49 protein-coding genes and 1 pseudogene are annotated in these 45,782 nt (G+C 39.4%); 5 read left to right on the top strand and 45 right to left on the bottom strand.

Annotation, left to right across the window (positions count from 1 at the left end):
• From rlmD to BSG1_RS10105, 8 genes are all read right to left on the bottom strand, one after another.
• On the bottom strand, nucleotides 1-1,173 hold a 1,173-nt coding region (rlmD, locus tag BSG1_RS10070), incomplete at its 3' end, for a 23S rRNA (uracil(1939)-C(5))-methyltransferase RlmD (RefSeq protein ID WP_044022721.1).
• A 1,099-nt stretch (nucleotides 1,174-2,272) separates the two neighbouring features.
• A complete protein-coding gene (locus tag BSG1_RS10075; RefSeq protein ID WP_044022711.1) occupies nucleotides 2,273-2,470 on the bottom strand; it encodes a DUF6366 family protein in 198 nt (65 codons plus the stop codon).
• 2 nt (nucleotides 2,471-2,472) lie between these two features.
• The gene (locus BSG1_RS10080; protein WP_006836916.1) at nucleotides 2,473-3,030 is read right to left on the bottom strand and encodes a GNAT family N-acetyltransferase; all 558 of its coding nucleotides are present in this window, start codon (nucleotides 3,028-3,030) and stop codon (nucleotides 2,473-2,475) included.
• A 148-nt stretch (nucleotides 3,031-3,178) separates the two neighbouring features.
• Nucleotides 3,179-3,655: a GNAT family N-acetyltransferase gene (locus tag BSG1_RS10085; RefSeq protein WP_006836917.1), complete on the bottom strand. Its 477-nt coding sequence runs from the start codon at nucleotides 3,653-3,655 to the stop codon at nucleotides 3,179-3,181.
• Between the two features lie 209 nt (nucleotides 3,656-3,864).
• The gene (locus BSG1_RS10090; protein ID WP_006836918.1) at nucleotides 3,865-4,272 is read right to left on the bottom strand and encodes an NUDIX hydrolase; all 408 of its coding nucleotides are present in this window, start codon (nucleotides 4,270-4,272) and stop codon (nucleotides 3,865-3,867) included.
• Between the two features lie 41 nt (nucleotides 4,273-4,313).
• The gene (locus BSG1_RS10095; protein ID WP_006836919.1) at nucleotides 4,314-5,093 is read right to left on the bottom strand and encodes a PhzF family phenazine biosynthesis protein; all 780 of its coding nucleotides are present in this window, start codon (nucleotides 5,091-5,093) and stop codon (nucleotides 4,314-4,316) included.
• A 145-nt stretch (nucleotides 5,094-5,238) separates the two neighbouring features.
• Nucleotides 5,239-6,120 carry an aminoglycoside 6-adenylyltransferase gene (locus BSG1_RS10100; protein WP_044022712.1) on the bottom strand — a complete coding sequence of 294 codons (882 nt, stop codon included), beginning with the start codon at nucleotides 6,118-6,120 and terminating at the stop codon, nucleotides 5,239-5,241.
• Between the two features lie 231 nt (nucleotides 6,121-6,351).
• Nucleotides 6,352-8,415, bottom strand: a complete 2,064-nt coding sequence (locus BSG1_RS10105; protein WP_006836921.1) for a DUF4179 domain-containing protein — start codon at nucleotides 8,413-8,415, stop codon at nucleotides 6,352-6,354.
• 236 nt (nucleotides 8,416-8,651) lie between these two features.
• On the opposite strand from BSG1_RS10105, the gene BSG1_RS10110 reads away from it, so the two are divergent.
• Nucleotides 8,652-9,185, top strand: a complete 534-nt coding sequence (locus tag BSG1_RS10110) for a GNAT family N-acetyltransferase (RefSeq protein ID WP_044022713.1) — start codon at nucleotides 8,652-8,654, stop codon at nucleotides 9,183-9,185.
• Between the two features lie 154 nt (nucleotides 9,186-9,339).
• Here the strand turns inward: BSG1_RS10110 and BSG1_RS10115 are convergent, their stop codons facing one another.
• The 6 genes from BSG1_RS10115 to BSG1_RS10140 form a co-directional block, all read right to left on the bottom strand.
• Nucleotides 9,340-10,104 carry a MerR family transcriptional regulator gene (locus BSG1_RS10115; RefSeq protein WP_044022714.1) on the bottom strand — a complete coding sequence of 255 codons (765 nt, stop codon included), beginning with the start codon at nucleotides 10,102-10,104 and terminating at the stop codon, nucleotides 9,340-9,342.
• A 211-nt stretch (nucleotides 10,105-10,315) separates the two neighbouring features.
• Entirely contained in the window at nucleotides 10,316-10,813 is a 498-nt protein-coding gene (locus tag BSG1_RS10120; protein ID WP_006836924.1) for a GNAT family N-acetyltransferase, read from the bottom strand.
• Nucleotides 10,814-10,831: 18 nt separating this feature from the next.
• Complete coding sequence (locus BSG1_RS10125) at nucleotides 10,832-11,227, bottom strand: hypothetical protein (protein ID WP_006836925.1); 396 nt, start codon at nucleotides 11,225-11,227, stop codon at nucleotides 10,832-10,834.
• Between the two features lie 190 nt (nucleotides 11,228-11,417).
• Nucleotides 11,418-11,690, bottom strand: a complete 273-nt coding sequence (locus BSG1_RS10130; protein WP_044022715.1) for a DUF2188 domain-containing protein — start codon at nucleotides 11,688-11,690, stop codon at nucleotides 11,418-11,420.
• 156 nt (nucleotides 11,691-11,846) lie between these two features.
• Nucleotides 11,847-12,785 (bottom strand): SGNH/GDSL hydrolase family protein, encoded by a 939-nt coding sequence (locus BSG1_RS10135; RefSeq protein WP_006836927.1) that lies wholly within the window; start codon nucleotides 12,783-12,785, stop codon nucleotides 11,847-11,849.
• A 205-nt stretch (nucleotides 12,786-12,990) separates the two neighbouring features.
• Nucleotides 12,991-13,605: a PH domain-containing protein gene (locus tag BSG1_RS10140; RefSeq protein ID WP_006836928.1), complete on the bottom strand. Its 615-nt coding sequence runs from the start codon at nucleotides 13,603-13,605 to the stop codon at nucleotides 12,991-12,993.
• 430 nt (nucleotides 13,606-14,035) lie between these two features.
• Here BSG1_RS10140 and BSG1_RS10145 point away from each other — a divergent pair, with 430 nt between their 5' ends.
• Both BSG1_RS10145 and BSG1_RS10150 read left to right on the top strand, forming a co-directional pair.
• Complete coding sequence (locus BSG1_RS10145; protein ID WP_006836929.1) at nucleotides 14,036-15,280, top strand: dicarboxylate/amino acid:cation symporter; 1,245 nt, start codon at nucleotides 14,036-14,038, stop codon at nucleotides 15,278-15,280.
• A gap of 268 nt (nucleotides 15,281-15,548) precedes the next feature.
• Nucleotides 15,549-16,790, top strand: coding sequence for an MFS transporter (locus BSG1_RS10150; RefSeq protein WP_006836930.1), 1,242 nt, complete (start codon nucleotides 15,549-15,551; stop codon nucleotides 16,788-16,790).
• Here BSG1_RS10150 and BSG1_RS19830 read toward each other — a convergent pair.
• From BSG1_RS19830 to BSG1_RS10225, 16 genes and pseudogenes are all read right to left on the bottom strand, one after another.
• Nucleotides 16,734-17,537: an AraC family transcriptional regulator gene (locus BSG1_RS19830; RefSeq protein ID WP_006836931.1), complete on the bottom strand. Its 804-nt coding sequence runs from the start codon at nucleotides 17,535-17,537 to the stop codon at nucleotides 16,734-16,736. The two genes, BSG1_RS10150 and BSG1_RS19830, sit on opposite strands and share 57 nt — an antisense overlap.
• 843 nt (nucleotides 17,538-18,380) lie before the next feature.
• Nucleotides 18,381-19,154 (bottom strand): nucleotidyltransferase, encoded by a 774-nt coding sequence (locus BSG1_RS10160; RefSeq protein ID WP_044022723.1) that lies wholly within the window; start codon nucleotides 19,152-19,154, stop codon nucleotides 18,381-18,383.
• A gap of 320 nt (nucleotides 19,155-19,474) precedes the next feature.
• The gene (locus BSG1_RS10165; RefSeq protein WP_044022716.1) at nucleotides 19,475-20,131 is read right to left on the bottom strand and encodes a Type 1 glutamine amidotransferase-like domain-containing protein; all 657 of its coding nucleotides are present in this window, start codon (nucleotides 20,129-20,131) and stop codon (nucleotides 19,475-19,477) included.
• Between the two features lie 190 nt (nucleotides 20,132-20,321).
• Nucleotides 20,322-20,873, bottom strand: a pseudogene (locus BSG1_RS10170) (isochorismatase family protein).
• A 118-nt stretch (nucleotides 20,874-20,991) separates the two neighbouring features.
• Nucleotides 20,992-21,549, bottom strand: coding sequence for a cysteine hydrolase family protein (locus BSG1_RS10175; protein WP_006836937.1), 558 nt, complete (start codon nucleotides 21,547-21,549; stop codon nucleotides 20,992-20,994).
• Nucleotides 21,550-22,045: 496 nt separating this feature from the next.
• A complete protein-coding gene (locus BSG1_RS10180) occupies nucleotides 22,046-22,714 on the bottom strand; it encodes an HAD hydrolase-like protein (RefSeq protein WP_006836938.1) in 669 nt (222 codons plus the stop codon).
• Nucleotides 22,715-22,772: 58 nt separating this feature from the next.
• Nucleotides 22,773-22,973, bottom strand: a complete 201-nt coding sequence (locus tag BSG1_RS10185) for a short-chain dehydrogenase (protein WP_232214225.1) — start codon at nucleotides 22,971-22,973, stop codon at nucleotides 22,773-22,775.
• Between the two features lie 36 nt (nucleotides 22,974-23,009).
• Nucleotides 23,010-23,879 (bottom strand): SDR family oxidoreductase, encoded by an 870-nt coding sequence (locus BSG1_RS10190; protein WP_006836940.1) that lies wholly within the window; start codon nucleotides 23,877-23,879, stop codon nucleotides 23,010-23,012.
• A gap of 78 nt (nucleotides 23,880-23,957) precedes the next feature.
• On the bottom strand, nucleotides 23,958-24,884 hold the full coding sequence (locus BSG1_RS10195; protein ID WP_006836941.1) for a zinc-dependent alcohol dehydrogenase: 927 nt from the start codon (nucleotides 24,882-24,884) through the stop codon (nucleotides 23,958-23,960).
• A 60-nt stretch (nucleotides 24,885-24,944) separates the two neighbouring features.
• A complete protein-coding gene (locus BSG1_RS10200) occupies nucleotides 24,945-25,781 on the bottom strand; it encodes a nucleotidyltransferase domain-containing protein (protein WP_006836942.1) in 837 nt (278 codons plus the stop codon).
• Nucleotides 25,782-25,853: 72 nt separating this feature from the next.
• Nucleotides 25,854-26,363, bottom strand: a complete 510-nt coding sequence (locus tag BSG1_RS10205) for a GrpB family protein (protein ID WP_006836943.1) — start codon at nucleotides 26,361-26,363, stop codon at nucleotides 25,854-25,856.
• 60 nt (nucleotides 26,364-26,423) lie between these two features.
• Nucleotides 26,424-26,546 carry a hypothetical protein gene (locus BSG1_RS21570; protein WP_269479317.1) on the bottom strand — a complete coding sequence of 41 codons (123 nt, stop codon included), beginning with the start codon at nucleotides 26,544-26,546 and terminating at the stop codon, nucleotides 26,424-26,426.
• A gap of 53 nt (nucleotides 26,547-26,599) precedes the next feature.
• Complete coding sequence (locus tag BSG1_RS10210; RefSeq protein ID WP_006836945.1) at nucleotides 26,600-27,148, bottom strand: serine hydrolase; 549 nt, start codon at nucleotides 27,146-27,148, stop codon at nucleotides 26,600-26,602.
• 17 nt (nucleotides 27,149-27,165) lie between these two features.
• Nucleotides 27,166-27,906, bottom strand: coding sequence for an alpha/beta fold hydrolase (locus BSG1_RS10215; protein ID WP_006836946.1), 741 nt, complete (start codon nucleotides 27,904-27,906; stop codon nucleotides 27,166-27,168).
• 27 nt (nucleotides 27,907-27,933) lie between these two features.
• The gene (locus tag BSG1_RS10220) at nucleotides 27,934-28,479 is read right to left on the bottom strand and encodes a GrpB family protein (protein ID WP_006836947.1); all 546 of its coding nucleotides are present in this window, start codon (nucleotides 28,477-28,479) and stop codon (nucleotides 27,934-27,936) included.
• Between the two features lie 17 nt (nucleotides 28,480-28,496).
• Nucleotides 28,497-29,369 (bottom strand): alpha/beta fold hydrolase, encoded by an 873-nt coding sequence (locus BSG1_RS10225; RefSeq protein WP_006836948.1) that lies wholly within the window; start codon nucleotides 29,367-29,369, stop codon nucleotides 28,497-28,499.
• Nucleotides 29,370-29,863: 494 nt separating this feature from the next.
• On the opposite strand from BSG1_RS10225, the gene BSG1_RS10230 reads away from it, so the two are divergent.
• Nucleotides 29,864-31,066 (top strand): M14 family zinc carboxypeptidase, encoded by a 1,203-nt coding sequence (locus tag BSG1_RS10230; protein WP_044022717.1) that lies wholly within the window; start codon nucleotides 29,864-29,866, stop codon nucleotides 31,064-31,066.
• A gap of 119 nt (nucleotides 31,067-31,185) precedes the next feature.
• On the opposite strand, the gene BSG1_RS10235 is transcribed toward BSG1_RS10230, so the two are convergent.
• The 10 genes from BSG1_RS10235 to BSG1_RS10280 form a co-directional block, all read right to left on the bottom strand.
• On the bottom strand, nucleotides 31,186-31,977 hold the full coding sequence (locus BSG1_RS10235; protein WP_044022724.1) for a DUF817 domain-containing protein: 792 nt from the start codon (nucleotides 31,975-31,977) through the stop codon (nucleotides 31,186-31,188).
• A 40-nt stretch (nucleotides 31,978-32,017) separates the two neighbouring features.
• Complete coding sequence (locus BSG1_RS10240; protein ID WP_006836953.1) at nucleotides 32,018-32,236, bottom strand: helix-turn-helix domain-containing protein; 219 nt, start codon at nucleotides 32,234-32,236, stop codon at nucleotides 32,018-32,020.
• Nucleotides 32,237-32,246: 10 nt separating this feature from the next.
• Nucleotides 32,247-32,729: a DUF2975 domain-containing protein gene (locus tag BSG1_RS10245; RefSeq protein ID WP_006836954.1), complete on the bottom strand. Its 483-nt coding sequence runs from the start codon at nucleotides 32,727-32,729 to the stop codon at nucleotides 32,247-32,249.
• Between the two features lie 226 nt (nucleotides 32,730-32,955).
• Complete coding sequence (lepB, locus tag BSG1_RS10250) at nucleotides 32,956-33,516, bottom strand: signal peptidase I (protein WP_006836955.1); 561 nt, start codon at nucleotides 33,514-33,516, stop codon at nucleotides 32,956-32,958.
• A 448-nt stretch (nucleotides 33,517-33,964) separates the two neighbouring features.
• Nucleotides 33,965-34,348, bottom strand: a complete 384-nt coding sequence (locus tag BSG1_RS10255) for a hypothetical protein (RefSeq protein WP_156791458.1) — start codon at nucleotides 34,346-34,348, stop codon at nucleotides 33,965-33,967.
• Nucleotides 34,349-34,414: 66 nt separating this feature from the next.
• Entirely contained in the window at nucleotides 34,415-34,615 is a 201-nt protein-coding gene (locus BSG1_RS10260) for a hypothetical protein (RefSeq protein WP_006836957.1), read from the bottom strand.
• Between the two features lie 105 nt (nucleotides 34,616-34,720).
• On the bottom strand, nucleotides 34,721-35,941 hold the full coding sequence (locus tag BSG1_RS10265; RefSeq protein ID WP_006836958.1) for an MFS transporter: 1,221 nt from the start codon (nucleotides 35,939-35,941) through the stop codon (nucleotides 34,721-34,723).
• A 248-nt stretch (nucleotides 35,942-36,189) separates the two neighbouring features.
• The gene (locus tag BSG1_RS10270; RefSeq protein ID WP_006836959.1) at nucleotides 36,190-36,417 is read right to left on the bottom strand and encodes a hypothetical protein; all 228 of its coding nucleotides are present in this window, start codon (nucleotides 36,415-36,417) and stop codon (nucleotides 36,190-36,192) included.
• A gap of 150 nt (nucleotides 36,418-36,567) precedes the next feature.
• Complete coding sequence (locus BSG1_RS10275; protein ID WP_006836960.1) at nucleotides 36,568-37,059, bottom strand: hypothetical protein; 492 nt, start codon at nucleotides 37,057-37,059, stop codon at nucleotides 36,568-36,570.
• 285 nt (nucleotides 37,060-37,344) lie between these two features.
• Complete coding sequence (locus tag BSG1_RS10280) at nucleotides 37,345-38,232, bottom strand: TIGR01777 family oxidoreductase (protein WP_044022719.1); 888 nt, start codon at nucleotides 38,230-38,232, stop codon at nucleotides 37,345-37,347.
• 423 nt (nucleotides 38,233-38,655) lie between these two features.
• Between BSG1_RS10280 and BSG1_RS10285 the strand changes: the two genes are divergently transcribed.
• Nucleotides 38,656-38,886 (top strand): hypothetical protein, encoded by a 231-nt coding sequence (locus tag BSG1_RS10285; protein WP_006836962.1) that lies wholly within the window; start codon nucleotides 38,656-38,658, stop codon nucleotides 38,884-38,886.
• A gap of 702 nt (nucleotides 38,887-39,588) precedes the next feature.
• On the opposite strand, the gene BSG1_RS10290 is transcribed toward BSG1_RS10285, so the two are convergent.
• The 5 genes from BSG1_RS10290 to hflX all read right to left on the bottom strand — a co-directional run.
• Nucleotides 39,589-40,803, bottom strand: coding sequence for a S8 family peptidase (locus tag BSG1_RS10290; protein WP_044022720.1), 1,215 nt, complete (start codon nucleotides 40,801-40,803; stop codon nucleotides 39,589-39,591).
• A 644-nt stretch (nucleotides 40,804-41,447) separates the two neighbouring features.
• Nucleotides 41,448-42,782 (bottom strand): type I glutamate--ammonia ligase, encoded by a 1,335-nt coding sequence (gene glnA, locus BSG1_RS10295; RefSeq protein WP_006836965.1) that lies wholly within the window; start codon nucleotides 42,780-42,782, stop codon nucleotides 41,448-41,450.
• A gap of 40 nt (nucleotides 42,783-42,822) precedes the next feature.
• Entirely contained in the window at nucleotides 42,823-43,230 is a 408-nt protein-coding gene (locus tag BSG1_RS10300) for a MerR family transcriptional regulator (RefSeq protein WP_006836966.1), read from the bottom strand.
• 147 nt (nucleotides 43,231-43,377) lie between these two features.
• Complete coding sequence (locus BSG1_RS10305) at nucleotides 43,378-44,646, bottom strand: methionine gamma-lyase family protein (protein WP_006836967.1); 1,269 nt, start codon at nucleotides 44,644-44,646, stop codon at nucleotides 43,378-43,380.
• 56 nt (nucleotides 44,647-44,702) lie between these two features.
• A partial coding sequence (hflX, locus tag BSG1_RS10310) for a GTPase HflX (RefSeq protein WP_006836968.1) occupies nucleotides 44,703-45,782 on the bottom strand: 1,080 nt, incomplete at its 5' end.

The following is a 45,782-nucleotide window of genomic DNA, read 5'->3' on the forward strand; positions in this document are numbered from 1 at the left end:
GGCACCCGAACGTGGAGGGTCAAGGAGAAGCAATTCAGGTCTCCCAAAGCTCTCCAGGATTTGATCAATTCCTTTTCTTGCATCCTTCGCGAGGAAGGTTGTATTAGAAATGCCATTATCCTCAGCATTTCGCTTGGCAGATTCAATTGAACTTTCCACAATTTCAATTCCGGCAAGTTCACCTACACGGTTCGCAAACGGAAGGGAGAAGGTCCCCACACCACAGAATAGATCGATCATTTTTTCCGTTTTCTTTGGTTTACCCATTTCAACTGCCAGGTCTACAAGTTTTTGCGCCTGAACAGGGTTCGTTTGGAAGAACGTGTCAAACCAAAGGCGGAAACGATATCCGTCCATTTCATCATAAATGAAATCCCGTCCTGCAAGAACGTGTGTTTTTTCCGATTGAGCGCGATCTGCCCAATCTCTGTTTTCAAGCCATAACAAACTTTTCACTTTCGGGAACTTTTCCTCAACACGCTTCACCAAATCAGAAACAGCTTCTTCCAGATTACTTTCTGGGGCTTCTGTTGCAAAAAGGCCAAGCATAATTTCACCTGTTGCAAAGGACTGTCTGACCATCAAGTGGCGAAGCAATCCTTCGTGGGCATCTTTGTCATATCCTTTTAATCCATGGGCATTGACCCAATTTGCCACTTCCATAGCCGTTTCAACCATTTCTTCACTTGCAATCAAGCAAGTCTCAAGCGAAATGACTTTGCGGAAGTTTCCTTGTTCGTGAAGACCTAAAGAGCCATCCGGGGCGAATGTAAATTCCATTTTGTTACGGTAACGCCACGGATTGTCCATCCCGATCGTATCCAATACCAGCGCCGGGTCATACCCTTGTGAGGCAATTTCCTCTTTCACATGGTCAGTCTTTTGTTTCAGCTGACCCTCATAGCTCAAATGCTGCCATACACAACCGCCGCATCGTTCAAAGTGAGGGCAGGGCGGTGCAGTTCTTTCAGGATGAGCCTCAAGAATTTCTTCAGGGTGCGCCTTTCTTCTTCTTTTCAGCGGCTCGTCCACTACTACTCTCACCTTCTCGCCCGGAAGAGTGCGAGGAATTGTAAGCTTTAATTTACCTATATTTCCTTTTTCATTTTCACGCCAGACAACAGCCTGTCCAGCTCCTCTATCATCCAATCGATGTACTTGCGCTTCTATCATTTCACCTTTTTCAATTTTCAATTAGAGTTCCTCCTTCATACAGAGCTTTTACATTCTATATATGATAACTAATAAGTTCAATTAACAGCCTTTATCTTCAAGAAAATATACTTATACAGTATAAAGGACGAAACGCCATTTTGGAATCCCTTCCTTCTTAAATGTAGAAATTTACAATCAAAAAGCTTGAGCGAAGATGATCACGCTAGTCTTTATTACCTTTTCAGCCGATTTTCCGTTAGCTGCCAGGGAGTCCTTCCATGAGGTATTGATTTAAGTGGGATAAGAAAAGTACAGGAGTAGTGAAATACGATGAGAAATTTGGAGAATTGGCCATCTTTATAACTGTATCCATACACTTCCTTGGGGGCCCGACACAGATTGGCAGGTGTTTTTAATAGGTTCTTTTTTTTTGTATATACTGCTAGTGGATGAGTAGTTGATTTCCGCTCCAGGTATGCGACTCAGCGGGGCGGTCGGTGAGCCTCCTCGGCTACGCCTGTGGGGTTACGTTCCGGTGGGTACGTAGCCTTGGTCTCACCTGTCATCAAAAGTGGTAGCACCCAGGTCAGCCCCGACAGGCAAATGTTCCGAAGAGAAAAAAAGGTGCTCTTTCCTTTTATTCTCTTCGGGTTATTTGATCCTGAGGGGCTGGGTTACGTTCCAGTAGGTACGTAACCTTGGTGATGGAACTAGACGTCCCGCTAGTTCCGCAGGAGATCGCACACCTTTCGCTCTAATCAACCATTCGTAAACACATCTAGAAAAATTAGTTAAAAAGCAACAATCTTATAGAAAACAGCCTTTCAATAAGATTTTACTGCAAATTACAGGTAAGTATCATTATTAAGATACATAACTCACCATTTCCGCTCTAGTTTATAGTCGTTAAACTTCTTCTCTGATAGGCGTTTAGATGAAGCTATTCTGTATGTCAGCTTCCATCACTGAGGACGAGGAATTTTATCGGCGACTATCGTGTTTTATCGGCGATTCCTGAAATTTATCAGCGATTATCTGCATTATCGACTAACCGACAAATATCGGCTTTCATCCCGAAATAAAAACACTAATTTACACGCAAGGAATGGTGCATAGATCAAAATAGTAATGCATATATGATATATCCGACAACCAACAAAACTATTAGCAGCCCGGTCCCTTTCCAGCCTTGACCTCCCACTATGTCGGCAAGATTCCTGTCTTTACTCTCACCAATGCTTCCAAGAGGATTCCTCTTGAGCTCTTCTTGCCTCAGCCTTTCCCTCTTGTCTTCAGGACTTTCTTTTCCAACCATTTTCAACTCCCCCTTATTTTATCGTCCAAATCGCTTTTTAAAAGGGAGTACATATAAAGATCATCAAAGTTGCCATTCGTATATTCATAGTGCCGTAATAGTCCTTCCCTCTGGAAACCTTTGGCTTCCACCAGCATTTGAGAGGGAGAGTTTCCCGGCTCTATTAATGCCTGAATCCTCTCAAGATGAAAGTGTTTAAAGCCATATAGGACGACCGCTTCCAAGGCTTCTCCGGCAATTCCTTTCCCCCAATAATCCTGGCTTAATTCATACCCTATTTCTGCTCTGGAATGCTCGGCAGCCATATTAAGAAAACCACAGCTTCCAATCATTTTATTATTTTCTTTGAGGGTTATTCCCCATCTAATGCCGCTGCCATCTTTCAGAATAGAATCGTACCATTGTATTTCTCCCAGTGCATCTTCAATTGATTGAAAAGGCAGCAGCCCCATGTGTTTAACGACATCTTGATCAGACAGGTATTTTAACATATCTTGAGCATCATCTTTTATAGGTTGTCTTAAAATCAACCGATTTGTTTCTATAACTGGAAATATCATACTATGCCCTCCTTTCTAGACTCTTTGATGGTAGGAGCTCATCATCTTTCCCAGCAGCCATAGTCATCTCATTATTTTATGCCGCCTTGCTTCTAATAAGGTAAAGTAAGCTGATGATCTAGTACCTATGACAATACTGTCATTCAATTTAAGTCCAGTCTTTTTCCATAATAATGAAATCGTAAGTAGTGCCCCTGATTTCATTTTGAAATTCTCCTTTTCTTTTAAAGCCGGCATTCTCATAAAGCTTTATCGCCCGTTTGTTAAAATCTACGACAGCCAGCTCAAGATGGTCATATTTAAATATACCTCTTCCTTCATTTATAATTGCGTCCATAAAAGAGGAACCGTAGCCTTTTCCCGTAAGTGAAGGCTTCATCTGAACACCGACCGCAAGTACTTCATCATCATCATCATCAGCGACGTTAAAAAATTCACAATTTCCAGCTAGTGTTCCATCCTTTGTAAACACCGAGAAGGCTCTGTCAGAATCTATACTCTCCCTGAAACCATCGATTTTTTCCTGTTGGATATCATTATCATAAAAAGCATAAATGCCATCATACGTCCATGTTAAGAATTCTTCGATGTCATCTGACGTTCTCTTCCTAAGGGTAAATTCCATGTTCGGTCCTCATTTCTAAATCCTTTTCAAAGGCTTTATTTTAATAGTTTCAATGTTTCACTATGGTAAATTGACTATTGCTAATACAGGTTGATTGAAGCGGAAGGTGCGTGTCCTCCTTCATGATCAACCGGACCTGTCCAGTTGGTTAATGAAAAGAGTTTTTTTAAACAAAGCATCCTCCCAGCCTTTCGATAGACAGAGGGTAATTAAAACTCTACATAAAAAGGCTGCATCTTCTCATCTAAGGAATACTCTATTCTTTCTTTGAAGTTGAGGCAGGTGACCATTTCATACACCTTCTCTATAGGAAAGAAACCAACTTCCAAGGCTTCTTCCGTTGTCGTCAGCTCTCCTCCTATCGGTCTTCCGAGAAATAGGGTATTACAAATAGATCTGTCAACATTTTGAAAGACGCCACAAAATCTTGTTACCTCGATATCCAGTCCACATTCTTCTTTTGTTTCGCGAATAGCCGCTGCTTTCAGTGATTCTCCTTCTTCCACTTGTCCGCCGGGCATCTCCCATCCCCTTCTGGGACCTTTAATCAATAACACCTCATTTACTTCATTTACGACAATAGCTGCTGCTGAAACGATATGCTTTGGCGGTTCCATGTACTTTTCTCTCCCCTTTAAGTGAAATCCATTCTGTTCTGCTATACGTTTATATATCCTTCCAGATACGCAACTGCTTCTCCTGCCATTTTAATCTTATCTCCCAGGTCCTTGCAGTACAGCTTCCCGCCTCGTTGGGATAACTGTAAAGCTGTCAGTTTGGATTGGTTTAATACTTCACTCCAATAAGGCACTAATGTGCAGTGAGCTGAACCTGTAACGGGATCTTCATCTATTCCTGCCCTGGGAGCAAAAAATCTTGATACAAAATCGACTTCAGTGCCTCGGGCGGTAACGATAACACCCAGCGCATCCAGTTTTTTCAATTCTTCCACGTTCACTGCCAGATCCACGATATCTTGTTCTGTTTCAAATACAGCCAGATAATCCCTTGCCTTATAGACTTCTTTTGGTTCTCTCCCCAACCCTTTTATAAGTTCATGAGGTACTTCACAAGGCTTACCCGGTCTTGAAGGGAAAAGGAGTGAAAGCAAAGCCCCTTCTTTGGAAACTTCCAATACACCGCTTTTCGTGTAAAAGTTTATTTGTTCTAATGTGGTGTCCATGTAGTTAAAAATCACAAAAGCTGAGGCCAATGTAGCATGACCGCATAAATCAATCTCTTCTTTAGGTGTGAACCACCTCAGTTCATAATCGTTATCTTTTTTCACAAAGAAAGCAGTTTCCGCCAGATTGTTTTCTGCTGCAATTTTTTGCATCAACTCGTCTTCAATCCAATGTTCAAGCGGGCAGACAGCAGCAGGATTTCCTTTAAATTGCTGGTCTGTAAAAGCATCAATTTGATATATCGGTAACCTCATAGTATTTCCTCCTTATGAAAGGCTTTTTCTTAAACTTTCTTGCTATTTAATATATTTTTGGATTTTTTCCGTAAGCAACAACCTTTACGAGAACAGCCTTATGAAAAAACAGCTGAAGACCTACATCCGGTCCCAGCTGTTTCGATTAATAAATACCCTCAGCCTCTGGTGGAAGAGTTCTTACTTGCTGCAAATAATTCGACATGTTTTTATCATCGTCATAGGGATAAGTAAATGAAAGGGTGTCTGCCACTTCCTTTGCCAAAATACGAAAGAGGTTGCCGGCTGTAAAGAGAGCATCCCACATATTTTCATAGTTCCAATCCGCGTAGGTGTCCCGGTACATCTTCCAATAGGATTCCGGCAAGAAATTTTTATAGTATTTCCCCAACTTCCCAGGTGAAACTTTGAAATCGGTCTTTGTCCCAATCCACCAGGAGACCATTTCGTCGAGATTCCTTCTGATGATACTTTCAAACATGAATTTTGCATACGGTAATTCATCGCGCCAAATTCCTTTGGCCACATTTTGCTGACACCACCAGAAGTCATTACAGCAGCCGAAATACTGCCCATTTGTTGGCTTTTTCACATGATAGTCAACATCCGTGGCCTCTGGAATCGGTGGCAGATAATTGTCCTTGTCTAACAAAGGGATCGTGAGTTTATCACTGAGATACCTTTCATTCATGCATTCCAACGACTGAATTTGCAAATCGATACGATTTCCGTCGGTAAACAGCATGAGGTATCCATAAGATTTCGTGAAATCTTTATGTTCTCCTGCCATCTTGTCCAACTTGTCGGGTTCTTGGATCATCAGCAGCTCACCGAAGGCTCCAATCCATTCTTTCTCTTCGATAAAAGGGGCCGTTTCCTTAACGACATAAACTATATCATAGTCTTGGAAAATATCTTTTGGTACATTGGGGTTGGTTCGTGAACCATTCATATATACAGCACGAATACGCTCATCTTCATTAGCTGTATTTAGAATAAGGTTCATCATCTCTTGTTCTGTTCTCAACACATTCCCTCCTCGTCAATTTGATATAAAAAATGTTTTTTGTAAGGTAGGGGCTCGCGACCTGTTACGGAATGGCTATTTATTAAGGAGCCTGTCCTTCATAAATAGCACCGTTCCTGATTAGAATTCCAAATAAGTTATTCCTGATTCCCGTAGTATTCCTGCTCTTCTTACTAAAACACACAGCACACTCCTGTATAAGAAGGGGTGTGCTGTCTGTTATTGGTGTAATTAATCCAATTGGATTCCAATTTTATCTTCAGCGTATTTCGTTGTACTATAACCGCGAATAAGTAAGTATTTGGGGATAATTGGATCATCAGAAGCATCCCGGTATAATTCGATCTCGTGCGTCGTCTGGAAATACCTTGGCTGTCTCCCAATACTGTCTAATGTTGAATAATATTCTTCGGGGTCATACTGATTCCCCTCTCTATCAACCAAGACTCCTTCCCCTCCGCTTCCCATCGAGTAGGATTCCAGTTGGTTTTCAGACGTTAAATCCAAGTGCAGTCGTTCATATTCCCTGTTTTGAGTATACTTGTCAGTGATATGTACCTTAGTCGGATTTCCTGTTTCGAAACTGTCGATAGTAAGCTCGTTCCCAAGGTAAGTAAACACCTGTGGAAAATTGTTTTCCTGATTGATCTCAATCGTTTTATTATCCTCTACAAAAATATTAATAGAATCGAGTACTAGGTTAACTTTATCGGGCTCATCGAAATACAGCGAATCAAACATTGATTGAAAGGTTGACCAATCACCGTATGAATCGATATGTTCTCCATAAAAATGATCAACCTCAGCCGTTTTGTTCTTACTCTCCAGTCCACTCATGCTGATATGTTCAATGGATTGCTCTCCTTTCATTCGAGGAAAACTGTATTCCAACAGAGTGGCGGTTGGTGCAAGGGTCAGTTTGTCTATCCTGAATGGGATACCTTCAACCTCTGTTTCCTGATTAAGATCATATACAGTTGAGGATTGCTTTGTTACCGGAATGTCAAAACTCCATTCACCCTCCGCGAATTCAACGCTCTCATAATACTTAAAGTTTGAGCGTTCTGCTCCTTCTTTCATTGCCTTCTGAAGCCTCATCAGCCTCAGTTCTACCGTGCCGCTGTCCGACTTGACAGGCGCCAGACTGAGTGTCCCTCTAAAAATATTCCCTTCATCATCCGTCTCCTCTTCGAACGGATGCCTGAATACCGGCCGGGCGTCTTCCTCGAATATTTCATACTCATTTTCTACACGAGCTCCCTCATGATAATTGATGAAGTATTGGTTTTCTTCATTCATATCTTCAATCTCATAGTATATGAGAGTCTGCACCTCATCAGCGACAGCTGTTTTGATTCTTACTTTGACACCATTGCTCTCCTGTTCTAAATTCAGCGGTTCGCTAATACCGTCCTTATAGAACTGCACAATTTCCTTTTCTTCCTGCTCCGTCCATCCCATCCATGAGTAGTAAAGGCTGGAAAACCCTCCTGTCACAAACCCGGTACAAATCATAAAAGTAAATAGACCAACAGCGGCGAGTCCAATTCTGCTTCGTTTTTTTCTTTTTTCTCTTTTGAGCCGTTCTGTTTCTGCGACCCTTTCATAAATCTGGTCCATAAAATCATGGGGGAAAGGCACTTGCTCTGTAGTTCTTTCCAGCAATAAGATGACATCTTGAAAAACTGATAGTACTTCCCGGCATCCATCACATTGATAAAAATGTATTTCTAACTCAATTTTCTCTCTTCTGCTCAGCGATTTCCCTAAGTATTCAATGAAATTCTCCTGATATTCTGCACAGCTTCCCGAAAGATTTCCATAATTAAGTTCTCTGCTTAACTCTTCAATCCCATCAGCCAAACGAGATATTAATTCCCTCGTTGTAATCTGTAAAACTTGACTTCCCTCTTCAAAGGGCAAACCTTTCAAATATGTAACGGCAAGTGCTTCCTTATATTTCGCAGCTAGTTTCGATAATCCAGGGACAATTTCACCCGCAGCTTCTTCAATTGCCTGCTCTCTGCTGCTAATTGATAGACGAGCACGGCACTCATTGAGAAAAATTTCTGTGACCCGTGACTCAAATTGAATATCCTCTTTTACATGTTGAATCTCTTCGTGTATTTTCATGATAGTCTCATAAAAGATTTTCTGGATATCTTGATTACTATTAAAATAGGTCCGGCCAAGCGTATAAAAAGAAGGTGTCCGAGCTTCGAACCAATTCAGGACACTATTTATACTGTCTTCACTTACATTGTGAATTTCTATGGATTTTGTTTCCATTTGCATCGCCAATCCCTCCTTCCTAATGCAATAGTACTAAAAATAATACTGTATTAATAGGTCGAATTTTCTGAAAGTAACACACCTAATTTTACCATACTTTTCTAATGTTTTCGGCAAAAACTTTACCTTAGTAAGCTGAGTCTAGTTTGGCGTTAATGAAATAGTGATTATTGACCACTATTTAGTATCCCTTTATGATAAGGAAGACTAACTTAAGAGCTGATCAAAAGGAGATTGAAATGGAAATCAAAATTCAAAAAGAACTTTCTACAGATTACACCGCGATCGAAAAAGTGATTGTGGAAGCCTTTCTAAATGAAGAATATAGTGACAAAAAAGAACATCTGCTTGTAAATAGAATAAGGAAATCAGAAGCATACATCCCTCAACTTTCATTAATCGCCTTAAAAGGAGACAAAGATGTAATAGGGCACATTCTCCTTTCGAAAATTAAGATTATTAACGGGGATCATGCAGTAGACTCCTTGGCTCTTGCTCCAGTTTCAGTTATACCCGAATATCAGAACAAAGGAATTGGGAGTCAGCTGATTCACACTGCATTAAAAAGAGCAAAGGACCTTGGGTATCGGTCAGTCATTGTTCTGGGACACAAAGATTACTATTCTAAGTTTGGTTTTAAGCCGGCCAGCCTTTGGAATATACAAGCTCCTTTCGAAGTGCCCGATGAGGTATTTAGGGCCCTGGAATTAACACCTGGCTCCCTTGAAAATGTGCAGGGTGTCGTTCAGTATTCAAAAGCTTTTGCAGAGTAGAAAGTGGAATGACAGATTTGATATTATCCTAATGATGTCCTTTCCACATAAATAAGCAGCCCCTTTGCAATTGTGGGGACTGCTTATAAGTTTGTCATATCAAGAACGGCTTCTCTTAACCTGCACAATACATACAACTAAGACACCATTCCATTTATTTCTTTTTCCCTGTAAAAATATAGATCGAGTCTCTCAAGAACTCGGCGGCACCATCGCCTTCCTTATCATAGTAAGCTTTAAATCGCTCATCAGCTATATACATGTCCCCAAGACCCGCATGTGCCTCTTTACTGTATTTCGGCCAATAATACATCAACCACTGTTTGTGCAATTCTGCTGTCTTTTGAGCCTGTTCACTTGATGGATCTCCAGTTTTCATCGCTTCTGCCAGTGAAGCATGGATTTTTTCAGCAAGATGGTTCGCTTGTTCCAACTCAGCTTCAGACATATTCTGCAGCTTCGCGTTTGACTGGTTTACCGTACCTTCCCCATATTTTTCACGAATTTCCTTGCCATACTTCCGCTCATTTTCATCTATCACCTTTTGCTTGAAACCTTCAAACTTTTCTTTGTCTGTCATCGACGATCTCCCTTTCTTCACCGCTATGGTTTTTTCCACATTAGCTATTAATTGATCTAATTGATCTCGTTTAGCCAATAATGCTTTACGATGATCAGCCAATGTGTATGCAATGTCAAAGCAGGGATCATCAAGAATATCCTTAATCTGTTCCAATTCAATTCCCAATTCTTTATAAAAAAGAATCTGCTGCAGCCGATCAACCTCCCGCTCACCATAAACCCGATATCCAGAAGAATTGATTCTCGCCGGCTTAAGAATTTCTATTTCATCATAATAGCGCAGGGTACGTGGGCTTACCCCTGCCAACTCTGCAAGTTTCTTAACTGTATATTCCATGATGTCACCTCCTGACAATTACACTTTACACCTTGACGCTGCGTGAAGGTAAAGGGTTTTTTCAAAATGGTTATAAAGTGTTTTTCATTGTTGATATCCAGTATGTAAAGGGCTAATAAGGTTAGATTTTCTTGCAACTTCTATAAATGTAATCAAGATTAATATTCAAACAGCAAAAACCATTCTTGTAGGGCTATACTCCCTAGTTCAATCAAAGTAACTTAGACATATAGTATTCTTCAAAAAACTCTCCGTTTATATGAAGTGATTTTCTTTTGGTGCCTTCAATCTCAAATCCCCTCTTCTTATAAAGAGCAACGCCAGCTTCATTCTGTGTTACGGCGGTCAGTTCCAGTCTTAGGATCCCATGGTTCAGTGCCCATTCTTCCGCCTTTAGAAAGAGTGCGTTTCCAATCCCTTTTCCCCGGTGATGCTCTGATATCCCGACGGCAATATAGGCAGAATGCTTTGTTCTGTTGACGCTTCCACCGATAGCAAACAAATACCCCGTCAAACGTTCATCTTCTTCTGCAACAATAATAGTGGAATTGGCCGTCTCCTTCATTCGCTGGATCTGTTTCTTCATCTGATCAGCTGTTGTCTTCCTTTCTCCCGCATCCATCATCATGAATTGTGAAGATGCCTCCACCTCCTTAATAAGGTAGATCAAACTCTCTGCATCTTCTATTTTGATTTCTCTCACTCTCATAACTCTCCACTCCCTTGACTAATATATCTTTCTCCTGATATTGTCATTGACATCTTCAGCAAAATCAAAGCCAGTCTCAACCTCCCAGTATTTTGTTATGACATTTCCATCCGGGATTTTGAAAGCAAGCGTCTTCTTCTCAGAATTCCCTTCAAAAATCAATATACCAAAATACATGGTATCATGATAAAATCCTGGGGAGTCTGCGTTAAAGACTCTCGGACTTGTGTTAATTTGCCTGACGACCGAATTGATCAAATCTTTATCTTCAATGACATACACCACATTTTCTACTTTCATGATTGTCAATTTATCATACTCTCCATCAATGATTTTGCTTCCATTTAAAAAATATAGAAATCCAACCAATATAAAAAAAGTAAAGAGTATAACTGCAATCCCCAGCTTCTTCATTCACCTTTTCATCGCCTTTCTAATAGTGTACATCTAATTAGACGAATTCCGGGGTGAATTATTGCTTATTTTAATAGTTTTTCACAAGAAATTGGAGTGTGTTTAGGAGGGTAATTCAAAAACAACAAGGCAGATGTTATTTGAGGAGATTGGAGCTAAAAAAAAACCCGGGAAAGCCCCGGGTATCCGTTTATTCATCCATGTAATTATGCTGTTCTTCAATCTGCCCATGTTCACTGTGGATGTAGGCCATGCTGCCGGATTCTTCAGCCATGCGTTTGGCTTCCTCGACCGCATCTGATTTGGAGCCTGCAGTAAATACCGGGCTGCCTTTCCCTTCTTCTTTTACTGCCCAGCCTTCTTCCTCATGCGGAACTACATGGTATCTGGCATCATTGGTGCCGGCACGATCTTCAAAATATTCATTACGGTTGTTTTGATCATTATTATTATTGTTTGCCACGATAAAAACCTCCAATATTGAATTTGAAAAGTTGTTCTTAAAATTTTCATTACCCGTTAAAGATGAAGGAAAACCCGTGAAGATTCAGGTAATTTCTTCATAATGCAATCTAAAAAGCTGAGGCCCGCTTACCACGCAACCTCAGCTTTCAGGAAATCATTCTTCTGTTTCTTCTGTTTCAGTTTCTAAACTGATTTCTTCCACATATTCCAAAACCCGTTTGGCAATGAGTTTATAACCGCTTGTATTGGGATGGAAATAATCTTCCGCTAACAATTCCAGATTTGAACCTTCGAACAAATCTGATGTCGGAATATAGTTTACATTATCATACTCTTCTGTAACGGTTTTCCCTGCTTCATTCCAACCCCTCATGATGACTTCAAGTTCCTTAATATCCCCAAAGTAACCTTCAAAAGGATTGTAAAATCCAATCAGGTATATTTTAGTGTCTGGATTCAAATCGTTTATTTTATCAAAGATTGCTCTCAGCCTGTCCGTATAACCCTGCTGTTCTCTTTCAAAGGTTTCCACCTTAAGGTCGATAAAGTTACTTTTAACAATCTTCATAATATCATTGGCACCTATTGTGATAAGAACAATATCAGCCTCTTTAATGGAGCGGGCAATCTCCTTGTCTTCCAGCCGCTTTAATAATTGATCTGTACGGTTACCCCTTTTCCCATAGTTCTCCAAGGAGATCTTCAATTGATTATCCTCAAAGGTATGATTTAGTATGCCAACATACCCTCCGCTTTTCGTTTCATCTCCCACCCCCTGAGTGAGGGAATCTCCAATAGAGACAATCTTTAAATCTTTATTAAATAAATTTATGACGCCTTTTATAACTTCCCTTACATTTTCTTTGATTTCTTCTGTAATTGAAGAGGTTGGTTCGATTATATCATCTGCTTCCAGCTGTTCTTCTTCACCTGTTGCCTCAGATAAAACATTTTCTATTTGTTCACTGACCGAAGCGGTTTCCGTTTTTACATTTACTTCCTTAGGGATAAAAGTATCACGAAAGACTAAACCAAGAAGAACTACCACTAGCAGCAGAGCTGTAATAAAAATGAATTTATTCAATCTCTGCACTTAAAAACCACACCTGCCCTATATCATTGATGTTAGACTTATTCCCTTTTAGGAAAAACATTAATCAGAATAGTCTATTTATTTTAGCATGAAGACAGGTACAAAGAAAGATACAAAATGTAGCAATACTAATCTAATTTAATAAAAGAATAGCGCCTGTTCCCTTAAACAATAAAATCAGGGCACAAGCGCTATTCTGTCACTGTTAATTTTGGATATAGCGATCGAAAATATCTCCAAAATCTTTCTTTGTATTGGATTGATAGTGCTCGTTCAGCCAATCATATGCAAAATTCGTAGTTTCTTTAAACTCGTTGGAGATATCGTTATCATGAAATCGATTGCTATGGATAAGGTCCTTGGCGAAGGATAAGCTCTTTTCCGCTGATTCAAACTTCCTCTTTCCTTCTTCCTGACTATGCGAGATGGCAAGAAGCGATTTATATAAATCTGCGATGGCTTCTCCTTCTTTTTTATCAATATCGACAGAAACCGGCTTACCGCCAAGAGTGAATTTAATTTCCAGATCAAGGTCAATCGTTCCGGCAGTTTCGATTGAAACATTGCTGATCGGATTTTGATAATATTCATAACGATATAGATTGCGCTTGCTGCTGGCAGCTTTTTCACCATCTAAATGGATGAGCGCTCTGTTGGTAAAGCAATATTCATCCGTTTTTGATTTGATCAGAAAGTGGATTTTTTCTCCATCTTCATGCAATACATAGTCATCAGATAAAGTTTTGTCAAAATCCTCTCTCTTAATGATTTTCCCGATATCACTTAATCCCAATGCATCACTTGCGATTTTCTTAAACATTTTATTACCCCTTTTCACTTATGAATTTCGCTTATAATTACATGCTAACATACTAGTCTGCGATTGTAAGAGTTTTACCTTTTCTGGATAGCATCCTTTGTATCTATATTGCGACAATAGTTGTTTTATACTTCTACGGAAAGATTTTAATCCGAAGTAAATTTACTTGTGGGGCTACTCTTCTCTACTTTTATCCATCACATTTCATCTCACCCTTGAATTGTTTTGAATCGGTTACGTATGCTTGCACGAAGTTCTTCCATAAGGTAAAATTTTATGGGTTCTGTTCTATATCATGAACCAAAGGAACAATTGGCAAAAGTAAAGATAGCCTTTCCAAGACCTGTTTTGATTACGAGGTTTGGAACCCCTATAAAAAGGGTAAAATCCTGGAAATATTTTTGCCTAATTTAGAAGGTGAGGGAGTAAGATGAAACTTGGTTTGACAAGCAAAATAATCATCGGTTTAGTCGCAGGGGCGATTGCCGGTCTATTGTTAAATGTATTTGCAAAAGATGTATTTAATATTTTAGATCCGTATTTGTTCACCCCGTTAGGAAGAATTTTTCTAAACCTTATTTCCATGCTGGTCGTCCCGATCGTTTTTGTATCGATCGTTCTTGGCTCAGCCGGACTGGGTGATCCAAAAAAACTTGGCAGAATTGGATTAAAGACCATCCTTTTTTTCCTTGTGACAACCTGTATTGCAATTGTAATAGGACTCAGCCTCGCGCATGTCATCGATCCGGGCCTTGTTGAAGGCATCGATCAAACAAGCAATGAAGGTTTTGAGGCAAAAGAAGCCCCTCCTGTCGGGGAAACGCTGATGAATATCATTCCAAAGAACCCATTGACCGCGATGAGCGAAGGCAATATGCTGCAAATCATTGCTTTTGCGATTTTCATCGGCATCGGTTTAACGGCACTTGGTGAAAAGACGAAAGGCATCTTCAAACTCGTAGAGCAGGCCAACGATCTATTAATGTACCTGGTCACTCTAGTGATGAAATTTGCCCCTTATGGTACCTTTGGATTGATTGCATCCGCCATTGGAAGCCAGGGCTGGGGTGCCATCAAGGCCATGTGGCTCTATATGATGGTCGTTATAATAGCATTAGTGATTCATGCTGTTGTCACTTACGGAGGTTCCGTACTGCTACTGGCTAAGAAAAGTCCTATCTGGTTTTTCAAAAATTTCAGCCCGGCTATGAGTGTGGCTTTCAGTACATCGAGCAGTAATGCCACATTGCCGATTTCAATGGAAACCGCTCAGAAGCGCCTGAAAGTATCTGAACCTGTCAGCTCCTTTGTTCAGCCTCTTGGTGCAACCATCAATATGGATGGAACGGCTATCATGCAAGGGGTCGCAACCGTGTTTATTGCCCAGGTATACAGTGTCGACCTTACAATGGGTGAACTGGTGACGGTGGTCTTAACCGCAGTGCTGGCAAGTATCGGAACGGCCGGCGTGCCTGGCGTAGGACTGATCCTGCTGGCGATGGTTCTGAGCAGCGTCAACCTCCCTGTGGAAGGAATCGGCTTAATCCTTGGTATTGACAGATTACTCGATATGGCAAGGACCTCCATCAATATTTCCGGCGATGCCGCTTGTGCGTTGATCGTTTCGGAGAGCGAGGGAAAGAGAGACGCATTGGATAGACCTGAAGAAAATTAACAATGGAATGTTAAAGAAGTCCTCCTATTAAGGGGACTTCTTTTTGCGTCGTCTATTAATTCTTTTTAGTATGTAGAAAAAGGTGAGGTTATAGCTGTTGGGTCATCAGTCTCCCAAATCTATTTTTTTATAAAAATTATAAATTATAACTTCGGAAATCAACCCTGTAATTATATAATATTCCTTTATAAATATTGGGAAAAATTTTACCAATATGATGAAAGATAAAAAAAACGATCTCCTTTAAAATTTACACGGGGTGGTAATAATGTACAGGAGTATTATAAAGAATAAAACTATACTATTTTATTTAATAGGCGGTGGAGTATCTCGATTAGGAGACATCTTATCTGGAATGGCTTTCCTTTTCATTGTATATGATTTAACTGGTTCGGAGGTTATGACTACAGGAATGGTGATTGCTGGTACGTTACCTTATCTCTTATTTGGGTTAGTAGGAGGAGTACTAGGTGATTGGTTACCGAAAAAACGCCTTCTAATCTGCATAGACACTATACGAATTCCTTTTCTGGGCTTAGTTATAGGGTTGTTCTATTTTGAACTGCTAAGCTATCTTTTATTATTAGTAGTCAGTTTTCTCATTCAACTTTTAGGATGCTTTTTTAACCCAGCACACCGAGCAATACTGCCTTTAATTACAACAGAGGAAGATCGAACAACTGTAAATAGTATTAATGATAGCTTAACTAGAGGAATCACAGTGTTAACCCCAATCTTATCAGTTTTAATATTAAGATCAGTTGGTCCCATTCACTTCTTTACTGTTGATGCTATAAGTTACGCCATCAGTATTTTCTGTATTTCCAAGCTTAGATTTAAAGAAGTACAGTATGAAGGAAAGCGTACGGTTAAAGAGATTTATAAGGCCATTATGCATTTTATGAAGTGGGCTAGGGCTGAAAGAACAATTCGACGGTTATTCTTGCTAACATTCTTTATAGTGTTTTTTAATACATGGGTATGGCAGGTAGGTATCTTGCTTGCACTTGAAGAAATATCCACAAATGGAGAAGAGTTATATAGTATCTTCCAAGGGGTTTTTGGTTTCATTATTATTTGTGCAAATCTGATGATCCCATTTTTCTTTAAGAAAATGACCTTGAAAACTTACTTACTTGGATCCACTATTTGGGCTATAGGAATTATAGTTATCGGGACTTTTTATGGAATTTTACCATTGTTTTTGGGAGCCGTTATCGTGGGGATTGGTTTACCACTAGCAGGGTTAGCTCGGGTTTATCTATTGCAAACGTTGGTTCCTCAGGATATGCTTGGACGAGGTTTCAGCTTTAATGCTTTTTTATTATATTTAGCAAATACACTGGCCCTAACTATCTTCGGTGTATTAGTTTCATACTTTGCTATTAACAGCCTCTTTATCATTTCAGGAGTAATCATGTTATTTCCTGCTTTAATCTTTATTCTATTACTTTTATCTAAATTGGTTACGGTATACACTAGGCGTTCGCCCATAAAGTTTTTTAAATAATACATTATAAGCAGAAACAGAGGAAAACCCGTGTTGTAAAGCTATTTGTAGAATTGGTTCGTCTGTATTAACGAGATCATGCTGACTCTTAATTATACGATAGACCTGAAGCCAAGAATAAGGTGCGAGTCCAGTAGCCGACTTGAATTCATGTGAAAACTGATATTTATTCATCCCTGAAAGGGTTGCCATGTCCTCTAATGACCAGGACTCGTGGTAACCCTCTTTTAAATGGCTAATTACAGATCTTACATTCTCTTTGGTACTAGGAAGTGTCGGAAAAGTAGTTTGATGACTTCCTAAACCATATTTTAATAAAATAATCACAAGCTGCACTATACTATGCTCAAGAAGCAGTTCCTTTTCTAACTGTGTATCCTCCTCCTGCATAAATTCACGTAGAAAGTTTGCCCATTTTTGTACGTATTGATTATAGGAAGAGACCATGGCGAACTGCGGGTCAATCTTATAGGATTTTCCTAACGCATTCAATGTTTGAAAAATCAGGTCTGGTGATAATTCCACGAGGAACTTCTCATTTGAAACAGAAAGCTGGCGATGATCTTCGCCTGGGTTGAAAACCAAAAAGGCACTTTCATCAATTTTTATGTCACCGTATTTCGTTTGATAACGACTTTTTCCTGAAGGTGAAAAGATCATTTTATAGCTGCTATCATTTCGCCAATTCCGCTCACCTAATTGAGTTGTTCGCATCAATATAAGTCCTTGGTTATTCTGAACAATCATCTACTCCTCCACCTCTCTTGTCATCATTTTACCTTCAATCTCTTATTTACACTAAGATGTTTCAATTATTTAGTAAAGACATTCGAATTCTTTTTGAGTTGATTATTTTCTTCTTTTGTAGAATTACCGCTGAACACTTATTGTGTCTTAATAACATGCTTTTGAGCACTCTGAAACGCAGCGATAAATAGACAAAAAAACTGCCCATTTGACAAGTCTTTTCTCTTATGAATATAGTCAGAAACATACTTATTAAATCCATTACTTTAAACTCGATATAGGCTTCTCGTCTTCCTTTTCCTTTGACCGATAAAACTCTAACACTGCTCTCTCATACTCATTTTCAGCACTAAAATTTTCTTGATAATTATCACCTATATAAATGGCAAGATATTTTAATGAGAAAAGACCTCTAATGGCAACCCGCGTTGACTACTAAGCATACAGCTATAAACTTATTTCCACTTGAAATATCAGATAACACTTCATCAATAAAACAACTTATATCAAAAAGAAGAGTCGTTAATATTTAACGGGTCTGTTAAGTGAGAGAAAATAACAAGTAAGTTTACAAGTGTCTTAGCAAGGGCTTCAGCAGTAAACTCAATCTGTAATGGCGAGTAATTTGCAAAATTATCACTTGTTGAAATATAGCCCCCTTGAATAACACTTTGTATCAACAGATTGAAAATTATTGGATTTCAAAATTAATGTTTGTGCCAGTTTTTTATCTCTAATGTTTGTTCATCGTGATAATTGTAATGTTTATTCAAACCCAATAAAAATCCAGATACAAATGCAGCGATAATGATCTGCGAATAAGCGAGTATGCACGAGAAAAACTTATATTTCTGAAGGAGTAGTTCTGGAAGCAGCCAATGCAGTTAAAGCCTTCTCAATATAACTATATACTTCTTCTGCAATTCCCAGAAATTCTTCAACATCTACATTACTATCCAAGTAACACGCATACAGATAGTCAACTAAAGCTGAATCAATAGTGCAATAATCTGATATGGCACTATTCATCTTAGTAATGTCATCTTGCCAAACCCCTGTATCTTCTAAAACCAAAGAGTATAATGCACGAATCAATCTCTTTGAGTAACCTTTGGTATATCTAGATTTCAGTGTGTCATCATTGGCATTAGATAGAAAACCGCGAACGCGATACACAGCCTCTTGAGTGTCTGAATTCAAGTCTAATATGAACTCAGGTGAAATAAGAATAGGCGGTACTTCTTCGCCAATATCAGTACCATGTATACAAACACAGATTATCTTGATCCAAAATCCCCATTCATTGGGCTTACTTCTTACATCATCGAGTGAGCAAATAACCGTATCAATCTTAGTTACTAATCGATATTTTTGTAAAATCTGGTCCTTCAGACATGATACTCTATCATAATCTATATCTCCTGGTCTTTCGCATACTATTGTAAAATCTGCATCAGACTTAAATGGCTTAGCAGTACCTTTAGGAATTGAGCCACACATATAAATACTATGAATCTTTCCATTAAACTCTGAAAGCAAGCTAGCTGTATACTCCTCTACAAAAGTCTTGTACTCACTCTGAATATTAATCTTCTTTATAACCTTCTCCAAAACCATACCTGGTCTCCTTTTATCTTCTAAAATCATTTTATCTCCCCCTGTTTAAAAGTATATCAATTTATAAATTTTTCTCTTATTTTTTTCACTATCTGCCCCTTTACTTGAACAAAGGGCTGCTGCTTGTTCAGCAAAAACCCCTTTCGTTGAATAAGAAGAAAGGGACATATATTTAACAATCGGGACCGATTACAACAGACCGTTCTGCACATCTAAGCTTTCCGGACAATCCTATTTTACCTAGTTCTCCTTCACTAAATTTATAATAGAGGCCTTGAATAAAGAAATTAATTCAATTTAGCCATAACAATTCACTAAAACTAGAGCGTCTCCTCCAATTTCTGAATCTTTGAATGGGAAAGCAAATAAACATTGCCTATAACATCGATTTTGTCTCCCTTTACACGTAGAGCACAATCTTTGTTCGATGCATAAATATCTATTTCTTCCGATAGGAAAGATAGTTCGCTTTGAACCAGCGCCATGTTATTCTCAAGATCAAAATGAGACAGGACGGAAAAATTGTCAAGACCGATTCCTTCATAAACAGAGTTCATTTCAACTTCATCTCCAAAGCTTTTGGAACATAACCATTTAGCGGACATATTGATTGCACCAGCGCTTGCTCCCATCACAACGGCGCTGCTTTTTTTTATCAAATCCGATAATCCATATTCCTTCAAAAAACTATTTAGTTTAAGAATATCCCCTCCCAACAAGAAAATGACTGATGCATTTTGAATTATCGTTTGGGACTCTTCCTTCTGTACTCGATAATTAATTAAGTGATATTCGTCAAACATAATCCCAGCCTGGTCAAGCCATGAGCGTTCAGTAGCACCATTATTTTCGTAAATAGAAGGATTCGAGCTAATCATAGCAAGCGATTTTCTATCAGTTATATCCCCCTGTAACATTCTGGCCAGATTCTCAGGAAAAAAATTGTTAAACCAACCTAAATAGTAATGAGTTTTCATAAGTACCCCCATAGAAAAGTGTAAATACCTATTCCTCGCTATACTTATTTCGTTTTCTTGTCACAAACAAAACACTATCAATTTGCCCAGATTGTTGAAACAAAGTTCTTCAACTAATCTGCCCCAACATTTGAACAATGCTATCTCTAAGATAATTGACTAACTTTCAAGATTTAGAGAATCAAGTTAATCATAGTTCATTAATTTTTTTCAACAATTGTTCTGTATTTAAAATAGTAGCAAATTCTTCATTCAAAGTAGCTAACGTTGTATTATGAATAATCTCGAGCCCATCATAGTTACCATTTTGGTCATTCATCATCCCAAAGGTTGCAGTGGCATCTGAGATTAAATATGTATCAAAACCTAAATTCCCACTCATTCTTGAGGTAGTAAATACACAATGAGGAGTAGTTAAACCTGCTATTACCACAGTTTTGATGTTGGTAGCATGGAGAAATTTTTCTAGATTTGTTCCGAGATAACTACTTTTAACCGTTTTGGCCATTACCACTTATCCATCAAATGGTTGAGCCACCTCTTTTTATATTGAATCCTTCATGATTTGGATGAACAACAGAAGATGCATTTTTAAGACTTTTGTTGAATATGAATGACATTCCCACTTTTTTTCTCCAAGCTGTTAGTATTAGACCAATATTTTCTTTTGCATTAAGATTGTTTCGTTCTCCCACGTGGGATCATTAAATGCTTCTTGAAAATCTACAATTATTAAGGCAATACTGTTTCAATCCAATTTAAACTACCTCATTTCTGGATACTCTTATAAAAAGAACATCCCAATTTCCTACTAAGAAATTGGGAGCTGTTGGTAAGAAGATTGCTATGTTTATAGGACTCTATCTATATGAATTATGAGTTGGATTGAATAATTCTTCTTCGGAATTTCGTACAATTGAAAAGTGTTCAACATTGTAGTGTCCATGTAGTGTTTGATTATGGTGCTTGATAATTTGTTCAGCACTTAGTACCTCATTGTCAGTCGTAGAGTGGCCATCCCCGACTAATGTGACATCGAACCCACTAATGGTGGCAGTTCTAACTGCACTGTCAATACAATGTTCTGTTGCACATCCCATAATTACCAGATGTTTGATTTGAAGAGATCTTAGATAACTTAGCAGTTCTGTTCCATGAAAGGAATTCGTTGCAGTTTTGTCGAAGATCTTAGAATCGGCTGGCACGTTAATGCTTTCATGAATTTGAAACCCTTCACCTTCACCTTGAGCAATATCCGTATCTCTTACAAAAATAACAGGAATTTCAAATAATTTAGCCTTTTCAATCACCATATTAACATTTGAAATCAACTGAGATTTGTTAAACACAGCGCTTGTTTCCTGACTTCCTTCTATTAATTCTTGTTGTACATCAATAATAAGTAATGCTTGACTCAAATAATTTTCCCCTTTCAGATTGAGGGAAATGCTTGATAGTAAATTAGTTAGGCAATTTCCCCATAGTATTTCTTGCTATTATTTTTTTAACTTTCATAATATCGACCTCCTGTATAAATTATTGACCTGGAATCCCAAGGGAATTTTCAGACAACTAAATCTTATCATAAAACAGTAATAAAAGGATACTTTTACCAGAAGTCTTCTTCCGTTAAATGGCCCGTTTGTTGAATAAAACTTATCCATGGATATGCATGAACAGGCTGGAATAAAAAAACAATATGATAAGTACATCAGTTTACAATAAAATTAATGGGTGTCATTTAAAATTGACTCATTTTATTAAGCAGCCACTTATACAATGCTCTCCCCTTAGTTGATTAAAGTACACTCAAAATAAACTTATTCAAGAATCACTGACTAATGTAAAGCTGCATCCCTACGACAAAAAGGCACCATTTATCCAAAATAAATAGGTGCCTTTTGTATAAATTTCCTATATAAGCTGTTTATTCAAAGAAGGAATTATAGTGATCAGTTCCGTGAAGTCATTGATGATCATATCAGCCTGAATAAGTTCCTCTTTTCGCGCAAAATCAAAGTTACACCCTATAGAAACAAGCCCATTATCTCTCGCAGCTTTAAAATCTGATAAACGGTCCCCTACAACCGCTGCATTGGATAGAGAATGTTTTTCGATGATGATTTTCACTAAGTCTGACTTGTTCAGGCTATCAATCTGTTCAATACTGAACGTCTCAGTCACCCACTTATCCAACCCATAGTAGTCTACGATTGCCTTTAGATATTCTGTTAGTCCATTGCTTGCTATGTAAATGTTATAACCATTCTCTTTCAACACTTTGAATACTTCCAGAACATTTTGGTATAAAGCACCTTTTCCACTATTTATATTTTCGATCAAGCTTTTAAGGAAAAAGGCATCCACTTGCTCCCTCTCAGCAATGGAGTACTGTGGCAGCAATGTTTCCCACACCTTTGGCAGTGGTACGCCCATGATTTCACGGTATTTATCAATAGGTGTCTCCGCATTCCATTTATCTTGGGACCGAAGATGATTAAACGTATCGTGAAGTGACAGTTCCAATATTTTATCTGTTTGAAAAAGTGTTCCATCCATATCAAAAATAAGAGACAGATTCATTTTTTCACTCCTTTTTGAGTGACCGTTTCAGACAGATTCTCTGTCTTAGATCCTGTTTTTATTCTTTCTTATTGCTATTGTAGCTTTTCACATAAGCATCCAGTAGCCATTGGTTTTTCTCCAGTAATTTCTCCACTGCAATTATACTCAGCAGAAATACGATTGCTGGTTCTTGAGTCTCAAACAAACCGGTTATAAGTAAAAATAGGAAAAAAGAAAAAACTAATAAAATGGTGAGGTAGGCTGTGCTTTCTTTCACTATTAATCTCCTTATCATCATTGAGATGCTTTCAAGCTAGCTTTCAATATTATCCTTAAAGTAATTTCCCCAGTGCGGTTGTGTACCGTCTATATCTTTGAAGTCATAGATTTCTGAGAGTTCCCAGGTACTAAATATTCCACCGGTTTTGTCAGCAATATGCGGGTCCAGGACTAAACATTTAATCGCCTCGCCTATATAATAAGGGGATTCGGAGGCTATGAAATGAGGATCCACTTTAGCTCCTTCCTTCCAGTTCTTTTCCGTCACTCCATACACTTCCAGCATGGCTTCCGATCGCAAGTAACCCGGAGTTACAGCTATAGACGTAATATTGTCTCCCTTCAGATCTTCTGCCATTGCCTGGGCGATATGTATAGCAGAGATTTTAGCCAGGCTGTAATAAAAACTGCCCCGGGGCTTATAGTCAGTTCCATCGGTTACTTCAATAATAAGCCCGCCGTTGCTTTCCTTAAATAAAGGAATACTGTAATGAGCGGTTACGATATGTGACTCCACCGCTTGCTTTTGCATCAGTAACCCTTTCGATAAACTATGTTCGCCGAATGGTGATCCCCATTCTGTCAGGGGATCACCACCCCATATATCATTGACTAAGATATCCAGCCGTCCACTCTCTTTCTTTACCCTATCAAATAACTGAATGACTTCTGATTCAATCATATGATCCACTTTTACAGGGATCCCTTTTCCGCCAGCTTTCGTGACCATGTCGGCCGTTTCTTCAATGGTTTCTTTCCTTCCCATCGGCGATTGACTCTTGGATGTTGTTCTCCCTGTAACATACACCGTTGCGCCTGCTTCCCCCAATTTTACTGAAATAGCACGCCCGGCACCCCTCGTACCTCCCGCAACGATGGCAACCTTTCCTTTAAGGGATTCCATGCCAAAACCTCCAATCTTCCTTTACGCAACTTTTCATCAGTAGAAAAACTATAAAACTATCACCCTATTTTATTACTGTTAGTATTTTACGAGTACCTTTAAAGGTTTTAAATTTCCGTCACTAAGATTTGCATAACATTCGATTAGCTGGTCTGATGATATTGTATAATCAAAAATCTTGTTTAAATAAGGCGCTTCATCAAGTTGTTGGAAAAACCATTCTGAGTGCTTCCGGTAATCCCAGCCATCACTGGAACCCACGATTCTTAATTCTTTCTCGTAAAAGTCTTCATTTAGGTAAAACAGATCTTTATTGCCATCCGATAATATGCAAATATCTCCATGTTTCTTCATCGATTTAAGAAGGACGTGAAACCCCTCAATACTGGCTGAACACTCAAGACCATAATCATATAGGCCGTCCGGTACTTGTTCTGCTTTATTATAGACATTGGTGGCCCCGAAGCTTTCCGCAAACCCGCCCCTTGAAAAATCAGGTTCTAAAATATCCACCTGTTCAACCTTCATGTAATTTTTCAGAAAATGAACCGTTAATAATCCCATGGTCCCGGCTCCAATGATCAATACCCTGCTTGCAGGTTGGGGGTTCAGCTTTAATACCCCTTTAGCTGCATCACAAGAGAGTATATTGAGTAAAGCATAGGAAGAATCAATCGCTTTCGGGACCCTGACCACTTTATGCGCTTTTTCAATTCCTAACTTTTTGTGGCCATAGAAAGCGAGGACGTAATCACCAATTTTCACATCCGTAACTTCCTGTCCGACTTCTATTACTTTCCCATAGCTCTCGTATCCAGCTTTTCTTGGGTATTCAGGAATCGGGTCGGTCACATCGGTTTCATCATACTCAGGCAAGGCAGCTCCAATACTGATTGCTCCTGCTATGGTTTGGATTAACACTTCATCCTTTTGTAAAGGGCCTAATTTATGCCTTCTCCATTCCAGCTTTTGCTTGCCCGTTAATTCGAGAGATTGTTGTATCATTTACGTTCATTCCTTTTAGTGTACTAAATCACTCTTACTTATAGGGAGGGACAGTTTCTCTTACTTGACCATTTGTATAATTTTCTTGCACCATTCTTCTCTTGTTTCCAAACCGGTTTGATTACAAAGCTGTTTATTTAACCTTAGAAATTCCGGTATGATACTTGTCATGGTTTTCATGACATCAAGCGAATGGCGGGAGGAATCCCAACTTTCCAATAAAGACAGCTGCCAATCGTTGAGGTAACTTCTCTCTCCTTCAATCTTTGACCAGATTCCATATGAACTATCGATACGTTTGTTCATTTCCATATACCAGCCATAAGCTATCAGCCATCTTATCCGGTCTAAATTGGCCAGAGAGTAATAACTTTCCTTTCTCATTACAGCCCGATAGGTTTCATGTATGAACGCCAGCATCTTCCCCCGCCAAACCTCGACTTCTTCAGCAGTAGGGACATACTCCATTTCGGAGGATTGATTCAAAACCTTTTGTACAATCCCTTTAGGATCATAGAGAACTTTCAATCCCTTCAGCCAGATGGAGGGTTCCAAGTCTCCAGGGTCCTTATAAAATGTATCGACTTTCACAAAACAATCGAAGTGTGTGACGACCACAGGAGTTTCAGATAAGCCTTCAAAAAATAATACATTTCCCCATTTTGCAGGACGCTTCCGTTTATTCTTGATAAAGTCTGCTCTTGTTTCTGGAGTAACAATGATATGTAAATCTATATCAGAGTAAATGTCATCATTTCCTTTTGCTAAAGAACCTCCCAGATAAATTCCGATGACATCCTTGTCGGCCTTTAAGTCGTCCAGGACATTCCCTAGCAGTTTTTCACGTTGATCAGGCAGCGTCAGATCTCTTTTTGCATGTCTACTTACAAATCCCACACATGTGTAACACTCCTCAAATGAATAGTATATAACTACAGATTTCGTCAAATGGTCAAGATTGTCCTTCTTCTAAGTCTTCCTATTTAGGATGGACTCAATGAATTCAGTTTTAGCCTCGGCATACTTATGTTTATCGCTTTTATTAATTTGAGATAATCGAAGCTTTAACTCCTCATATTTTGTGAGGGTATTACCATCACTTCGTAAATGATCTCTAAACTTTAACTGCTGAAGCAAGTATTTGTTTCCGCGTTCATACATATGGATTTGATGTGTTCTTGGCTCGCCCTTACTGAAGTAATGTCTTTCACGTAAAATCTTGGTTCCTTTATAGTCATAACCCATATCTTCTAAAGGAGCTATACAGAGATCCCCTTTTCTGAATTCCTTGATTTCGACTGCAATATCAATAATTGGTTTTGCACTCAACCCTTTGACAGCAGTGCTGCCGATATGGTGAACCGCAACAATATGCTTACCTAGCTTGTCTTCGATCATTTCTTTTTCTGACAAAAACTCCATTTCCCATTCCTCTGTCCACGGGACTAAAAAAACCTCGCCTCTAGGAAGTCCTAACATCCTTAATCCCCCCTCCAAACCTTATAAACTATTGATTTTTGAAATAATCGTAGAGTAATCTTAAAGCTTCACCGATTTTAGGTCTGCCTCACTGTTTTCATTTCGATCTGGCAGGTCGAAAGCACCTAGTGCAAACACAATTGGATTATCATTAAAATTACCCAGAACTCCTATATCCACCACGGCATTTTCTAACCCTCCTGTCATATGATTTAAATGATGGGAGGGAATATTATCTATCTTTCCTTGTTGCCTAACCAGACCAGGATGAGCGGGCCCCACGTTTGAGGCTGATTTTTGTATTCCTTGAATATATGTAATAATAAAATTAATACTTGATTTAACTGGCCTGTATTAGCAAGATCTCTTGGGTTTTCTGTTACATGGATCGAAGGAAATTCAGCCTGGATCGTCCGGTTGATTTTATCCCAGCCACCACAGGCACTCACTATACATTCAGCGACAAAACTGTCATGGCAGGCAATCATGACTTCTACTGCCTCACCTAAAGTCAGGGAATTCCGTTGCTGAAAATGAGGGTACAAAACCCGGCTGTCTTCTGCAGGGTTAAAGTCAATATTTTCAACAATGGTTTCCCAGCCCAACAAGCCTTCTTCTACGTATTTCGCCACAGCAAACCCAACTGCAACTTTAGCTGCAGATGCCAGGGGAACAGTCAGATCACTGTTTAGTGAGCTCAGAAACCTTTCCTCCTTGGTCGAATAAGCTATGATACTTATTCTTCCGTTCTCTAGTTCTTGAATTATTTTCAGTGCCCTTTCCAATTTATCCCCCTCTATTCTTATCTATCAGGATCCAATACCATGCCTACCATTTCTTCTATCACTTTTACTACCGCTTCTGGGTCATCGATATGGATGGCATGGCCCGCGTGCTCAATAAAGTAATGTTTACTTCTTGTGGATAAGGCGGCAAGCTCTTTTTGGAAGCTGATCCAAACAGTCATGGACTCCGGAGTGTGATGATGTTGGCTGCCACCTGTCAAAACAATGAGTGGAGTGTTCCCAAGTTTAGTATCCCTTACCTGGTCCAGGCTAAGTTCGAATTCTTTTAATGTCGCCTCAACTGTAAACTGACCGAGATATTGCTTCTGTACTTCTTCTGAAAAGAGATGGACCATTTTTCTATTCTGTTCTTCATGTACAAAATTTATCAAAATGATGCCAGCTATTTCTTTCGGGTACATTCTTGCAAATAATCTAACGTTAACACCGCCGAATGAATGTCCGACCAATATGACCGGTTTGGTAATCCCTGCTTCCTGTAAGATTCTTCTTAAATTGGTGACACACTGCCCACTATGTTTCGGTAAGTTATTATTCCCGCTTCCTCCAACCCCGACCCTGTCATACAGAAAGATGTTACCAAGAAATGCCGCTTTCTTTTTGATAGATTGCCAGTTTTCCAAACTCCATCCATACCCTGATTCAAACACAATAGTTGGTTTTTCGTCACAACTCCATATGTACTCATAATATATTTCCGTTCCGTCGATCTCTATTTCTCCGGTGGTTAAGTCCATTATTTACAACCTTTCCGTATGCAGTTCTTAATCACCCTCTTTTTCCATTATCTTTCCTAAGATGGATTGGATAAATTCAGTTTTTCCTGAAGTATAAGAAGGTCGCTGGCTTTCTATTTTTGCCAGATTCCTTTTTAATTTTTCGTATTCATATGCAGCTTGTGGGTTTCCTCTCAAATAATTCCGAAAAGCTATATGCTTTGCAAGTTCACTACTTTGCTCATCGCAGACATAAAGATGGTGCTGCATCCACGAGGAGCCTTCTCTCGTCCACGGCACAGATTCATCTTTCCTTCCGAAAGCCTCTCTGCCTTCAAAGCTCCATTCTTTTTGATGGAAATAGCCAAGACGTTCAAGCGCAAAAACAACCTTAGGGAAAATCTCATACCCTTCTATTACAATATCGATATCTAAAATCGGTTTTGCTCCCAGGCCTGGGACAGCAGTGCTCCCCACATGTTCAATCGCAATGATGGAATCACCTAGCCTGTTTTTTATTACGCCTTTTATTGATTCAAATTCCACCCCCCAATTAGCATTGTATTCCCAAATGACGATCCCGGAATGTGCCATGCAGTACCCCCTTAAACCTATTCAAGCCGCATTTCTTTCTCAACAGAAACCATTCTTTGTATCGAATCAATGACAATATCCGGTCTATCAAGGTATATTGAATGCCCAGATCTACTGGCAAAAATTAAATGTCCTTTTGGGGATAGATTGGCCTGTTCTGTTATCAGCCCTTCCCATTTATCTTCAAACCTTCTCAATTCCCACTGAGGTATCTCCCCGCCTCTTTCAGAATCAATGGCATACTCCTTATCCCGACCAATGACGACTAATGGAATATCCGGGAAGACTCCTAACCTCTTGATGTATTCTGCATCTTCTTTCCAATGTTGAATTTCTGACGCCATAGCTTTATAAAGAAGTGGATTGTTGTCAAACTCTAGGAGCCTTTGCTGGATGGATTCAGGAAACTCCTTGTGTTTACCTTGAAGAGTCGGCATTAATATTTCATTTAATTCCGCTTTCGTTTTAAGTGCATATTGATGACATTTCTCTATCCATACTTCATCAGATTCTTTATTCATTACGGGTAAGTCCAACTCATCCAACAGTTTCAAATCGACCGATGTGGAATCAACCAATACCATCCCTTTTACAAGCTCCGGATACTTCTTAGCAAAATGCTGTGCACATAACCCACCATAAGAATGTCCTACTAAATAAAAGGAGCTTGTTATCTTATAGTAATTTATCAAACTGTATAGGTCCTGGACGGCTGCCGCAGTATTCCTCTTCTCTTCTTTAAGTTCACTTCGCCCAAGACCAGGTCGGTGATACATAATGACTTTGTATGTCTTACACAAAGTTTCAGTGATCTCATGCCATTCATCAAAAGAGCAGCCCATTCCCGTAAGGATAAAAATGACAGGTCCAGTATCACCCTTTTCAAGCACTTCAATTTTTTTATTAGGCTCTTTTCGTAAACTTTGTTGCTATTTAATACAAACTTTTAAAAATATCTACTTAATTAACCAGAAATAGCCTGATTAACAAGAAAGAAAAGAGCTAACTCACCTTTTCAGAGAAAAAAGCCCATGTCTCCAAGGGAAAAATCCGGCTTTTTGGATTTTTCCGAGAGCAACAATATATACGAAAACAGCGTTTTATTATTAATCAAAAGATTTTTATAGATATGATTCATCCCCTTACAAAGCCCTTAGGCTTCAGTCTACCAATTATTTCAAATATTCTTATTTTTATCAATGACTCTTCTACATTAAATTTCTTACAAACTTTTGACCTGTATATATTTTTTAACATTTAGTACATTTAGAATATTTTAACAAATAACAGCTCCTCATATCTTCCTGTTTTACTTTTCTATGAAGGTGATTTTCTTTCGTCTCACGAATATTTAGCGCTAAGAAATTTAAGGAGGGATATTCATATGAAAAAGAAAAAATTAGTTTCTGGTTTAGCAGCAGCATTACTATGTTCCAGTTTAGTAACACCCGGGTTGGCTTCCAATTCCCATAATGGAAATCTAACTAACGAAAATAGTCATTTATCGGTGTCGGGTTTTACGAGTCATGCGGAATTGACAAAGACCCTTAAGCAAATTGAAAAAAACAGCCAGGGACTTGTGAAAGTTGATGTCGTCGGCCAATCAAATAATGGACTGGACATTCACCAGGCGAGGGTGGGAACTGGAGATCGTGTTATCTTGATTGAAAGCGAGATTCACGGAAACGAGAAGACTGGAACAGAAGCTCTTGTAAAGGTCTTACAGTACTTGGGATCAAGCAATTCCCCTGAAGCTAAGAAGATTCGTGATGAAGTGACGCTTGTTGTCCTGCCGATGATGAATCCTGATGCGAGTGAGTTAAATCGCCGTGCGAACGACATGACATGGGATGAAGTGACGGCCAAATATCCCGTCCTTGCAAATGCTCAGCCATCTTGGAATTACTACACTAACACTATCCAGGATGTAGATTATAGTGAAAGACCCGGGTTTGACGTAAATCGTGATTTTAATCCGGATTTGGATTATAAATTGAATCCCGCAGACTTCCCGGGTGATTCAAACAAGCCCGGCTGGTACATCACCCCCGAGTCCCAGACAGTAAGGGATGTTTATAAGAATTTGAAAGAAGAGTTCGGCAACGTGGATACATTTATCGACATCCACCACCAAGGGCAATATTATGTGGAAGGAACGGATGACCTTGTCACGATGTCACTGTCCGGCCGGTTTGTCCCAGACCCATCTTCAGTGGAAGGAAGCAAGTACTCTCAATATGCTGATAACTACCGAGATGAATATTCAAGACAGCTGAATGTTGCAGCCTATAACGCCCTGCAATCAATGGGAAACTCACCTTTTGATAACATCACTTTATATCGGCAAAACCTTGATCTTCCAGGTACCGCCTTGGCCTCTTTCGCTTTAAACGGAAGCGGAGCCGTATTGTTTGAAGTAAGAGGGCAAACTTGGACTCTCGGCCAAAAGAAGAAAGGCCAGCTGGTTAAAGCAGTAGAGACGGGACTCAACGCCATCATTTCCGGTGTGGCAGATGGGACAGTTGAGAAATTAGATCCGGAAGCATATGGGGATATTCCTAAAACGTCTTATTCACCCGGACTGTAGAATAAAGAGGCAGGCTATTTCATAGAGCCTGCCTCGACTTTTATTTTAATCAGTTGCACGTTATAAAAGAAACACCAGATAAGGTTTAACTCAACTTTAAAATGTTTCTGTAAAAATAATTACAAAAATTGAACAGTACTTGTTGTTGTGGAACCTCTTTTCTTTGCAAACTTCAATGTTGCTACAATAAGAAAACTGACAATCACTAATAGGAGCCATGAACTCACCTTTCCCAGATGAACGAGACTCCAAGCCTCGGTTTGGTTTGGATATTCCCATGCTCCGAAGAATGTTGCAATATTTTCTGCTACCCATATAAAGAATCCTATGAGCACAAAAGAAAAAACGAGTGGCATATGGTAACGTCTTCCACCAACCTCATAGGCAACCCATGACCGCCAAAAGACAATGATAACCGCACCAGAAAGCCACCAACGCACATCAATCCAAAAATGATGAGTAAAGAAATTCAAATAAATCGCAGTCGTGAGCGGTACAACGACGGAAAAAGAAGGCCACTTCACCAGTTCTACCTTCAGCCTCCTCCACGCCTGGCAGAGATAACTCGCTACACTTGCATACATGAAGCCACTATATAAAGGGACTCCATAGAATTTGGAGTAACCTTCCTCAGGATAAGACCAAGATCCCATATGCACTTTGAAGAGTTCAAGCGCAAGCCCTATAAGATGAAACATGGTGATCACCTTTAGTTCATCCCGAGTTTCAAGCCCAGACCGTACCATCCACCACTGCATCAATAGGCAAATAATGAGGAGCCAGTCATAGCGAGGGAGTATAGGGAGCGGAATTATTTTGGTTAAGGCCAAAGCGATAAAAATAACGCAAGGAAACAGACAAGACAACGCTTGCTGCCACCCAAACCGGACTAATTGTCTGAGTGGTCTCATAATTTTGCCTCTCCAAAGCACACCCGAAATCAATTCTGGCTTATTGAACGTCTTCATCACTCTGGTACTCTAATATATCTCCAGGCTGACAGTCCAACGCCTTACAAATGGCCTCCAATGTTGAAAATCGTACGGCTTTTGCCTTTCCGTTTTTCAATATCGAAAGGTTCGCCATCGTGATTCCCACCTTCTCTGAAAGTTCTGTCACACTCATCTTCCTTTTTGCCAGCATCACATCAATGTTGATAATAATTGCCATGATATTCACCTCAGACCGTTAAATCATTTTCAGATTTTATTTCAATTGCCTCTTGTAACAGTTTCTGGAGAACAGCTGCAAATACTGCGATCACCATTGAAGCAAAGGGAACAAGAAATCCGACAAAGATGACACCGGGAGCGTCGTCAAATTCCGCAAAGAGGTAGAAAAGCGGAAAGACAAGCAAATGCAAAATGCTGATGGCGATTGCACAATATTTGATTTTCTTTAAAGCATCAACGGATCCTTGCGAGAACGCTTTATTTTTATCAATATAGCGTAATAGTTTGAAAGCCAAATACAAAGCAAAATAAAACGGAATTGCTGATGCATAGAAAATAATTGAAACGAGAAATTTTATATACTCAAAATCCGGAAGTACTTCTGCTGAGATATCCCCTAACACCGGCACTGCAAAGACGCACAAAGCCAGAACTGGAATTCCAAGAATAATAACAGCTATTTTTAAAAACAATGTTGTTACGATTTTCATAAAACCACCTCAGTTATGTTATTGTCAATTTGATTTTAATACATAATTTATTGTTTTTCAATAAATTATTGTTGTTATTTGATTTATATTTATTATTTTTCAACTTCCTAATCAAGGAAAACTCTTGAATGCATTTACTGAACCTTTCGCCAGTTCATTTGTGAAAATTTGCAGAGTAAAATAAAAAAGCTGAAGAACCCTAAACTGGATTCCTCAGCTTTTTTTACTAGTTACCAATTAATCTGATATCTGTCAGCGGATAAAAAACGACTTTTGCCGTTCCTACAATTTCTTCTATAGGAATTGCACCAATATGTCTGCTGTCTGTGCTGTCCCTCCGATTATCTCCCATCACAAATAAGTGGCCCTCTGGTACAGTTGCTTGCCCGACTGCAGTCTCTTCTAATGTTAATGATTTCGTTAAGTCTCCATGCAGCTTTTCCTTTTGTTCATCCAAGTATGATTCTTCAACAGGAACGCCATTCACATATAAAGTACCTTCTTTATATTCAATTCTATCTCCCGGCAAGCCAATAACACGCTTAATATAATCTTGCTGCTCATCCCTATGAAACACCACGATATCAAACCTGTCTATATCACCGATTTTAGAAACAATCACCCGTTCTCTGTCCTCTAACGCAGTATTCATTGAAGCTCCTTCGACCAAAACAGGTGTAAACAAAAACCCGCGAACGGCAACTGCAATTACCACCGCTACTGCCAAAGCTTTGAGCCACTCAAACACTTCCCTTTTCTTTTCAGCCACGAATTCTTCCCCCCTCATTAATTATCTGGTGCTATGTATGTAATCCCTCTTATAATAAGACGTTTCCTAGTTGGGTATGGGTTCAATTTAATTTTTTTGGCAGGATTTAAAAGCGGGAAAGCTGACTTTGGGTGTCCTTCTACCCTCTTAAAAACATTAATATTAAAGTGATGAAGATAGATTGTGCGCATGTTATCTTTATTTCATCTTTGACCAAGGTTTTTCCATAGGGACTCAACAGCCTCGCGATTAAAAAACTAAAAAACCATATGGAAAAAAACGTGATAATAAGTCCCATTTTGTCCCTCCTGAAGCTAGATTGAGTTTACCTTGTAATTACTAAGCTGATTAACACTTATACCTACTCTGACTAAGTTTCCTGTTTTATGAGAATTGATTATAGCATTCTTCTATAGTATCTTACTTACTAGACCCGCTCCAGGGAGAGCCAAGTCGGTTTGTCTTCTCAAGCAACTTTTAGCTTTTCCTTCAATATTTTCGAAACTATCTGTACAGTATCCTCTATAAACACATCGACCTCTTTGGAGTTAAGGTAAATAAAGTTATGATCATCAGGAATCGTACTGCTCTGATAAAATTTTGTAATATTTCTGATTTGCTTTAGTGTCTGACCATTTGGAAATATATCCAAATATTCAGGGAAGTCGGTTATGTATTGAAACTCCTCCCAGAAAATATTATCTTTACGATTTTTAAGATATAAAAAATCCAATCCGTACCAGTCCCGCTTCACAAGACGAGAATATTCAGGCGTATTCAATATTTCTTGATAGGCTTTTTCCTTCTTCTTCCTTTCCAGAAGTTTCAGCCATTCTTCATCCGTTACCAAATGAATGTAATACCCTAGATAATATGAAAATTCATCCGTAACACTTTCATTTTCATTCTGCAAATATTAATTGTAAAAAGATTCGGAACTGATTTTGCCTTCAACCTTGAAATGAGTAATTTCTTTTGGAGGCGTTGGCTTGCCATTTTCTCCAATTAGGCCGCAATCAGGACCAATATTACCTACTAAAAATGCCACTTTTGATACAGGAATATCTTTTTCCAATAATTCTTCTGTAATTCTAAAATGGGTAACCCATGTAGCCATTTGAGTTTTCTCCTTTTAAATTTATTTTCATTGTCAAATCCAACTCTGATAATCCAGTTTCATGAGAAAATGGCTTCCCTTATGAGGTGGGAAGCCATATAAATATTATGATGACTTTTCAAAACTAACACTCAATGGCTCTGTTAGTGACTTTAACTTTGGATTGATCACGAAGTAAATAGAAAAAAGCAAATAACCCGTTCCTGAGATACTTAAAAGGAATAATCCTGAAGTCAGCTCACCAATTACTCCACCGAGAAGGTATCCTAAAGGACTCAGTGATCCCAGCAGGGAAGAGATAAAGGCGAATCCTATACCAATATGATTCCTGGGAAGGTTAACCTGTATTAAGGTTTGAATATAGATACTTAAAACCCCTATGCCCATCCAAGATAAGGAAAAAAGCAAATAAGGTAATAACTGAATTTCCATGAAGGTGAATGCCAGCAGCCAGAACACTCCAGACCAGAGGGAAATAAGCGGCATAATCCGATTAAGCGGTATTTTTTCAACCTTGTTGGAAAGGATAGTACCGGCTAAAATTCCAATTGACATGGCGGTTAACCAGAAGCCATATTCAGCCGATGTATCTGAAATCACAGGCAGCATCGCCATTCCCATAGTTGCCATCAAATTCATGCCCATCACCCCGAACATAATACTTAACAGCTTATGTCGTGTTTTCACTACCATGAAACCCTCATTAAAGTCCTCTTTATATTGCCTGATAAAACTTAAAGTTGATGGTTTACCTTCCTTCTCTGATTTGGGCACGTTTAAAAATACAAGAAACATGATTCCAATCATTATCAATAAAATACTATTTGTCATGTAAATTACTCCAAGCCCAACAAATGCAATCAGAATTCCAGAGACTGCATCGCAGAGTATATCAAGCGTCTGGTAGGAAAATGAAAAAATTGAGTTCACCTTCGTAAGTCTTTCTTTCGGGGTGAGACGCTCAATTAATGCACTTTCAGTCGGGTATGTACTTTCTGATAAAGCAAGAGCTAAAAACATCATCATATATAACAAGGGCAGCCAAAGTAGGTTCGTATAGTATAATAGTGAGATGATACTTACTAACACTCCTTGCCCAAGCATGGCGACAAATAGAATGGTTTTCTTATAGAAACGATCGATAATCGGCCCATATAAGAATTGAATGGTTACCGGCAGAATGGCTATGGCACTTGTCAATCCAATCAGCAGTGGCGAGTCCGTTAATGATTTAACATACCAGATGGTCGCAATCATATAAAAACTATCTGCAAAATTTGTTAAGATTCTTCCTATTAATAAGATGATCAACTGTCTATTCACCATGTGTTCCTCCTTTTTTAGATAAATAACATAAGACCGTTATTTAATATTAAGGAGGTTTCCACACAAAAACAGCACTCTAATGATCGAAAGGGTTGAGGTAAATAATCTTAATCATCAGTTTTCTCCTTCCCTTACTTTATATGGTAATTATTTCATAAAAATTCTGAACCTTCAACTTATTATTTAAATATTAAGGGGTGAAACATACGTACTTTGCAGGGTATGAAACCCTTAAGCTACTTTCCCTTTCACTTATCCTTAGTAAGATCATCTTCTAATACCTTTTCAACATCTCCATTAGTCGCTTTTCTTCTTGGCCTTTCTTCCCCATTCGTCATTAAAGTAATACCAATCAAAGCTGCCAGCCCTATACAAATCACAGCTATAATAAATCCTCCTTCTGTAAGGATTACGGATACCAGGGCAGTAGTCAGCAATGTTAATGAAATAATGAGTGCTCCAAATAACCTGTCCACTATTCTCACTTCCTTTATTAAAAAATAATGATTACTTTGTGTCTTAAATGCTTATATATTATTAATAAAAGAATAAGGTATCACCCTAAAATCCGTGCTGGACCTCCTCTACTTGCATGCATGCCCAAAAGCTAACAGAAGCCGATTAAATCACTTCACTTCTTTCAGCCACTCTTCTGAGCCATCTGTTAAAATTACTCTAATTTCTTCGTTATTATTTTCACTCAGATGATACCAGGCACGTCTAATGCCATCTTGCAATCGAATGGATTCCACAGTAGTACCGCCGACGACGATTTCCTTATGCCTCGGTTGAGTCAGCGTGCCACACCATAAATATGGTTCGTCTTCGAGGTTTGCACTCCATTCATCCAATGGACAAACACCAGTCTTAGTCCACGCCCATTCACTATGAGACTTTGTAAAATAGGCAATGTTTATCTGCTCATTGCCTTCAAGAGTTTCAGAAGTGTACATAATAATATTATCCTCTTCCACAAACTCAACCATCTTGTACCTATCAACCTCTTCATTATTTTTTATCTCCTCATGGAAGACCTCAACCGCAGTATTGGAACTTTGACATCCTGCAAGGAAAAGTATAAAAATAAGAGTACCACTAATTATTTTCAAGGTTTGCATCTCCGTTCCTATTTGCCTACCTTATTTCTGATAACTCCCCAAAACTTCGTTATTCTACAACTTAAATTGAAGACCTAAAGATATACCAGCTATCAGCGATTGACTGTATACTATTTTCTCAAGGTGTAAGACAACTATTTAATGAAGCATTCCTCCATATAAATTCCGTTAATTAACCCCCTATTGAACACATCTTCCAGGCCTGAGGTACCACTAAACTTATAGGCTTTTTCAATGAAGAAATTATTGAACGCATACTCTAAATTCTACAAAGAAAAAAAGACTTCATTTCATTAGAATACTCTGCAGCGTTTGATCTATAGTTTTATAAGTAAATTTATATCCTTCACGTTCCAATCGCTCGGGAAGGACCCACCGGCTTTTCAAGACCAGTTCTGTTTCTGTCTTGATGATCGCGGAGCCTATCTCCAACATCCATTTTGGCGAAGGCAGACCAAACGGTACGCTCATTGCCTTTCTAAGCTGGGCCATTAATTCTTTATTGCTGACTGGGTTTGGTGCTGAGCAATTGAACACTCCGCTTAATTCCTTTTTATCTCTTAAGAAAAGGATGATTTGATAAAGATCCTCTATATGGATCCAGCTGAACATCTGATCTCCCGTTCCTTGGATCCCTCCAAGGCCAAACCTCACCAAGTTTTTATAGGGAGTCATGACACCGCCATCTTTACCTAACACTATAGCAATCCGTAAGGCCATCTGCCTCGTTCTTGGCAGTTTGAAGGAAAAGAAAGTTTCTTCCCACCTGGTTGCCACATCCACAGAAAAACCAGTGCCGATTTCTCCTTCATCTTCAGTCATAGGACGGTCTTCAGCGTGTCTATAGATTGTTGCAGTACTTGAATTCATCCAAGTCTGGGGTGGATTGCTGCAAGCGAGAACAGCCTCTCCCAACATTGTTGTTGTTCTAATCCTCGAGTTCATAATTTCCCTTTTATTTGTTTCATTGTATCGGCAATTTACGGATTTTCCTGCAAGGTTGATCAGCAGTTCAGCACCTTCCAAGGCATCTCTCATTGCTGTTTTATCGTCCCAAGAAACATGCTGCTTTTGCCTTGAGATTATCTTTACTTCGTATCCTGACTCTTTAAAATTCCTTTCAAGATATTCACCGATAAATCCTGTTCCGCCTGCTAAAACTACTTTTTTCATATAATCACTCCAATTCATCTAATGTACGAAAGTTGTTTATATTTAATTACATTAATTTCCGGGGAATACTGTCATTAAAAATTTTAACATAATTCTTTAAAAAAGGGTTTGCCATCCATTTTTGGGGTAAGTAATAGAAAGTTGTTCCGTTTCCAACCTAAATGTAATTACCATTTGAATTTTATTTGTACTTATTTAAGTGGTTTATTATAACAGGCCGGCGATATCAAAGTTTAAACAAATAATACTATTAGGCGCAGCTAATAAATCACCTTTGCAGATAACGTTCTGCTTCAATTTTGATCACTCATTCTGGTGCTAAATCCCTATTGTTAGTTGCCAGCCGGGTTGCTAAACTAAAAACAAGATAAGACAATTTTCGACATTAATTAAATAGTTAACAAGAAGGGAGCTACTATTAACATGGAGAGATTTATAGCCGAAGCGGAAAAGTGGAAAACCAATAATACTTTGCTGCAGGTAAGGTACTCTATACCAAAGGTAGGACCTAAAACCTTCTCTGGAAGAATTGTTAACCTGCAAATAGAACAAAATGATATCCTATTTTATGACGTCGATTCCAAGATGGTACATAATATAAGTCTCCAGGCCATTGACGAGATAATACCGTTTGCTGCAGCAGAAGTAGGTTGATTAAACAAACAGTTTTTAAGATGAACAAAAAGAAGCCATTTGATCAAATGGCTTCATCTATAACATTGTTTTATTTTCTCATTATTCCCACATAATTGCCCCTAAACATTATTCTCTTCTCCTAATACCACTTCATGAGCTCAATTTTTCTACCTGTCTTCTAAATACTAATATATTTCCCAGTGTACTATTTCTTTGGCGAACAGCTAAAGGAAAAACACAGCATTGCGGAAACAAAAAACAGAATTAAAAAAAGCACTTTATGATACCATCAACTCTGGCTTTCTTTAAAATGATGTCACGGAAGAATCCACTGATAATTTTCTCAAATAATCCCCTTTTAATGCGATAGCACTGCTATAGATCATTTTATTAACATTTGTTAATCAATAACATAATAAAGTATATAATACACCTCTTTTGAATTACTTATCAGCAGTTTCCTCAGGTTTCTCGTCGATTATCGGTACTAGCCTTTACGTGATAATCCATATGAGGTGAAAATCAATTAACGTTTATGCTTACCTCTACTTTTTGATAAGTTCCGGTCCATGTTATACCAAATATACTATTTCTATTATTTTGAAGTTGAATGGAATCCAAAAGCTTTTTTAAATCAGATGGCTCTTCAATTTTACAGCGAAAGTCCTTTAAATAGAAAAAACAGTCCTGAAACAACGTTCAGGACTGCCTTCTCTTGTTTTAGTATCTTACAGCATCGTGAGAGTTGATTCTGCCATGCTCGAAGTAAGTTCCTGTGCCGCTGATCGGGTCTGCTGTCTGTTCGATTGCTGCGCGGATTTGGGAATTGGTGCGTCCTTGGCTGGCTAATAGACCTGCCAATCCGGCAACATGGGGAGCAGCCATAGATGTTCCTGACATGTATGCGTAGCCGTTGTTTGGAACAGTTGCTGCAATACTCACACCCGGTGCGGTTACATCCACCCAGAAGCCGTAGTTAGAGAATGATGCTTTCTGGTCATATGAATCAACTGCACCGACCGCAATTGCATTTGCATAAGAGGCAGGTTCGAATGTCGTTGAAACGCCATCATTTCCTGCAGCTGCCACTACTACAGAACCTTTATTCCAAGCATAATCAACAGCATTTTTAAGAGTTGTAGTGTTGCAGTCACAGCCAAGCGATAGGTTAATAACTTCTGCTCCTGTATCTGCTGCATACTGGATACCGTCTGCAATGTCAGCGAGGGACCCGCTTCCGTTTGCATCAAGTACACGTACTGCAAGGATTTTTGTGTCAGGCGCCATACCTGCGATTCCTCTTCCGTTATTTGTTTCCGCTGCAGCTGTACCTGCAACATGCGTACCGTGCCCGTTCAAGTCCATTGGATAATAATCATTGTCGACAAAATCATATCCAAGGATGGTTTTGCCATCCAGATCAGGATGATTGTAATCTACGCCTGTATCAAGTACGGCAATTTCCTGACCGCTGCTTCCACGGGAATAATCCCACGCATAGTTGGTATACGTATTCTTAAGTCCGTATTGATAGCCTTGATAGTAAGTATCATTTGGAGTCCAAGTAGCCGAGAAGTTATAGTTGGGTTCAGCATATTCAACGTTTGGGTTTTTGCTTAGGGCTTTTACTACCGCTTCCACATTTCCTACTTTCAAAACTTTAAATTCTGATTTGACGCTGTCTGTATCCGGAATTTCAGTAGCACCAAGTTTTTTAAGTGCATTCCCTTTTTCAGCATCACTGACACTGTCCTTGAATTTTACAACTACTTCACCTTTTACATAGCTGCCTTTTTCAAAGCTTTTGTTGACTGCTGAAGATTTTGGAGCATTTTCTAGAGGGTTTGATTCCTTTGCTAGTGCACTTCCTCCGAAGCTGGGAAAGATGGCAAGAGATGCAGCAAGCGACAGGGCGGCAATTTTTTTAAGTTTCATCGATACATTCCTCCATGTATTCATTTTTTTGAACCGTGGCCGTACGATAAGCTTGAAACAGATTTTCCCCTCCTTTTAAAAGATAACAAGGATCATAGAATGTCTGCGCTGACAGTATGTAATGATCCTTGCTAATAGGATTCTAGCAGACTTTTAAAATAAACTGAATACATGAGAAATTCTGAAAACAAGCGATCTAAAGGGGTAAATTGAGTTGATTTGCAAAAAGGATTATCTAACCATGAAATATTTCCATTGTGCGTGTTGAATTCCTTAATTAAGAGTAGTAAAAAGGTCGGTGATTTTCTCAAGAGGAATATTAAAATTTTTTCTCTGACATGGGGTGTTTAACATGAATTTAGGTTTTTTCCAAGAGAGGTAACACTCTAAATCACATTAAATATGTCTAGATCGCTCCTTCAAGGACGCGTACAACCCAAAATCCTGATGAAGTGTCTTGAGAGCCTTCTTCAAGGACATATAACACTCGAAACTCAGTCAAAATTGTCTTGAGCTTCCTTTCAAAAACATGCATCAAATGAAATTACGATAAATGTATCCTGTGGTCTTTCTCCAGCGAAGGTACAGCACACAACAAAAAACCCTTAACACCATTTTAGGCGTTAAGGGTCGGTTTTGGTGTATTAATACATTTGCAGGTACTGCTCGCGCTCCCAAGGGTGAACTTGCGTACGGAACATATCCCACTCGATTTCTTTAGCTTCAATGAAGTGTTCGAAGATATGGCCTCCAAGAGCTTTTATCATTACTTCGTCTTTCTTAAGGGCTTCAAGAGCATTGAACAATGTTGCCGGAAGATCTTCGATTCCTTCTTCTTCACGTTCTTGTTTGTTCATAACATAGATGTTGCGGTCAACCGGCTTAGGTGCTTTCATTTCGTTCTTGATGCCGTCAAGCCCTGCCGCAAGCAATACAGCCATTGCTAGATAAGGGTTTGCCGCCGGGTCCACACTTCGGACCTCTACACGGGTGCTCATGCCGCGGGATGCCGGAATACGGATTAATGGGCTGCGGTTCTGTGCTGACCATGCAACATAGCAAGGCGCCTCATAACCTGGGACCAAACGCTTGTAAGAGTTTACAGTTGGGTTCGTGATTGCTGTGAAACCAGTGGCATGCTTGATTGTTCCAGCAAGGAACTGGCGTGCTGTTTCACTTAATTGAAGCTCTCCGTTTTCATCGAAGAACGAATTCTTGCCGTCTTTGAATAGTGACATGTTGCAGTGCATACCAGAACCGTTTACACCGAACAGCGGCTTAGGCATGAATGTTGCATGTAGTCCGTGTTTACGGGCGATTGTCTTAACAACCAGCTTGAATGTTTGGATATCATCACAAGCTTTAAGTGCCGATGCATATTTAAAGTCGATTTCGTGCTGTCCAGGCGCAACCTCATGGTGTGATGCTTCGATTTCAAAGCCCATTTCCTCAAGTTCAAGCACGATATCTCTACGGCAGTTTTCACCAAGATCCGTAGGAGCCAAGTCAAAGTAACCGCCGTTATCATTCAATTCCAAGGTAGGCTGGCCTTCTACATCAAGCTTGAAGAGGAAGAATTCCGGTTCAGGCCCAAGATTGAAATCAGTGAATCCAAGCTCTTCCATCTCTTTAAGAACTCGTTTCAAATTGTTTCGTGGATCTCCTTCGAATGGAGTGCCATCCGGATTATAGATATCACAGATTAAACGGGCAACTTTACCCTTTTCAGCTGTCCAAGGGAATACAACCCAAGTATCATAGTCAGGATATAGTTTCATATCTGATTCTTCAATTCTTACAAAACCTTCGATTGAAGAACCGTCAAACATCATTTCATTATCTAAAGCTTTCCCTAACTGACTTACCGGGATTTCAACGTTCTTGATTGTTCCCAGGATATCAGTGAATTGTAAACGAATAAATTTTACATTTTCCTTGTCAGCCATTTCCAAAATGTCTTCACGAGTAAACTTTGCCATCTTAACTAATTCCTCCTCAAGATTATCAAATTATTTAATTTTAATGAAAGAAGCGTGATAGATCTCCTTGACGCAAAGAAGATTTGTTGAAACGTCCTGCATGAAGCAGTTCATTTCTCAATATCTTTCTCAACTCCTCGTCGGTAAGATCCGGTTTTACTTTTACTTCTTGCTGCTTGTTTGCTTTAATATCTTGTTGTTCTTCCTGTACAGCAAATATTTTTTTGATACCTGCCATGTTGATCCCTTGATCCAATAAATCCTTAATTTCCAGTAATTTATCGATATCATTCAAGGAGAAGAGCCTGCGCTTCCCTTCCGTTCGAGCGGGGAAGATCAATTCATTCTCTTCATAGTAGCGAACCTGGCGAGCAGTCAAATCAGTCAGCTGCATCACGATACCCATTGGGAACAGTGGCATGCTCCTTCTAATTTCACTTCCACTCATCCCGATCCACCTCCTTCTTGCTTACCTGATATCATTATATTCTATGTAAGGAATAATGTCAAAGGAATGTAAGAAAAACTAACACGATTTTTCAATAAAAAAGGACAGCTCTATTTAAGCTATCCTTTTACACCCTTATTATCCTTTTTATATAGTGACTAAACCTTTTTCCATCAATTTATTAATACTCGTTAAAATGGCGATCTTCACGTGGGAATACGTCAATCCACCTTGAACATAAGCTGTATACGGAGGACGAATCGGACCATCAGCAGAAAGTTCAATACTCGCTCCCTGAATGAAGGTTCCTGCTGCCATGATGACATCATCTTCATATCCCGGCATATAATTCGGATGTGGCGTGAAATGGGAATTGACAGGAGAAGCAAATTGAATTGCCTGACAGAAGGCCACCATTTTATCTCTGTCGTCAAATTGCACAGATTGAATTAAATCCGTTCTTTCGGCATTCCATGCGGGATTTGTGTTCATACCCAAACTTTCCAGCACTGCAGCTGTAAAAACCGCCCCTTTTAATGCTTGTGCCACTACATGCGGCGCTGCAAAAAACCCTTGATACATTTCCTGCAGTGAATAAAGTGAAGCGCCTGCTTCTGCTCCAATGCCGGGGGATGTCATCCGATAAGAGCACGCTTCCACCAAATCTTTTTTTCCAGCGATATAGCCTCCCGTTTTCGCCAGGCCGCCTCCTGGATTTTTAATCAGTGAGCCGGCAATAAGGTCCGCTCCCACATGGCAAGGCTCTTTTTCTTCAACAAACTCACCGTAGCAATTATCAACAAAGACCACGACATCCGGTTTGATTTCCTTTACGAAGTCAATCATTTCCTTGATCTGGTCAACAGTGAATGACGGGCGGTTCGCATATCCTTTAGAGCGCTGGATGCCGATCATCTTTGTATTAGGCTTAATGGACTTTGCCACGATATCGAAGTCAACAGAACCATCCTCTTTTAGGGGGATGGACTGGTAACCGATGCCGAACTCTTTTAAAGAACCTGTACCCTCCCCGCGAATTCCGACGATCTCTTCAAGGGTGTCATAGGGCTTTCCTGTGATATATAACAATTCATCCCCAGGACGCAGCACCCCGAATAGCGAGATAGAAATAGCGTGTGTTCCTGAAATAATCTGCGGACGAACAAGGGCCGCTTCCCCGCCAAAAACATCTGCATAGATTTGTTCCAGCGTATCCCTGCCGATGTCATCATAACCGTAACCTGTAGTAGGGATGAAATGTGAATCGCTGACACGATGTTTTTGAAAGGAAGATAACACCCTGAACTGATTGGCCTCTGCCCGTCGATCAATCTTTTGATGAATTCCTGCAATCTTATCTTCAGTCTTTTCTGCTAAAGACTGCAGTTCTTTGCCATAAGTTAAATATTGATACATGTGTTTCTCCTTCTGTAGTGCTGTTTACATTGCGGCTTATCTGAATGAACAGCTTTTTACTTTTGATATTTCTTGATGCTTCCCGTTACTGGGTGGTCGGTTAATGAATAGCCCTTCGCCTCGTAGGTGTGGGTTTCTTCATTAAATTCGAGCTTCCTTAAAATGGTTTCATTTTTGAGCTGTGACAAAAGCTTTCCTTCATTTGAAGGTAAATGGACATGGTAGGCTTCCATCTGCTCTATGACCAGTTCCTCGATTTTATCTTTCAACACTGTTCGATCTTCTTCATTCAACGCACTGATGATGATTTTTTCATTACTGCTGTCCGGGACAAAATCCGGATGCATTTCATCTCGCTTATTATAGATGGTCAGCTGCGGAATATGGTCCATTTTTAATTCTTCTAAAAGAGATTGGACAGTTTTCTCATGATTATTGTAGTCCGGATTGGAACTATCTACGACGTGTAAAAGGAGATCTGCTTCTTTCACTTCCTCTAATGTGGATCTGAAGGCCGCAACCAACGCTGTAGGCAGGTCCTGAATAAACCCGACCGTATCCGTGACCAGAGCCGAGTATCCGCTCGGAAGGATCAGCTTCCTTGTTAATGGATCGAGGGTCGCGAATAATTGATTCTCTTCGTAGGATTCCGCGATGGATATCCGGTTGAAGAGAGTCGATTTTCCTGCATTGGTATACCCCATCAGGGCAAGCTGGAATGTTTTGTTCTTCTTTCTTCTTTCCCTGTAACGCTCCCGGTGATCTACAACAACTTGAAGTGATTTTTTAATATCATCAATTCTACGACGGATATGTCGTCGGTCACTCTCAAGCTTTGTTTCACCCGGACCTCTTGTACCAATTCCCCCTCCAAGACGGGAAAGAGATGCTCCTTGCCCTATCAGGCGCGGCAGCAAGTATTGCAGCTGTGCAAGTTCCACCTGCAGCTTTCCTTCTCTGGAGCGGGCTCTCTGAGCGAAGATGTCCAATATTAATTGGGTGCGGTCAATGACCCTCGCTTCTAACTGCTCTGAAAGGTTGCGAATCTGGCTTGGTGACAACTCATCGTTAAAAATGACAAGGTCAGGCTCAAACTGTTCTTCAAGGGCAACCAGTTCCTCGACTTTCCCTTTTCC

This window comes from Bacillus sp. SG-1, assembly GCF_000181495.1.
Taxonomy (GTDB): domain Bacteria; phylum Bacillota; class Bacilli; order Bacillales; family Bacillaceae_B; genus Rossellomorea.

Coding starts and splice junctions, on each gene's coding strand:
- BSG1_RS10075 (WP_044022711.1), bottom strand. CDS start 2,470: ATGGTTGGAAAAGAAAGTCCTGAAGACAAGAGGGAAAGGCTGAGGCAA.
- BSG1_RS10080 (WP_006836916.1), bottom strand. CDS start 3,030: ATGATATTTCCAGTTATAGAAACAAATCGGTTGATTTTAAGACAACCT.
- BSG1_RS10085 (WP_006836917.1), bottom strand. CDS start 3,655: ATGGAATTTACCCTTAGGAAGAGAACGTCAGATGACATCGAAGAATTC.
- BSG1_RS10090 (WP_006836918.1), bottom strand. CDS start 4,272: ATGGAACCGCCAAAGCATATCGTTTCAGCAGCAGCTATTGTCGTAAAT.
- BSG1_RS10095 (WP_006836919.1), bottom strand. CDS start 5,093: ATGAGGTTACCGATATATCAAATTGATGCTTTTACAGACCAGCAATTT.
- BSG1_RS10105 (WP_006836921.1), bottom strand. CDS start 8,415: ATGCAAATGGAAACAAAATCCATAGAAATTCACAATGTAAGTGAAGAC.
- BSG1_RS10110 (WP_044022713.1), top strand. CDS start 8,652: ATGGAAATCAAAATTCAAAAAGAACTTTCTACAGATTACACCGCGATC.
- BSG1_RS10115 (WP_044022714.1), bottom strand. CDS start 10,104: ATGGAATATACAGTTAAGAAACTTGCAGAGTTGGCAGGGGTAAGCCCA.
- BSG1_RS10120 (WP_006836924.1), bottom strand. CDS start 10,813: ATGAGAGTGAGAGAAATCAAAATAGAAGATGCAGAGAGTTTGATCTAC.
- BSG1_RS10125 (WP_006836925.1), bottom strand. CDS start 11,227: ATGAAGAAGCTGGGGATTGCAGTTATACTCTTTACTTTTTTTATATTG.
- BSG1_RS10140 (WP_006836928.1), bottom strand. CDS start 13,605: ATGTTTAAGAAAATCGCAAGTGATGCATTGGGATTAAGTGATATCGGG.
- BSG1_RS10145 (WP_006836929.1), top strand. CDS start 14,036: ATGAAACTTGGTTTGACAAGCAAAATAATCATCGGTTTAGTCGCAGGG.
- BSG1_RS10150 (WP_006836930.1), top strand. CDS start 15,549: ATGTACAGGAGTATTATAAAGAATAAAACTATACTATTTTATTTAATA.
- BSG1_RS19830 (WP_006836931.1), bottom strand. CDS start 17,537: ATGATTGTTCAGAATAACCAAGGACTTATATTGATGCGAACAACTCAA.
- BSG1_RS10160 (WP_044022723.1), bottom strand. CDS start 19,154: ATGGTTTTGGAGAAGGTTATAAAGAAGATTAATATTCAGAGTGAGTAC.
- BSG1_RS10165 (WP_044022716.1), bottom strand. CDS start 20,131: ATGAAAACTCATTACTATTTAGGTTGGTTTAACAATTTTTTTCCTGAG.
- BSG1_RS10180 (WP_006836938.1), bottom strand. CDS start 22,714: ATGAATCTGTCTCTTATTTTTGATATGGATGGAACACTTTTTCAAACA.
- BSG1_RS10190 (WP_006836940.1), bottom strand. CDS start 23,879: ATGGAATCCCTTAAAGGAAAGGTTGCCATCGTTGCGGGAGGTACGAGG.
- BSG1_RS10195 (WP_006836941.1), bottom strand. CDS start 24,884: ATGATACAACAATCTCTCGAATTAACGGGCAAGCAAAAGCTGGAATGG.
- BSG1_RS10205 (WP_006836943.1), bottom strand. CDS start 26,363: ATGTTAGGACTTCCTAGAGGCGAGGTTTTTTTAGTCCCGTGGACAGAG.
- BSG1_RS10215 (WP_006836946.1), bottom strand. CDS start 27,906: ATGGACTTAACCACCGGAGAAATAGAGATCGACGGAACGGAAATATAT.
- BSG1_RS10220 (WP_006836947.1), bottom strand. CDS start 28,479: ATGGCACATTCCGGGATCGTCATTTGGGAATACAATGCTAATTGGGGG.
- BSG1_RS10230 (WP_044022717.1), top strand. CDS start 29,864: ATGAAAAAGAAAAAATTAGTTTCTGGTTTAGCAGCAGCATTACTATGT.
- BSG1_RS10235 (WP_044022724.1), bottom strand. CDS start 31,977: ATGAGACCACTCAGACAATTAGTCCGGTTTGGGTGGCAGCAAGCGTTG.
- BSG1_RS10240 (WP_006836953.1), bottom strand. CDS start 32,236: ATGGCAATTATTATCAACATTGATGTGATGCTGGCAAAAAGGAAGATG.
- BSG1_RS10245 (WP_006836954.1), bottom strand. CDS start 32,729: ATGAAAATCGTAACAACATTGTTTTTAAAAATAGCTGTTATTATTCTT.
- lepB (WP_006836955.1), bottom strand. CDS start 33,516: ATGAGGGGGGAAGAATTCGTGGCTGAAAAGAAAAGGGAAGTGTTTGAG.
- BSG1_RS10260 (WP_006836957.1), bottom strand. CDS start 34,615: ATGGCTACATGGGTTACCCATTTTAGAATTACAGAAGAATTATTGGAA.
- BSG1_RS10265 (WP_006836958.1), bottom strand. CDS start 35,941: ATGGTGAATAGACAGTTGATCATCTTATTAATAGGAAGAATCTTAACA.
- BSG1_RS10275 (WP_006836960.1), bottom strand. CDS start 37,059: ATGCAAACCTTGAAAATAATTAGTGGTACTCTTATTTTTATACTTTTC.
- BSG1_RS10280 (WP_044022719.1), bottom strand. CDS start 38,232: ATGAAAAAAGTAGTTTTAGCAGGCGGAACAGGATTTATCGGTGAATAT.
- BSG1_RS10285 (WP_006836962.1), top strand. CDS start 38,656: ATGGAGAGATTTATAGCCGAAGCGGAAAAGTGGAAAACCAATAATACT.
- BSG1_RS10290 (WP_044022720.1), bottom strand. CDS start 40,803: ATGAAACTTAAAAAAATTGCCGCCCTGTCGCTTGCTGCATCTCTTGCC.
- glnA (WP_006836965.1), bottom strand. CDS start 42,782: ATGGCAAAGTTTACTCGTGAAGACATTTTGGAAATGGCTGACAAGGAA.
- BSG1_RS10300 (WP_006836966.1), bottom strand. CDS start 43,230: ATGAGTGGAAGTGAAATTAGAAGGAGCATGCCACTGTTCCCAATGGGT.
- BSG1_RS10305 (WP_006836967.1), bottom strand. CDS start 44,646: ATGTATCAATATTTAACTTATGGCAAAGAACTGCAGTCTTTAGCAGAA.